49 protein-coding genes, 1 tRNA gene and 1 other annotated feature (2 of these 51 only partly in view) are annotated in these 57671 nt (G+C 49.3%); of the genes, 19 read left to right on the top strand and 31 right to left on the bottom strand.

The window, feature by feature from the left end:
• Together EL628_RS20730 and EL628_RS20725 are read left to right on the top strand one after the other, a co-directional pair.
• Positions 1-66, top strand: the 3' end of a protein-coding gene (locus EL628_RS20730) for a UbiA family prenyltransferase (RefSeq protein WP_126581762.1). The gene continues 804 nt to the left of window position 1, outside the view; only the last 66 of its 870 coding nucleotides appear in the window; its start codon lies off the left edge, out of view; it ends in the stop codon at positions 64-66.
• An 88-nt stretch (positions 67-154) separates the two neighbouring features.
• Positions 155-1264, top strand: coding sequence for a class I SAM-dependent methyltransferase (locus EL628_RS20725; RefSeq protein ID WP_126581761.1), 1110 nt, complete (start codon positions 155-157; stop codon positions 1262-1264).
• 203 nt (positions 1265-1467) lie between these two features.
• Here the strand turns inward: EL628_RS20725 and EL628_RS20720 are convergent, their stop codons facing one another.
• On the bottom strand, positions 1468-4107 hold the full coding sequence (locus tag EL628_RS20720; RefSeq protein WP_126581760.1) for a tetratricopeptide repeat protein: 2640 nt from the start codon (positions 4105-4107) through the stop codon (positions 1468-1470).
• A gap of 429 nt (positions 4108-4536) precedes the next feature.
• Here EL628_RS20720 and EL628_RS20715 point away from each other — a divergent pair, with 429 nt between their 5' ends.
• Positions 4537-5601 carry a hypothetical protein gene (locus tag EL628_RS20715; RefSeq protein ID WP_126581759.1) on the top strand — a complete coding sequence of 355 codons (1065 nt, stop codon included), beginning with the start codon at positions 4537-4539 and terminating at the stop codon, positions 5599-5601.
• Positions 5602-5930: 329 nt separating this feature from the next.
• On the opposite strand, the gene EL628_RS20710 is transcribed toward EL628_RS20715, so the two are convergent.
• The 5 genes from EL628_RS20710 to EL628_RS20690 form a co-directional block, all read right to left on the bottom strand.
• Complete coding sequence (locus tag EL628_RS20710; RefSeq protein WP_126581758.1) at positions 5931-6512, bottom strand: dihydrofolate reductase family protein; 582 nt, start codon at positions 6510-6512, stop codon at positions 5931-5933.
• A 313-nt stretch (positions 6513-6825) separates the two neighbouring features.
• Positions 6826-6899: transfer RNA gene (locus EL628_RS20705), tRNA-Pro, on the bottom strand.
• Positions 6900-6952: 53 nt separating this feature from the next.
• On the bottom strand, positions 6953-7585 hold the full coding sequence (locus EL628_RS20700) for an HNH endonuclease family protein (protein WP_126581757.1): 633 nt from the start codon (positions 7583-7585) through the stop codon (positions 6953-6955).
• Positions 7582-9540: an AAA family ATPase gene (locus EL628_RS20695; RefSeq protein ID WP_126581756.1), complete on the bottom strand. Its 1959-nt coding sequence runs from the start codon at positions 9538-9540 to the stop codon at positions 7582-7584. Before EL628_RS20695 ends, EL628_RS20700 begins: the two co-directional genes overlap by 4 nt.
• A gap of 221 nt (positions 9541-9761) precedes the next feature.
• Complete coding sequence (locus EL628_RS20690; protein WP_161975633.1) at positions 9762-10211, bottom strand: DUF4383 domain-containing protein; 450 nt, start codon at positions 10209-10211, stop codon at positions 9762-9764.
• A 377-nt stretch (positions 10212-10588) separates the two neighbouring features.
• Positions 10589-10915 (top strand) — a binding site (T-box leader).
• Positions 10916-10953: 38 nt separating this feature from the next.
• Here EL628_RS20690 and pheS point away from each other — a divergent pair.
• The 5 genes from pheS (at position 10954) to EL628_RS20665 (ending at position 19828) form a co-directional block, all read left to right on the top strand.
• Positions 10954-12000, top strand: coding sequence for a phenylalanine--tRNA ligase subunit alpha (gene pheS / locus EL628_RS20685; protein WP_126581754.1), 1047 nt, complete (start codon positions 10954-10956; stop codon positions 11998-12000).
• A 39-nt stretch (positions 12001-12039) separates the two neighbouring features.
• The gene (gene pheT, locus EL628_RS20680) at positions 12040-14544 is read left to right on the top strand and encodes a phenylalanine--tRNA ligase subunit beta (protein ID WP_126581753.1); all 2505 of its coding nucleotides are present in this window, start codon (positions 12040-12042) and stop codon (positions 14542-14544) included.
• 366 nt (positions 14545-14910) lie between these two features.
• The gene (locus tag EL628_RS20675) at positions 14911-18219 is read left to right on the top strand and encodes a BACON domain-containing protein (protein ID WP_161975632.1); all 3309 of its coding nucleotides are present in this window, start codon (positions 14911-14913) and stop codon (positions 18217-18219) included.
• A gap of 192 nt (positions 18220-18411) precedes the next feature.
• Positions 18412-19338: a hypothetical protein gene (locus EL628_RS20670; RefSeq protein WP_126581751.1), complete on the top strand. Its 927-nt coding sequence runs from the start codon at positions 18412-18414 to the stop codon at positions 19336-19338.
• A gap of 187 nt (positions 19339-19525) precedes the next feature.
• On the top strand, positions 19526-19828 hold the full coding sequence (locus EL628_RS20665) for a 2Fe-2S iron-sulfur cluster-binding protein (protein ID WP_126581750.1): 303 nt from the start codon (positions 19526-19528) through the stop codon (positions 19826-19828).
• Positions 19829-19951: 123 nt separating this feature from the next.
• Here the strand turns inward: EL628_RS20665 and EL628_RS20660 are convergent, their stop codons facing one another.
• On the bottom strand, positions 19952-21175 hold the full coding sequence (locus EL628_RS20660; protein ID WP_126581749.1) for a zinc ribbon domain-containing protein: 1224 nt from the start codon (positions 21173-21175) through the stop codon (positions 19952-19954).
• 322 nt (positions 21176-21497) lie between these two features.
• Here EL628_RS20660 and EL628_RS20655 point away from each other — a divergent pair, with 322 nt between their 5' ends.
• From EL628_RS20655 to EL628_RS20645, 3 genes are all read left to right on the top strand, one after another.
• Positions 21498-21716 (top strand): gamma-glutamyl-gamma-aminobutyrate hydrolase family protein, encoded by a 219-nt coding sequence (locus EL628_RS20655; protein ID WP_126581748.1) that lies wholly within the window; start codon positions 21498-21500, stop codon positions 21714-21716.
• Positions 21717-22047: 331 nt separating this feature from the next.
• Positions 22048-22959 carry a proline dehydrogenase family protein gene (locus EL628_RS20650; protein WP_126581747.1) on the top strand — a complete coding sequence of 304 codons (912 nt, stop codon included), beginning with the start codon at positions 22048-22050 and terminating at the stop codon, positions 22957-22959.
• 36 nt (positions 22960-22995) lie between these two features.
• On the top strand, positions 22996-23517 hold the full coding sequence (locus tag EL628_RS20645; RefSeq protein WP_126581746.1) for a gamma carbonic anhydrase family protein: 522 nt from the start codon (positions 22996-22998) through the stop codon (positions 23515-23517).
• Positions 23518-23533: 16 nt separating this feature from the next.
• Here EL628_RS20645 and EL628_RS20640 read toward each other — a convergent pair whose 3' ends face one another.
• On the bottom strand, positions 23534-25630 hold the full coding sequence (locus EL628_RS20640; RefSeq protein ID WP_161975631.1) for a copper resistance CopC/CopD family protein: 2097 nt from the start codon (positions 25628-25630) through the stop codon (positions 23534-23536).
• A 377-nt stretch (positions 25631-26007) separates the two neighbouring features.
• Between EL628_RS20640 and EL628_RS20635 the strand changes: the two genes are divergently transcribed.
• The gene (locus tag EL628_RS20635) at positions 26008-27279 is read left to right on the top strand and encodes a glycosyltransferase (protein ID WP_126581744.1); all 1272 of its coding nucleotides are present in this window, start codon (positions 26008-26010) and stop codon (positions 27277-27279) included.
• Positions 27280-27568: 289 nt separating this feature from the next.
• Here EL628_RS20635 and EL628_RS20630 read toward each other — a convergent pair whose 3' ends face one another.
• The 5 genes from EL628_RS20630 to EL628_RS20610 form a co-directional block, all read right to left on the bottom strand.
• The gene (locus EL628_RS20630) at positions 27569-28063 is read right to left on the bottom strand and encodes a DUF427 domain-containing protein (protein ID WP_126581743.1); all 495 of its coding nucleotides are present in this window, start codon (positions 28061-28063) and stop codon (positions 27569-27571) included.
• Positions 28064-28158: 95 nt separating this feature from the next.
• Positions 28159-29259 (bottom strand): class I SAM-dependent methyltransferase, encoded by a 1101-nt coding sequence (locus tag EL628_RS20625; RefSeq protein WP_126581742.1) that lies wholly within the window; start codon positions 29257-29259, stop codon positions 28159-28161.
• Positions 29260-29331: 72 nt separating this feature from the next.
• Positions 29332-30384: a DNA polymerase III subunit delta gene (gene holA, locus EL628_RS20620; protein WP_126581741.1), complete on the bottom strand. Its 1053-nt coding sequence runs from the start codon at positions 30382-30384 to the stop codon at positions 29332-29334.
• A gap of 12 nt (positions 30385-30396) precedes the next feature.
• The gene (locus tag EL628_RS20615; RefSeq protein WP_126581740.1) at positions 30397-30768 is read right to left on the bottom strand and encodes a PTS sucrose transporter subunit IIBC; all 372 of its coding nucleotides are present in this window, start codon (positions 30766-30768) and stop codon (positions 30397-30399) included.
• Positions 30769-30938: 170 nt separating this feature from the next.
• The gene (locus tag EL628_RS20610) at positions 30939-32081 is read right to left on the bottom strand and encodes a GntR family transcriptional regulator (RefSeq protein WP_126581739.1); all 1143 of its coding nucleotides are present in this window, start codon (positions 32079-32081) and stop codon (positions 30939-30941) included.
• 214 nt (positions 32082-32295) lie between these two features.
• Between EL628_RS20610 and EL628_RS20605 the strand changes: the two genes are divergently transcribed.
• Positions 32296-32664 carry a DUF4870 domain-containing protein gene (locus EL628_RS20605; RefSeq protein WP_126581738.1) on the top strand — a complete coding sequence of 123 codons (369 nt, stop codon included), beginning with the start codon at positions 32296-32298 and terminating at the stop codon, positions 32662-32664.
• A 158-nt stretch (positions 32665-32822) separates the two neighbouring features.
• Here EL628_RS20605 and EL628_RS20600 read toward each other — a convergent pair whose 3' ends face one another.
• The 3 genes from EL628_RS20600 to EL628_RS20590 all read right to left on the bottom strand — a co-directional run bounded on the left by EL628_RS20600 (position 32823) and on the right by EL628_RS20590 (position 34895).
• Complete coding sequence (locus EL628_RS20600) at positions 32823-33299, bottom strand: DUF6789 family protein (protein ID WP_126581737.1); 477 nt, start codon at positions 33297-33299, stop codon at positions 32823-32825.
• Between the two features lie 66 nt (positions 33300-33365).
• The gene (locus EL628_RS20595) at positions 33366-34277 is read right to left on the bottom strand and encodes a DUF92 domain-containing protein (protein ID WP_126581736.1); all 912 of its coding nucleotides are present in this window, start codon (positions 34275-34277) and stop codon (positions 33366-33368) included.
• Between the two features lie 156 nt (positions 34278-34433).
• On the bottom strand, positions 34434-34895 hold the full coding sequence (locus EL628_RS20590; protein WP_126581735.1) for a RusA family crossover junction endodeoxyribonuclease: 462 nt from the start codon (positions 34893-34895) through the stop codon (positions 34434-34436).
• Positions 34896-35272: 377 nt separating this feature from the next.
• On the opposite strand from EL628_RS20590, the gene EL628_RS20585 reads away from it, so the two are divergent.
• The 3 genes from EL628_RS20585 to EL628_RS20575 are packed head-to-tail and all read left to right on the top strand — an operon-like array spanning position 35273 to position 39661.
• On the top strand, positions 35273-36844 hold the full coding sequence (locus EL628_RS20585) for a hypothetical protein (protein ID WP_126581734.1): 1572 nt from the start codon (positions 35273-35275) through the stop codon (positions 36842-36844).
• Between the two features lie 25 nt (positions 36845-36869).
• The gene (locus tag EL628_RS20580; protein ID WP_126581733.1) at positions 36870-38699 is read left to right on the top strand and encodes a glutamate mutase L; all 1830 of its coding nucleotides are present in this window, start codon (positions 36870-36872) and stop codon (positions 38697-38699) included.
• Positions 38700-38749: 50 nt separating this feature from the next.
• Positions 38750-39661, top strand: coding sequence for a hypothetical protein (locus EL628_RS20575; RefSeq protein WP_126581732.1), 912 nt, complete (start codon positions 38750-38752; stop codon positions 39659-39661).
• Positions 39662-39747: 86 nt separating this feature from the next.
• On the opposite strand, the gene gpmI is transcribed toward EL628_RS20575, so the two are convergent.
• On the bottom strand, positions 39748-41331 hold the full coding sequence (gene gpmI, locus EL628_RS20570) for a 2,3-bisphosphoglycerate-independent phosphoglycerate mutase (protein ID WP_126581731.1): 1584 nt from the start codon (positions 41329-41331) through the stop codon (positions 39748-39750).
• A 629-nt stretch (positions 41332-41960) separates the two neighbouring features.
• Here gpmI and EL628_RS30155 point away from each other — a divergent pair.
• Positions 41961-42959 (top strand): hypothetical protein, encoded by a 999-nt coding sequence (locus EL628_RS30155; RefSeq protein ID WP_126581730.1) that lies wholly within the window; start codon positions 41961-41963, stop codon positions 42957-42959.
• 69 nt (positions 42960-43028) lie between these two features.
• On the opposite strand, the gene EL628_RS20560 is transcribed toward EL628_RS30155, so the two are convergent.
• From EL628_RS20560 to EL628_RS20515, 10 genes are all read right to left on the bottom strand, one after another.
• The gene (locus EL628_RS20560; protein WP_126581729.1) at positions 43029-43499 is read right to left on the bottom strand and encodes a F0F1 ATP synthase subunit epsilon; all 471 of its coding nucleotides are present in this window, start codon (positions 43497-43499) and stop codon (positions 43029-43031) included.
• Positions 43500-43502: 3 nt separating this feature from the next.
• Positions 43503-44924: a F0F1 ATP synthase subunit beta gene (gene atpD / locus EL628_RS20555; RefSeq protein ID WP_126581728.1), complete on the bottom strand. Its 1422-nt coding sequence runs from the start codon at positions 44922-44924 to the stop codon at positions 43503-43505.
• A gap of 24 nt (positions 44925-44948) precedes the next feature.
• On the bottom strand, positions 44949-45839 hold the full coding sequence (gene atpG / locus EL628_RS20550; RefSeq protein ID WP_126581727.1) for an ATP synthase F1 subunit gamma: 891 nt from the start codon (positions 45837-45839) through the stop codon (positions 44949-44951).
• A gap of 11 nt (positions 45840-45850) precedes the next feature.
• On the bottom strand, positions 45851-47398 hold the full coding sequence (atpA, locus tag EL628_RS20545; RefSeq protein WP_126581726.1) for a F0F1 ATP synthase subunit alpha: 1548 nt from the start codon (positions 47396-47398) through the stop codon (positions 45851-45853).
• A 149-nt stretch (positions 47399-47547) separates the two neighbouring features.
• Positions 47548-48192, bottom strand: a complete 645-nt coding sequence (atpH, locus tag EL628_RS20540; protein WP_126581725.1) for an ATP synthase F1 subunit delta — start codon at positions 48190-48192, stop codon at positions 47548-47550.
• Positions 48192-48737 (bottom strand): F0F1 ATP synthase subunit B, encoded by a 546-nt coding sequence (atpF, locus tag EL628_RS20535; protein ID WP_126581724.1) that lies wholly within the window; start codon positions 48735-48737, stop codon positions 48192-48194. Before atpF ends, atpH begins: the two co-directional genes overlap by 1 nt.
• Before the next feature lie 122 nt (positions 48738-48859).
• Positions 48860-49087, bottom strand: coding sequence for an ATP synthase F0 subunit C (atpE, locus tag EL628_RS20530; RefSeq protein WP_126581723.1), 228 nt, complete (start codon positions 49085-49087; stop codon positions 48860-48862).
• 106 nt (positions 49088-49193) lie between these two features.
• Entirely contained in the window at positions 49194-50090 is an 897-nt protein-coding gene (gene atpB, locus EL628_RS20525; RefSeq protein ID WP_126581722.1) for a F0F1 ATP synthase subunit A, read from the bottom strand.
• Positions 50091-50163: 73 nt separating this feature from the next.
• Positions 50164-50355: an AtpZ/AtpI family protein gene (locus EL628_RS31045; protein WP_371859676.1), complete on the bottom strand. Its 192-nt coding sequence runs from the start codon at positions 50353-50355 to the stop codon at positions 50164-50166.
• 286 nt (positions 50356-50641) lie between these two features.
• Positions 50642-51601: a hypothetical protein gene (locus EL628_RS20515; protein WP_126581720.1), complete on the bottom strand. Its 960-nt coding sequence runs from the start codon at positions 51599-51601 to the stop codon at positions 50642-50644.
• 587 nt (positions 51602-52188) lie between these two features.
• On the opposite strand from EL628_RS20515, the gene EL628_RS20510 reads away from it, so the two are divergent.
• Positions 52189-53169 (top strand): D-2-hydroxyacid dehydrogenase, encoded by a 981-nt coding sequence (locus EL628_RS20510; RefSeq protein WP_126581719.1) that lies wholly within the window; start codon positions 52189-52191, stop codon positions 53167-53169.
• A gap of 10 nt (positions 53170-53179) precedes the next feature.
• Complete coding sequence (locus EL628_RS20505; protein WP_126581718.1) at positions 53180-53758, top strand: DUF3090 family protein; 579 nt, start codon at positions 53180-53182, stop codon at positions 53756-53758.
• Between the two features lie 221 nt (positions 53759-53979).
• Here the strand turns inward: EL628_RS20505 and EL628_RS20500 are convergent, their stop codons facing one another.
• The 4 genes from EL628_RS20500 to EL628_RS20485 form a co-directional block, all read right to left on the bottom strand.
• Positions 53980-54225, bottom strand: coding sequence for a hypothetical protein (locus tag EL628_RS20500; protein ID WP_126581717.1), 246 nt, complete (start codon positions 54223-54225; stop codon positions 53980-53982).
• 373 nt (positions 54226-54598) lie between these two features.
• A complete protein-coding gene (locus EL628_RS20495) occupies positions 54599-55372 on the bottom strand; it encodes a zinc ribbon domain-containing protein (RefSeq protein ID WP_126581716.1) in 774 nt (257 codons plus the stop codon).
• Positions 55373-55735: 363 nt separating this feature from the next.
• Positions 55736-56584: a DegV family protein gene (locus EL628_RS20490; RefSeq protein WP_126581715.1), complete on the bottom strand. Its 849-nt coding sequence runs from the start codon at positions 56582-56584 to the stop codon at positions 55736-55738.
• A 119-nt stretch (positions 56585-56703) separates the two neighbouring features.
• Positions 56704-57671, bottom strand: the 3' portion of a protein-coding gene (locus EL628_RS20485) for a DAK2 domain-containing protein (RefSeq protein ID WP_126581714.1). 709 nt of this gene lie beyond the right edge of the window; 968 of the gene's 1677 nt are visible here — the last part of the coding sequence; its start codon lies beyond the right edge, outside the window; the stop codon is at positions 56704-56706.

Below are 57671 nucleotides of genomic sequence, written 5' to 3'. Positions count from 1 at the left end.
TTTTATCTGATCGTAAGTGGTTGTTTCTTATTGGTTGGTGGTTGGCTCATTGGCATTTTATCCTGATAGAGGGCCTATCGCTTTGGAGAGATAATGTGGGTTGTAGTGGATAAGAGATGGATATGTTGTAGTTTCGGAAAGATGAGGGAAGAGAGTGCCAATCCGTCTAACAGTTGTTGAGTCTCTATTGGGCCATCTCTTGCCGTTGCCTTTGCTAGATACTCCTCTTGCCCCTGGTCTGGCGAAGGTGATAGTCACAGCCTGTGAGCTTGGCCTGTTTGATGCTTTGGGTGAGAAAGAAGAGTATCTCCACATCTTAGCTGAACGCCTTGAATGTGCGCCTCATGGGCTGCAATTGTTGATGCAGATCCTGGTTACCACGGGCTATCTACGCTATCAACGGGGACGCTATGCGAATACTCGTCTGACCAGACGCTGGCTGGTCAGCAGTTCTCCATTTAATCTTACCCCTTATCTGCTGCATAGCCCTGATGTTGTTACTATCTGGGAGCAGTTGCCTGCGGTTGTGCGCTCTGGCAAGCAAGTAATGAGTATGCCCTATGAAGAGGATGCAAGTCAGCCAGAGATGAAACTGTTATTGGCCAGACATTATGCTGGTCTGGCTTCCTTAGCCATGGCTCTGGGGGGAGAGATTATTCAGCGCATTCGGGTCTCTGCACAGGCTGACGCTCTATTGGATGTTGGAGGGTCACACGCTGCCTTTAGTGCTCTGCTCTGTCAACGTCATCCTCATGTGCGAGCTACGATTCTTGATCTTGAGCCTGGATTGGAAGCGGGCCGAAGAACGGCAAAGCAGCAGCATCTTGAAGAACGTATGAGTTTTGTGGAGAGTGATATTGTGCGTGAAGATTTCACGCAAGTTCTGGATAGCCGTTTTGATCTGGCCTTTTATTTTCATATAGCACATTTATTGCAGCCTGGACTGAATCAAGCTGTTCTGCGCAAAGTTATCGCATGTCTTAAACCTGGTGGTCAACTTATCTTTGTGGATCAGATTGTAGATCAAAAACCCTGGACGCGCTCGGGTGCATTGATGGTGCAGTTTATGGAGCTCACCATGCTGACTGTGGGGGGGACCTGTTATTCCTTTGCAACTATCAAAGACTGGTTGGAGGGATTGGGGATGGAGCAGATACAGAAGCATTGGCTGCTGACGCCGGGGGTAAGTATGATCAGTGCAGTGAAAAGATACAGCAACTCGTGGTCGCGGCTTGAACCTGGGAATACAGGATCAAAAGAGTGACTGCTTATGGTTATATGTTTTTGTGGGATTTGCAGTCAAGCAGAAGTAGGGCTTCTTAATTGGCCAGTATTGTCATGAGCCTGGGCTTAATGAAGCATCAGCATTCTTGCTTGTGTATTTGATTGAAGAATACACAAGCAAGAATGCTTTGGCGGTTTTTCCTAAAGGATAGATCTCTGCCATTTTTTAATATTGTGAGCTTTCTAATGCCCCATAGCCTCAAGCCGCTCTATACTCTTCTGACTTAATGATAAAGTTTCTGTATGATTGCTTTGTAGCAGTGCGATACGCGCTAGACCGTAGAGCGCCTTAGCTATCACCTCACTATTCTGGTCTGTAGTATTGTGCTGTTTGATTACCTCGTGAAAAACGGCAGCAGCAGCATCTAATTGACGGTGTCTCAGGTGTATTTCTCCCCAGTCATTAAGAATGCCACTGATATGCCAGGAGGAACCTAGCTGTTGAGCCAGCTCAAGGCTTTCCTGGAAGCAGATATTGGCCGACGCGTACTGTTCTTGTCGTCCGAGCAGGCTACCAAGATTAGTAAGTGCAAAAAGTAAATTTTCGCAATGGTCGAGTTGGCGGGCGATATCGACGCTTTCGCGTAAGTATTGTTCGGCCTGGACATGTTTGCCCTGTTCCCATGAAGTTGCTCCCAGGTTTGAAAGGACGCGGGTTGTATGCTCCTGGTGTCCTATCTGTCGGGCTAGAGCAAGTCCCTCGTGATAATAAGCAGCAGCCTGACTGAATTCCCCTTGATTCCAGTCTGTGCTGCCGCGAGAATTGAGTAACCTGATTTGAACATCTTGATTGTTTAGCCGGCGGGCTAGGACCAGATCTGTGAGACAGTACTGATCAGATTGATCGTAATTCCCGAGCTCCCCTGTAGCTGTTCCCAGGCTGGTTAGCAGATGGATTGTTGCCTGTTGATGACCCTTTTGCTGAGTCAGGCTGAAGCCTTCTTGAAAATAGAACATAGTCTGCCTAGAATTACCTTGTAGCTGCAACGTTCTACCTCGCAGGCTAAGCAAGGTACAGATGCGTTCACTATCGTCGAGCTGGCGGGCAAGGCGTAATGCATGTTCTATATGAGTCGTTGCTTCTAGACAGTCTCCTCGTTTATAAGCTGCTTGCCCTAGAGAGGAGAGGCGATCACACTCTATCCTGGTTTCTTTAGGCGTGAGAGCCAGAGCCAAGCCTTGTAAACCGTCGTTTTGTGCCTCCTCATAGATTCCGCACATCATTGCAAAATGTGCCAGGCGTTGTAGGACTAGTAGTCGGTCGGCTGGATGTATCTCGCCCTGAGGAACATGTAAGGCTTTTTTGAGGTAATAGTAGGCCTGTTTATAGAGCCCTCGTAGATGCATGAAATCGGCAAACGCAATGATCCCCTGAATCAAAAAAGTATGCATTTCGAACGTAACAGCACAGTCTAGCGCCGCTAAAATGTTGGTTACTTCAGATCCGAGGGCTTCGTAGTCGTGTTGCCTGGTCTGAATGTATTCCACCATAGTAGAGACCAATCTTTGCCTCGCTTCCGTAAGCCCTCCAAGGGTAGCAGCATAATCCGCAATGGTCTGGTGTAATGTATAGCGGCCAGCCCCGTAACTCTCAAGTAATCCAGCATCCCAGAGTATATCTAGTATCTCCACTGTTTGCTGGCTGACCAAGAGCGCGGCCTCTTCTGAAAAACTGTTGGGTTTTGGTGGGAAGGTCGCAAGTGCACATAAGGCAGCATGTGCTTGCAGCGGAAGGTGTTGATCACTGACCTGGATAGTAGTGTACAACGAGAAAGGGATACCATCAGGTAAATCAGTGCTGGATTTGTCCGGCATTATTGGCATGCTGATATGAATACGTTTCTCTGTAGAATGCAATTGGTTGAGCGCAGTTTGTAAGCGTCTGGGTTGTTGGGTAAAGGCCTGTGCAGCAAGGTATTTTCCCATTAACGTTAATGCCAATGGCAATCCACCGACCAGGCGTTCGAGGGTCTGTGCTTGTTCTGGCTCACTTTGAACGAGTTGCGGGACGAAACGGGCCAGTAACGCAACCCCATCAGCTTCTTGAAGTTCTGAAATAGCTTGAGCGCTATCAGGTGTAAAGGCAAAACCAATGTGGGGTTGACGCGTTGTGAGCAGGTGTGCACAACGGGATCCACCAACCTGTAGAGCCATAGCATCTTCTATACTCCAGGCATCATCAATGATGAGCAGCATACGACGTTGTCCAATGATTGCATGCAGTGTTCTGCTCCAGGCTTTACTACTTGTGACGTTTTCTACATCCTTCGGTGAAATACCCAGCAGTGCTCCCCAGTGAGTCAGTAGCCCCAGCCTATTGGGGTTTGGGCCCAGTCCCGCCCACAGAATGCCGTCCCGAAAATGATTTTGCACCTCGCGATCTGTGGTTAGCGCAACAGCTATGGCCGTTTTGCCAATACCGGGTAAGCCATAAAGTGCCGTTTGAGCATATTTTTCTGTATGAAGCAGCACCTGTTTGATTGACTGTAAGGTGTTTTCTCTGCCAATGAGTCCATTGACGTGAGAATATGTCGGAATGGTTGGGTCCGTCAGGGTGGCCTCTGTTTCTGGCTGCGCTACCTGAGATTGATACGTGTGGGGCCCTTCCTCCTCGAATGTATCTTTGATGCTTACTACTAAACCCAACTCCTGCACACTTTTCCCAAAGAGCAGACAGATTTGCTCGCGATAGTAGGGGAAGGGAATCGCCTGTCCCTGTTCCCAGCGAATAACAGTTCTAGTGGTTACTCCCAGGGCTTCTGCGATCTTTGCCTGAGACCATCCTCGCTGTTCTCGTGCAACTTTTAAGGGATGTGCTTTCATTTTCCTCTTCTAATATAGTATTTTCCCCATAGCATATGCACTATTTGCATAATTATTTATACGAGACGGCTAAAAGCTGAAGATAGTGAATGCAGGGGGAGAGACGAAAGTTGTCATGTATTCGTCACCTCGCTGTCATTGTACCATATCAGTACCTTGTATAAAATATAGGATAAGAAGGGTTTCTACAATCCATTTTGAAGCTGAGAGACGGGCTCTCTTTTCACAGCTATACGTATAGCTATGAAATAAGTGTTCAAGATAAAGACAGTAATTTTGAATATATCGTGCAAAATTTTTCGATAGAGAGATGACAATCAATGTATGGAAGCCCTGGACAAGAAATATTTTGCATTTTATAGAGATGTGCGTTTTTCAAAGTATTTTTAGCAAACACGTGCTGCCGTATCTGCCATGGAAGGATTTGAATTGAAAAAGATTTTCGTCGCTATTTTTATGGTGCTTATTGCGCTGCTGGCTATCAGTCCTGGAGTCCAGGCTGCCCCCGCTAGAACTACAACTGCACTAAAAGTGCAAACTGTAGGCACATCTGGCATTCGCTCTTCGTCTGTCTCAGGGTATTACTCCTATTCTTCGTATGATTACACACAGCAGGGTGATAGCTATTGGTATGCAGATGAACAAGCTATTAGTGGAAGTCTAGTGGTGAGCTCCTCTGGATCTATCCAAAGTTCCCACGCGGAGTCTCAATCAGAAACCTGGTCGGCTGATTTAACGCTTGGTGGTCAACAGGATATTACTGCCAGTGTTGGTTTTCAATGGAACCACTCTGCTACTGATACAACAATCTATACGATCTTTGGGACGCCTGGAAGAACTGCTCAGATGATGTTTCGTCCTAAGATGCATCAAACATGGGGCAGTATGCATCAGACTGATTGGTACTATGATCCTGGGGCTGCCGATAATGGTCAGAATGGCTGGACTGGGGTAGATAGTTATTATAACGCTTCTGGAGCCACCCCTGTGACTTTCAGCAATGGACAGTTAGATGGAGAGAGATATCTCGCATATGCGGGCAATCTGGTCTCCAATGCTAGTTTTGAAGGTGATCTCTATAGTTGGGGTGATTACCATCCTGGTGGCCAGGCCTCGGCACAAAAAGTGGATAGTGATTGGCCCTTCGATGGTGGCAAAAAATTGACTCACTGGCTGGGTTCTAAGTATATCCAGGATACCTATCAGATCATCAACGATGTTCCTCCGGGCACTTATTTTGCTAAGGTGTGGGTGCGCTCCAGCGGTGGACAGAATCATTTGCAACTCTATGTTGATCAGTTTGATAACTCGAACCAGGGGCGGCGGATTACCACTGATCTGGGCGGTCAGGCAGTGAGCGGTTGGAACTATATTACGATCGATAATATTAAGGTGACCAATACTACGGTCTCGCTCAATCTTTACTCCGATGCCGGGGCTGGACAGTGGGCCGCCTTTGATCAGGTGACCTTCCAGCGCTATGGTCAGATTTAATGGATAGCCTTTTCACTGAGAAGTTCTGGATCTGATAGGAGCCCGCAATTTCTTACGAGTATGTACAGGGTAGAGATGGTTAAGCCATTTCTACCCTGTGATGAGTATTGTCAGCAATGTAGAGGTTAGGAATGAAGCATATACAGAAGCATCGGTTGCTGACGCCAGGGGTAAGTATGATCAGTGCAGTAAAACCATGATTGCTACAGTAGATAGCAAGAGCTACCCGCCTCTGACTTCATATAGAGAAATTAGAGGGAGGTAGTTCACATAGAAAAGTCGATGAAGTATCTGGTTTATTTATATCTTTAAGCTGTTTTTTTGCTGAATTATGCGCGCTCATAGTGCATAAACACAACGCCTGATGGAAGTGGCCTGGCTTCGACCAGGCGCAGATTAACGCGCAGCCCTTCAGGAAAAAGCTTCTTGCCACTACCAAGTACAAGTGGGTAAACATGCAAGTGGTATTCGTCGATCAGATCATGCTCGGCCAGCGTATGGATCAGCACGCTACTGCCATCAATAGCAATATTTTTACCTGGCTGTGCTTTTAACGCGCGTACTTCTTCAACGACGTTGCTGCTAATCAAAGTAGAGTTGCGCCAGCTCGAAGTTGTTGTCAATGTTGTAGAAACGACGTACTTGGGCATGGTGTTCATGAGGTCGCCGAATGGGTCACCGGCAGCCATTGGGTCAAAGGCTCCGCCGTGGATCTCCCACGTTTTGCGTCCCAGAAGCAGTGCGTCAGTCCTGGTCATCTCCTGAAAGAAGTTCGCCCCAATCTCATCGTGCCAGAACGGCCATGTCCATCCACCATGGGTAAAGCCACCCTCTGTATCTTCTTCTGTGCCCCCTGGTGCTTGTATCACATTATCCAACGACACAAACTCTGATACAACAATTTTACGCATGCCTACCTCCATTGCGATCAATAACAAGCTTTTAATGCTAGAGCTATCGTAGTAATAAATAAACCCATCAAGCTACAGGTCATCCCTTCTGTCACCGAGGGGCAGTGCAAGAGTGCCTGAACGGACTGGCGGGTACTCTTACACTATTCTCTTTGTGCTCTCGCAAAGCGGTTATGGAAGGTAGTTTTTACCATGCCATTTTGCTAGATTGTTGCTACATTGTAGGAAGCTAAAGGGGAATCTGAAAAGCGTATAAAACAAGAAAACAAGGCTGGAAGTTCTTTTGTAAGAAGCTTCCAGCCTTATTGTTTAGTCGGGGTGAGAGGATTTGAACCTCCGACCACTACAACCCCATTGTAGTGCGCTACCGGGCTGCGCTACACCCCGTTGCTCCGGTCTCTCGGGAACACAACGGAGTATACCAGAAAAGAAATACCTCGTCAAGCCCCCGGAGAAGAAATTTTATGAAACGTTTGCCAGATTGGATGACCGAGATCAAGCAGTTTTTGTCGCTTCAATTCCTCAGCTAAAAAGGGAGCCTTTTCTTCCATAAAAGAAAGAGGTGCTCCTTTTAAATAAGGAATCAACCAGCTTTTCCTTCCATTGATGCAAGTCATATCATTAAGTTTGAGTATTCGAATCGTTCGTTCAACTTTATAGGCTTCTTCTTGAGTAAGCACTTCACCGGGTTTTAATTGTAACGAAGGAAAATGAAGTGTGAACCACCCATCCTGAATAGTAAAGGGATCAAGGATCTCTTCATTCACACCTTTGCGTGAATTGAGAAGACTACAGACCAGGCGATAATTTGACCATCTATAAGCATCTTGTGGATAGAGTTCTTTTGGTTTAAAGTGATCGACAGTAGCGGCTCCGGTATCAGGACAGATCCAATGGCAAGTATAAGCACAAATATGCGAATACGCTTCTCGTAGTTCTGGTATACAAGCTCTCCAGTATGGTTTTAACTTTGAACCTTTTAGATTGGGATGTTGGACCAGGAACTCTTCACCTTTTTTTTGAACCTGTTCATAAAAAGATGCAGGTTCAGGCTGTGGTTTAATCGGCCTCATAGCTCTACCTCCTTTTGCTGGGCAAAATAGAGCCAGAGAGGCCAGAAATCATCATCAGGAGCGAGAACCTGTTGCAACCTCTGCGAAATCTCTGCGACCTGTTCTGTAGAGGCATGGGCATCCAGTTGGACTGCCAGTGCTTTCTCAATTGTCTGTTCGGCAGCAAGTGAACGTGGTTGGGAGAGGCCAAAGATATCAGACATCAGCCATTGATCAACACGACCACGTTTGACGAATATTTCTTCATTGAGTTGAACTGAGCCATCATCTAGATCCAGGCGTAAATGAAAAAGTTTGTCTTGTTCTTCGTCAAATAATGGCTCGACCGAAGCCAGGACGAGAGGTGAATGGGTAGCAATGATCACTTGAATATCAACCTGAGAGGATAGAGATTGAATGACATTTGTGATGGCAGGAACAATGACGCGCTGCCAGAATGGATGAAGATGAGCCTCCATTTCATCAATGAGTAGAACGATACTGCGTTGGGGGCTCTCACGAATAAGATCGGAACTGACAACATGTTCATGCCAGGCCCAGATAAGGAGATAAGCCAGCGCAACAATCCGCTTAATGCCAGCAGAACAGAGGGTAATGGGAACTGCCCCATAAGGAAAAATGAGTGTTGGGATATCCCGCACGTCTCTTTCTTCGTCTGGTATCCGCATAGGCTCTCCTGGCACAAGAGGTGATTGGGGATGAGGCGAAAGTGCTTTAAGAGCTTCCTGAAAAGCCTGGAAGCGTGTCTGATCAATAGCCGCTTGCCAGGTGAGCCAATCATCTATAAGCCCTCTACATCTCACAATCTCTTTGTTGTTGATATTTTCTCGTAGACCATGCCAGACGGCTTTCGTATTGATACGGATAAAAGCCTCTTCAGCATTATTTTTATAATTAGTGTCATCCAGTTTTGCCGGGTCCCAGACAGCGAAGGAACCATCGGCCTGTGAAAACATGGTGAGCCCTGGAAGCACGTTACGTTTTTTAGGCTCATTCCATAATTGAGCTCTCCAATTATAGGTAGCTACCTGCATGTGATCATCTTGGGCATGTCTGGCTATCTGGAATGCAATGTGAGGGTAATCAGCACGTGGGTGGGGAAGAGCGGGATAAGGTGAGGCCCAGGTTCCAGTTAAAGACCACCACGCACATTCCAAAATAAAAGTTTTCCCCAGTGCGTTATCTCCAGTTATAAGATTCAGTCTATCTGCAAGATCGATCTCTAATTCATGAGCAGGTCCAACCTCTACCAACTTTAATTTTTGAAGTTTCGCTCCGCTCTCCTCAACAATGTGCAGAGGATGAAATAATGAAGAAGTATATGCTTCTCTGGTTCTGGATGTGGCTTTCTTTTCGGGAGGGAGCCCTATAATGTCTAAAAGTTGAGCCAGATCAACTGGTTGTTTCTGAAAAGACTTCGTATGAAAGGGAGCAGAGGTAGTATCAAATACCCTTTTTGCATTTTCGGTGATATGGAATTCCATCAGAAGTGTATTGATAATCTCTTGTGGCTGAACATTTTCTTTCCATTCTCTGGTTCGAAAAAGCCAGACTGCTAGATCAAATGCAGGAATGCGGCTGATTTTAAGATGCTCATCCAGAAGGATATTGACATAGTCTTTTTTCCATCCCCATTCGCGGGTCCCTTTAGGATGGATAATAGTATCAGAGAATGTATCTACAGTAACTCGGTGTAGTGAGTTTGCATATTGATAGGTATTCCATCGTTTCCTGGTATTTGATGTTTTGAAGGGTGTATAGAATCCGCCATAACTGGGATCGGGCTTATAATATTTCTGCAAAAAGACATCGACTATCGAGATAAAATTGAGGATAGTAACTTGATTTTCAGGGAGATCAAATTCGCTGAGAGCTAGAAAGACAGTGCCAAAAAAGGGATTCAACTCTGATAGCTTTTTGAGGGATTGATTGATCTGTTGGGTACTAAAAAACACGTAGTTTTCTCCTTCATAAAATCTTTTCCTGTCTTATTGCTATTGTAACATGCGGATTATCCTGTAAAAGCTTTTTAGTAACAAGAACCAGCTTATAGGAAATATGTATCGGGGAGCTTTGTTAAAGATAAGGTGAGGGGGCGTAATGAAGACAAAAAGAAGGGCTTCACCATTGATTCGTGAAGCCCTTCTTTTTGTTAAAATCCAGTCAGTTTCTCGTTTTAGCGAGCAACACGAGCGCGATGGGGATGAGCAGCCTCACCAGCCAGGGCGAAACCGATGACCAATGAGATGACGCCTGCTACCAGGTTCAGGATGATATCGCCAGCATTCATATGGGTCAGGTTCAAGAAGAGTCCATTATCGGTCCCATAGGAGCCAGATGGATAGTAGAGGCTTGGAATCAGGGCCAGCAGACCGATCAGCGTGTAGACGATGCCGACCACCTGATTGTAGCGACGGAAGTACTCACCCCAGAAGGCCACACCCAGTCCAATCAGACCTGTGATCAAAAAGAAAATGTTATGAAATGTATCGCCATCAAAGAGCCCCAGAATGGCCTGTACACCAGTGCTGTTCTCTGGGGGTGTAAGAAAGCCCACAACACCAAGAATAGTGAAGACAATGCCTAAAACAAGAGCCCAGATGCGATTAATTGACCAGCTTTTCATTTGGTATCCCTCCGTAACCTGTATGAGCGGTAAATGCATACTACAACGTGATGATGGTTAAATTTGGCTTTACCGCTACTACCATTACCACTAAAAGATTTACTTGTAATTCCAGATTAATTGTATCTCTGAGATAGACACGGCCTATCATGCAAAGTAGTGACACTATAAACTCATCCATATGGCTTTTTTAATCTTTCTCAGGCTTTATTTCACTTGCTGAGAAATGGTTAAGAAAAAAGTATCTTATTAACATAGGGCCGTAACAGGCCCGGAATGCACGCTTTTTATGAGCCTTAGAAGCTTCAGACCGTAAAAAATTTCTGGACTTTTCGACTGGAATCTGTTACACTGCTTCAAGATAAGTTATGATGTGTGGAAAAGCGTTGATGAGGAGAGTACACGTATCGAGAACGTGCAGAGAGAGAGGGCCATCGACTGGAAGCCCTTTTACGTCATGGTACGTCGAAGTTCACCTCAGAGCTGGCTGTTGAAGATGTGACGCATAGTTATGATGGTATTCAATGGTTCAGTGGGATACTGCATAATTAAGCTTTTGATAAAGTAGACAGCCCCGGTGGTCCCCGTTAAAAGACAGACCGAGTGGAATATTGCTTTCTCGCTCAACACGTGGCCGAGCAAAAGTTGATATTCAATACGGGTGGTACCACGGAGCTTGCTATGCCGACAACTTCGTCCCTGTTGACGAGTGTCGGTTTTTTGTTGTTTTCGGAGGGATGAAATGATCGGACAATTAGAGCAATTGTTGGGCCAGCTCGACGAACTGCGCGAGCGGGCTATCGCTGAATTGGGGCCCATTACGCTCCTGAGCGATCTGGATGAATGGGATATTCGCTATCTGGGCCGCAATAAAGGTGAGCTGAAAAATCTTTCGGCTATCATGCCTAAACTCTCTAAAGAAGAGCGGCCTGTCGTTGGACAAAGAATCAATGCTGTGAAATCTGAATTGGAGCGTCAACTTTCAGCCAAACGGGAGAATCTCAAGCAGCAGGAGATGATTGCAGCTTTAGAGCAAGAGCGCATCGATGTCACGTTGCCTGGGCGAGCCTTGCCTGTGGGGCATATGCACCCTATCTCGCGTACCATTCGCGAGGTGACGCAGATCTTTGAGCGCATGGGGTTCAGCGTTGTGCAGGGGCGAGAGGTTGAGACAGACTACTATAACTTCCAGGCACTTAACGTTCCAGCCGATCATCCAGCCCGCGATATGCAGGATACCTTCTGGGTGAATCCGGGCCAGATCCTGTTGCGTACCCATACCTCGCCGATGCAGGTACGGACCATGAAAGAGACTGAGCCGCCTGTTCGCGTGGTTGTCCCCGGTAAGGTTTATCGCAATGAGGCTGTTGACGCGACCCATGAAGCGATGTTTCATCAGATTGAGGGCCTGCTCGTTGATGAATACTGTACGATGGCCGACCTGAAAGGCTGCCTGGAGCGTTTTGCACAGGAGCTCTTCGGAATTGATACAAAGATCCGTTTCCGTGGGAGCTACTTTCCTTTCACTGAGCCAAGCGCTGAGGTCGATGTAACCTGTTCTTCCTGCCACGGCGAGGGGTGTCGTGTCTGCAAATACAGTGGCTGGCTGGAAGTTCTGGGAGCTGGCATGGTTCATCCGAAGCTATTGCGCGAAGTGGGCTATGACCCCACAAAATATCGCGGCTTTGCTTTTGGTATGGGCGTTGAGCGCATTGCCATGTTGAAGTATGGCCTGGGAGAGATTCGGCTCTTCTCTGGCAATGATCTGCGCTTCTTGCGCCAATTCTAGGCTCGGCGGTAGAGCGAACAGTAGAAGGAGAATGCATTAATGCGAGTTCCATTAAGTTGGCTAAAGGATTATGTTGACATTACAATGTCGCCAGAAGAGCTGGCGCAGACGTTAACGATGGCCGGTCTAGAGGTTGAAGCGGTCGAATATATTGGTAAAGAGTGGGGCGATAAGATCATCAGTGCTCAGATTATCCATCTGGAGAAGGTGGAGAGCTCTGATCATCTAAATTATACAAAGGTAAATACAGGGAGCGAGGTTCTCAACGTCATCTGTGGTGCTCCCAATATTCAGTTGGGTGATAAAGTGCCCCTGGCCTTACCGGGTGCGCAGTTTGGCGATTTCCAGATTACCGAGACCAAAAAAATGGGCTATGTCTCGCAAGGGATGCTCTGTTCCCCTCGTGAGCTTGGTATGGGCAATGATCATTCAGGGATCTATATTCTCGATCCTGACACAGAACTGGGCCTGAAAGTGGTTGATCTGCTAGGTGAGGTTGTGCTTGATTTCGCAATTAAAGCTCATCGTGGCGATCTCTCATCGATTATTGGCATTGCGCGTGAAGTCTCGGCTCTGACTGGTCAACCTCTGCGCCTGCCAAAGCCCGTGTTCCAGGAGCAGGGAGCTCCTACCAACCAGCTGGTGCAGGTAAGCGTAGAAGATACTGAGCTTTGTCCTCGCTATACGGCCCGCGTGATTAGCAATGTAAAATTGGGGTCTTCGCCAGGCTGGATGGGGCGTCGCTTGTTGGCTGCTGGTATGCGTCCAATTAATATCATTGTGGATATCACCAATTATGTCATGCTTGAGCAGGGGCAGCCTCTGCATGGCTTTGATTATAATCTGGTCCCAGAGCATCATATTATCGTTCGCCGCGCTCATGAAGGTGAGATCCTGACAACACTGGATGATGTGAAGCGGAAATTGACTCCTGACATGCTTTTGATTGCAGATCCCACAGGACCAACCGCCATTGCGGGTGTTATGGGTGGAGCGAAAAGTGAGGTCAGTGAGAAGACCACCACGGTTTTGCTGGAGGCAGCAAACTTCAAAGGTGGGAATGTGCGACGAACCTCCACGATACTGGGATTACGTACGGATGCCTCAAGCCGCTACGAAAAAGGGCTTGATCCAGAACTGGTCGTGAGCGGGGCTGATCGTGCTGCACAGTTGATGGTCGAGCTGGCCGGGGGAACGGTGCATCCAGGTCGAGTTGATCACTATCCACAGCCTGTCCAGACTCAGATCATCCCTTTCTCGGCTGCTGAAGTTGAATGGCTCACATCAATGAAAGTTTCTGAGCAAGAGATTGTGACAGCGTTAAGCTCATTAGGCTTTGAAGTAACAACCGCTGGACCGTCTTTGCAGGTGAGCGTGCCAACCTATCGCGCAGATATTCAAGAGGGGGCTGATCTGGTTGAAGAGGTGATCCGTATCCTTGGCTATGATCGCATTCCGAGCTCGATCCCCAGTGGTCCACTCCCAAAGCTGAAGCTAGATCCCTGGTTCGAACGTGAACAATTCGTGCGTACCACACTCATGGGGGCGGGTCTGAATGAGATCATAACGTATGCCCTGACGAGCAGAGCACGTATGGCTGCTATCCTGGCGTACCCTGGTGCCGAAACAGCACAGGCGCTCTTGCGCTCTTACGCTGAGACCGAGAGCATTGTACCTGTTCAACGTACCGAACCCTTTGATGCTCGCTCTCTTCCAGCCGTCGTGCTGGCCAATTCTTTGAGCAGTGAGATGGAGGTTTTACGCCTGACCCTGCTTAGCAATCTATTAGAAACCTTACAGCAGAACAGCAAGCGTAACAAAGCAGGATTGCGTTTCTTTGAGATTGGCCGTCGTTATCTGCCAGCAGCAGATCCTGCTCAGCTACCTGATGAGCGGCGTTCGATTGGAATGGCGCTCAGTGGGCCAGCTGAGATCTCCTGGTCCGGAGAACTGTCACGGTCTGCTGATTTCTATGACCTGAAAGGGGCCGTTGAGTCGTTGCTGGCCAGCTTGCATATTGGGAGCTATCGTTTCAGGGCCAGTGAGCATCCAACCTTCCATCCAGGTCGTTGCGCTGAAGTTGAAGTGGCGTTTATAGGCGCGTCGGGCAAGAGTGAGTATCACTCTATTGGTGTTTTAGGTGAGGTCCATCCTCTTGTACAGCAGCGCTACGATCTCGTAGAGCGGACCTATCTGGCAGAGCTGGACCTGGAGCGGCTGTATGCAGCAGTGCCTGAGCATATACTATACACCCCCATTTCTCGTCAGCAGGGATTAACAAGAGATCTGGCACTCGTCGTTGAGCAGTCTGTTCCAGCAGAAGCTATTCAAGCAGCCATTCGTCAGAACGGAGGCGAGCTTCTTCAAACAGTTATGCTCTTCGATGTCTACACAGGAGAGCCAATTCCAGCGGGGAAAAAGAATCTTACCTACTCATTAACCTATCAAGCCGCTGATCGAACTTTAAAAGATACTGAAGCAAACACAGTACAGGAGCAGATCATCCGAGCATTGAACGAAGAATTTGGAGCAGTACTAAGGTAAGTAGTAGGAGCGAGATCGAAGAGAGGGTGTGAACTGAGACGCCCTCTCTTTTTAGTCCAGAAGAAATTGGTCACGGAACTGTGACCAATTTCTGTATCCAACGTTTTATCAGTGAGGCTCTTCTTTCTTCAATTCTTGTAACCTGGAGCATCGTATAAGTTCTATTTATCTATTTGTGTGGCCTGGAAGAGAGACAGAAAAACCGGGGTTGGTCAGGGAATACTATATTTGAGCGCTTGAATACTATTTTCAGAAGAGATGGACAAGATGAATATATGTATGCGTTGTGGGAAGTCATGTACCAATGCTTCTCGTCTATGTGATGCGTGTAATACCGCTCTCGGGCAGCTCAAAGAATCGGCTGCTGTGAAATCACAATCCTCCCTATCTGGAGCGTCAACAGAGCAAGAGGCGTTCCCACAAGACGGTGTATTATTTTCATCTGCTCTTCAAGCATCAGCGACTCAACCCATGGAACAGGCATCTGTCTCTACAGAAAACGGTCAGGAAGACGGAAGTAGAGAAAAAGGGATCTGGACTCATTCTACCGAACAGACAGTGTTACGTTTAAACAACGCAGCACGTCGTATCTCTGAAGAAGAGCCAAAATTAACCCCATCCCTTAGAGCTTCGCGGCTCTCGCGCCTTCTTGATATTTCGGCTGAGATCCAGCGTGATAGCACCCCTTTGCCGCCCGGGGTCTATGTTCCAGAGCCAGAGCGGGCTCCTTCTTTTGATAGTAAAGTGAGAGAGCTGTGGCCCTGGTTACAAGAACCAGAGATTGAGGAGGGAGATGATTGGGATGAGCAGAATGATCCTCTCCAGGCCCGTATGTTCCCCTCTAATCCTGAGTTTAAGCAGATTGATACTGACATGCGGCGTGTGGCAGAGGCAACCACACTGTATACGCGCTCAGCAGGGTATCGCTATTCCCGGTTACGAAAAATTTTTATTGGCCTGGCAGTGCTTGCGTTGGTAGCGCTTCTTATTGACACCTTGCTTTTATCGGTTGCATTTACACAGAAGCATGGCCAGACAACGCGCACGAGCTTCTCGCCATCATTAAACCTTTCCCAGAGCAGTGCTAAATTTGGTTCTCTGGTAACAGTTCATCTCCGCAATTTTTCATCTTCAACGCAAGTATTTTTGACGAGAGATATTGAAGAGCAGATAGCAGCTAAGCCTGGAAATCCCATCCAGGTCAATGCAGATGGATCTGCCGACGCCAATCTTGTCATTGATGGTAGTTGGGACCCTGGTTCCCATACGTTGCAGGCAGAAGATATTCGCTCGCGCTACACAGCCAATGCAACCTTGCGTGTAGATTCTGGCCCGACGCGTCCAGCACATTTTGATCTTGATACTACTTCCCTGGATTTCGGGACAGACACACAGGATGCGAATACCACAAAGTACCTCAACTTGAAAAATGATGGTGAGGGCTCGATTACATGGTCGGCCAGTTGCGATCAGCCATGGCTACAATTGACCCCAAGTCAGGGGAAATTTAGTAGTACACAGAAAATCACAGTGGCGGCTCAGCGTAGCAATCTTTCCCCAGCGGATTATACGGGGACAATCACAATAACAACAAATGTTGGGATGATACAGCATATTCCAGTGAAGATGACTGTGGCACCCTTACCAACTGATGCTGGCCCTGTCCTGGCGATTACTCCAGCCGTTTTGACGTTTACAGCAGTAGATGGGTATACAGACCCTGATGATCAATTTGTACAGATTAGTAATCCAGGTAGCCAGCCTCTCTATTGGACGATTGGAGGGACAGTTGCCACCTCTTCGGGGAATGGAGGTTTCGTCGCCACGCCTGATCCAGATAAAAATTGGTTGAGTGCGCAGCAGACTTCAGGGATCATCACGCCCAGTTCAACCAGTATAGTGAGGATAAAAGCTCATAGTCAGCATCTATTGCCAGGTACATACCTGAGCAATCTGATCTTTTCGACGAGCGAAGGTCATTCTGCTCTCAATAGTCCACAGATAGTCAGCGTCTCGCTTACCGTTCAGCGTCTCTGTGGTCTAAGCCTCAATACAGGAAGTTTGACCTTCAATGCCGTCTCTGGCTTGCAAAATCCTGTTGGTCAATCTTTAACCTTTACCGCAAATTCAAGTTGTCTGAACTATCCAACAATCTCATGGTCTGCAACTTCTTCGTCCAGCTGGCTCTCATTGACTGCAAAAAGCGGGCAGTTACGTGGCGTTACGAGTGCAGTCACGACAGTGAATGTCAATCAGGCTGGTTTAGCCCCAGGAACCTATACCGCGAATATTGTGATTGCATTACCACAAAGTACCCAATCGGTCACCGTCACCTTAACGGTACAGGCACCACCACCACCGAGCGCTCCGATACTGGGGGCTTCGCCATTGAGTCTGAATTTTAGTGCGACGCCAGCGCAGCCAACTCCGCCTGGTCAGACCGTGATCATCACCAATCCAGGGAATAGTCAGCTGCTGTGGTCGGTCTCTATTCCAGCATCAATGAGCTCATGGTTAAGTGCTACCCCGGCCAGTGGCTCGCTTGCACCTGCGCAGACAGGTCAGGTGACAATTACAGTCAGTGCCAGCGCTCTGACAACAGGTACGTATGCGGGTCAGGTGCAACTCATAGGCGTTGATAAAAATGGGGTAGCAGCAAGTGGAAGTCCCCAGACCGTTGGAGTCAATTTCTCTGTGCAGCCTCCGTGTACCCTGTCACCCCCACCTTCGAGCTCTGTGATCTTTACAGCGACTCAAGGCATGGCTGATCCTTCTCCACAAACGCAGGTGATTACTGCATCTGGGAGCTGTAACTGGCCGGTTGGCTTGAATGTGTCTATTACCCCAGCCGCCAGCTGGTTAAAGACCAGCGCCCCTGCCTTAACGCTGGGTTCAAGTATTCAGACGGTGAGCTTAACTGTCACCCCAAGCATTGCTGGCCTTGTGCCAGGAATCTATACTGCGCAGATCGCGTTGACTGCAACTGATTCAGCCAGTCTTGCCTTGCAAGGGAGCCCACAATCTTTTCAAGTGACGTTGAATGTACAACAACCCTGTACACTACAAGCGCTACCCAGTTCATTAGCTTTTACCGCTCTGGCTGGTCAATCTGCAAGCGCTCAGACCATAAATCTCAATGAAGTTGGCAATTGTTCTCGTCCCGTTAGCTGGTCGGTTGCAGGAGATGCAGGAAGCAGTAAATGGTTAAATCTATCGCCTCTAACTGGCACAGATGCAGGAACGGGAGGGACCGTCTCTGTGAGCGCGAATGCTTCTCAATTGACGCCAGGCTCCTATACTGGTACCTTGACGGTGATGCTTGCTGGTAGTGGTGGAGCAAGCGTGGTGGGAAGTCCAACCACCATTACGGTCACCTTTACAGTAACAGGCACCCTTGTCAGTGGGACGGTGCTGGCCTGCCCTGTTTCGGTTTGTGACACGCGTACCCTTGCCGGAGCCAAAGTGACCCTCCTTGATACCCTGGGAAATACGGTTGCTTCTGCTACGACTGATGCAAGTGGAAAATTCAGCCTGCCCATTTATCTTCCGAGCGTCACGGGTTACACGCTTAAGGCCACTGGCACCGATAGTAATAATGTGACCTATAGCGGTTCTGTACTGGTAACGACAGACGGAAAAACACCCTTATCGCTAACGGTGAATGCCAGTTCTTAGTGTGCAACGTTCTCTGGTGCATATCTGCTTTTGAGAACCTCCTCTCCTGTGCGTTTAATCTAATACAAAGCACACAGTTCTTGAGCGATCGTATCAATCATGCGTGCTCTATAAGATAAGCCACAGTCATGAGAGGAGGAGAGGGGAAAATGACCTGGAACCGGGTCAGCCTTCCCTCAAGAGCGTTATACAATGGAGACAAAGCGTTGCGCTATCTGTCAGAAGGAGTTGAGAGCGGGCTCACAACGTTGTTCGAGGTGTGGTCAACCTGTAAGGCCGCTACGTCGAGTTAACCAAAAGGCTCAGTCATCTTCAGTTCATCTTGCCTCACCTCATCGAGCTGGTCATTATGTTGGCCTGCACCCTGAAGATCAGCCTTATCATTCGAGCAAAATTCATGTTCAACGTACAACACGCGACGAACTTGACCATCAGTCATGGCCTTTGCCAGAACCAGATGCGATTCTCTTTCCCGCAACGGATGAAGCCTTAGCATTGAAGGCACACAGACTCCAGCGCCACACCAAAGAAATTACACCTGCTCAAGAGATTGTGGCACCAGAGCCAATCCGGGCCTATCGACTGCCACGTCCGCTCCTATCACTCAAGACTATCTCCCTCTTATTGTCGCTCTCTTGCATCTTCTTTCTTCTTGCCAGTAGCTTGATTGCATTTGCGTTGATTGGGCATCATCCATTTAATGCCATTGCTTCAAAGCCGCAGGTGACCGTGACCTCAGTTGCCACCCATGTTGGTCAGCCAGCTTCGACGACTGAAGGACCGGCTGTAATCTTGCTTTTTCCCAGCGAGCTACAGCTCATGGCCAGAAAGGGAGAGAACCCCCATCCAACGCAGATCTTTATAACGAATACTGGTGGGCATACATTGAACTGGACGCTTGGACAGAATTCAGATGTAAACGCCCCTCTCTTAAGCGTTAATACAGCCAGTGGAAGCTTGCAGCCGGGAGAAAAGGCCACACTTCTTGTGAGTTGCGTTAGCGACAAGCTTGCTCCTGGGAGTTATCATACAGAGCTCGTCGTAAGTGATAACTCGAACGAGGCAGCGCCTGCTCCACAAATGCTCCCGGTCACACTCTGGGTTGAAGAAAGCCAGTAATCGCCAATCTTTGACCTTTTTTTGAAGGGATGTGAGTATCAGAACCATTGGATAGAGCAATGGGTTCTCCCAAAAGAGCACGCTTTGGAGTTTGATTGATGCCTTAGCCCTTCTATGCTATACTCTGACTGGGCATAAACAAAGATATGCTAGCAATCTGGTAGAATTGATCTCGGAGGATAGAGTCATGCCAACTATCACATATGTGCGTGAAAAAGTACGGGTTGAGGTGCCCGAGGGTGATACCGTCCGTTATCCAGCGCTGGAGAATGACGTTCCAGTCTACTGTGGTCTCTGGAAATACGCAAATTGCCACGGCAACGGTCTCTGTGGAACCGACCGGGTGGCGGTCTCTCCATCAACAAACACCAATTCCCTCTCATTTATGGAAAAATTTTGGCTGCGTAGCGACCTGAAGAAGAATCCTAATATGCGTCTGGCCTGCCAGGTTCAAGTATTTGGTGATGTATCGGTAGAAACACAGGGTTAATTGGTTTATTGATTCGCAGGCAAAAAAATCCTCAGCACAACGCCCTTATCTCTGTTCTAAGAGAAGAAGCGAGGCTGAGGATCTTTTTTTATGCGCTACAGCCGCTCTAAACTATGTGAGCATTTAGCGCACCACAAAGTAGAGCCTTTTGGCTAATTGGTCGTTCCAGTAGATCTCTACCATACCTTCAGCTGGCTGTTTATAGAGCATCGTATTGCTAAGCTCGTTATTAGCATTTGCTTTGACAGCCTGCTGTTGTGTGATAAAGAACTGGTTGTTGGTATACCATTTGCTATAGACGATGCCATCTTTATCGGGTGCCTGTACGCTGTACGATAGATAGAACGGCGTATTGGTTGTAAAGATAACCTGGCGCTCCAGGGGCATCAGCGTTTTATTATCGATACGCGAAGCTGTCGTTGCCGATGGGATGATATCGGCAGCCGGCCCCGTATCAATTTTGTTCGGAGGATCGGGAAGATTTGGGATGGGTGTAGGAGCGAGATTATTTGGAGTTGAGCCAGTTATTTGTCGATAAATCGTGCCTGCTCCGTGTGTTTTGGCGAAATAGCCCACCCCTGTACAGAGGAGAAGCGTTACAATAATGATGCTCAACAGACCACTAATGGCTCGATAGCGAGGGATAATGGGGCGAGGCTGGGTAAACATCGGAGGAACATAGGTTTTTTCTGCTCCTTCGGCTGGCTGAACCAGATGTGCGATATGGTGTTCAGGCACTAACTGAAGTGAGAGAGTTGGACGGCGTCCATCTTGTTCGAGCCCAGGTTGATTATATAAAGCTGGCAACAGAGCATTAGACGTGGCAGGAGGACCATCCTGGAAAGCTTGTTGCTGTGTTCCATATGAGCCATGATCGGCTGAGCTATCGCTCTGCTGCCAGGAAGGAAGTGGTCCTAATTGCTGCCACGAGGGCACTGAATTCGTCAGAGAGCCAGTCTGGGGGTTTCCACTTGCAGGCGCAGCAGAGAAATTGCTCTGTTGCCAGTTGCTGGAACTGCCCCATTGGTTTCCTGTTGACCCTACAACACCACTTGTCTGATTGTTGATTGGCCAATTGCCAGCTGAGCCCCATTGATTGGGTGGAGACTGCCAATTTGTCTGTGATCCGGTTGGCGGCCAGGATGGAGCAGATTGGTCGAAAGAGAGCTGCGGAGCCTGAGCACTCCACTGCGTATTAGAGCCTGTGCCAGTCGGGTTCCAGGGATTAGCCTGTACGTTGCCCGCAGGCCCGCTGGGGGCTCTTCCTACAAAAGGCGAAGGAGCTCCGCAGTTAGGGCATGGGGCATCATTTTCTATGCGGGCTGCATGACAATAGGTACAGAACATCTTTAATGCCTACCTTAATACTACATTCATTATACTATGTTTACCCTAGTACAGTATCATCATTCTCGCTATTTAATCAAGTTTGGATGCTTACTTTAGGGAAAAAGGGCTATCAAGATTATGGCGCTCTGTCGTTCATTATTTTTCCAGGGCATAGAGTAAGTTGTTTCTTTTTGTAGAATAGTGTATCTTGTGACGGCTTTCTCGCTTGAATGGTGAAGACTGAGATGATAGTATGAGAAGAGTATGCCTGGATAGAGGGCTTCTAGCCATATTGCAGGTTACATCAATGAGTGTCTGTAGAGGTGAGAGAAAGGTGGTTATGACCGAGTCACAACAGCAATGGTACAACCGGCAAGCTATTGAGCGTCTGGCGCAGCATATTCCGTTTGAGCAGGATAAATCTGTCAAGGCTGAACTGATTGAGATGTTGCGTGGACTGGTTATTCATAATGGACGTGATATCGATCCCGAACATTTTGGTTTTGAGGCAAGAACTGAGCTGATCCGCCTCGGGCTCTGGCATCGTATAGGAAAGTAGGCTCGCGTAAGGGCGAGAACGATGATCAGCCAGGGGCAGCATTTACGACGTTTCGCCGTTTTTCTATCTAATCATGGGTGAAATTACCTGATGCACCGATAGATAAAATGATAGCGCCTGTAAAAAAATGGAAGAAAAAAGTGAGCCTTCTTCTCTGTAGTTATGCTATTATTAGAGTATGAATTGGATCGTGGATATCGTGGACGTCGAGGCCCCTTGAACTGACAGAGGAGAGCCTGAGCTATCGATATCTGTCTTGTTTCACCCAGTGCGATATGCTGTCTGTACAGATACCAGCGCCACTTTTCAGCCAGAGGAAAGGCTATTCAGGATGTCTTTAAAAGATACATTACTCTCTCTTGCCGACAACCCCAAAATGCGAGAATTTGTTGTTCAAAATAAACTGACCCGCGGCGTATCACGTCGTTTTGTGGCAGGTGAGGTTCTAGACGACGCCATTCAGGCAACGCGGATGATGAATAAAAAGAGTATTCAGACTGCACTGGATCTGCTAGGCGAGAACGTAAGCAGCGAGGCGGAAGCTCGTGCCTCGACTCAGGATTATATTAATGCTATCCAGCTCATTCATAAGACTGGTATTGATGCCAATATCTCCATCAAATTGACGGCTCTGGGGTTAGATATCTCGCGCGAGCTTTGTTTGGAGCAGCTCTTCCAGATTTTGGAGCAGGCTAAGCAAGCCAATATTTTTGTCTGTATCGACATGGAAGGTTCAGCCTATACAGCGCAGACGATTGAGATTGCACTTGCGGCAAAGGAGCGTTTCGAACAGGTTGGGACCGTGGTGCAATCGTATCTTTACCGTACCCAGAGCGATCTGGAGAAGCTTATTGAGCAGAAGGTGCGCGTGCGTCTGGTAAAAGGAGCTTATAAAGAGCCCGAGAATGTAGCTTTCCAGCAGAAGAGCTCAGTAGATCAGAACTATCTTACATTGATGAAAATGCTGCTAGCGCGAGGAAATTTTCCTGCGATTGCCACGCATGATGAAGTGATCATTGATGCGGCCTGTGCCTATGTGCGAGATCATGGCATTAGCAAGACCTCATTTGAGTTTCAGATGTTGTATGGTATTCGCCGCGACTTGCAGGAGAAATTAGTTCAGCAAGGCTATAATGTGCGCGTCTACGTCCCCTATGGGTCGCAATGGTACCCCTATTTGATGCGGCGTATGGCTGAGCGTCCAGCAAATCTGATCTTTGTCGTCAGTAATATGTGGCGCTAGGCGCTCGTTTTAGGAGATAGAAAAAGGAGATGCGTTATGCCGATTTTTCCCTATAAGGGCATCTGGCCAAAGATTGCTGAGAATGTCTTTATCGCTCCTGGTGCGATGGTTATAGGCAATGTGACGTTGCATGAAGGTGTGAGCGTCTGGTATAACGCAGTTCTACGGGCGGACAGTGCTCCGATTGTGGTGGGACAGAAAAGCAATATCCAGGATAACTGTACACTGCATGTGGATGATGATGCTCCACTTACCATTGGCGAATGGTGTACTATTGGCCATAATGCTGTTGTACACGGAGCCACGCTCGGAGACTATGTCCTGATTGGGATGAACGCAACAGTGCTCTCTCATGCTCAGATTGGCTCCTACGCTGTGATTGGAGCAGGAGCACTTGTCGCTGAGCATAAACAGGTTCCTGAATGCATGCTTGCATTGGGTTCTCCTGCCAGACCCTTGCGTCACCTGTCTGAAGATGATCGCAATAATCTAGCAAAAAGCGCAATGCATTATTTTGAACTGGCGAGCGAATATCGCTTCCAGACCGAGCAAGAGTAGCCCTGATCATGCTGGATCAGGAGTCCAACATGATTTCAAAAGAGGTCTGCTGTGGGGCTTGATCAGGGCGTTGAATATCTACTTGTAAGTTCCACAGACCAGACATAGAAAATGCTGCCTGTTTATCAAAGGTCGCAAGATAAATTGGATTTCCCCCCATCATTGTTGCTTCTCCCACCCCCATATCCATTGTGGTCATATTTGCGGCCAGATGAATGGTTGCGTCCGTGAGAGCTTTTCCGCTACTGTCAGTCAGGAGAAGCAAAACAGTATTGGAGCTTCCAACTTTTCCTGGCAGAAGCTGAAGGGTCAAGGAGAGATCTCCCAACTGTTTTGTTTGTGCCTGTTTGCTAGTGTTCTGTGCCGGAGTATCTGTATGATACGAGACACTTGGAAAGACAATAGGCGGAGCGAAAAATGAGAGGAGCGCACAACACAACAATACACCAGCGCCAGTGATAGCAATGCTGTTGGCACAGACGCGCAGGTTTTTGCGGCGTGTCTGGAGCGCAGCTTCGCGAGAGCGCCGTGTAGGGAGCTGGCTGTCAACAAATGGAAGCAGGCGTGCTTGACGGCTCAAACGAGGAGCATGCACAAACAGGGCATAAAAGCTCAGAGCGAGCATGATCACGACAAGTCCGATCTGAACAAGGACGGTACGCCCATAAGGGTCAGAGAGCAATTGTTGTGATTGGGTAATACTGGCGTTACAGAGATAGAGGCCGCTGATGGTGAGCATGCCAATCCCAACCAGGAAGAAAGGGCGAAGGCGACGCAATAAGGTAATCTGTGTTTCTGCCTGATTATCCATCATGGTATTGACGAAGAGAGGGAGCAGGATAATACCAAGATAGGCCATACCCCCAATCCAGATCGCCTGTCCAATCAGGTACAGCCAATCAAAGACAATCGCACTTATTTGCGGTTGCAGCACCTGAGCCGCTGGTCGAGAGAGACTGTAACTCAACGTCGTGAGAAGAGCAATCACACAGGCTACCCACGTATAGCGGAGAGAAGGGGGCGTGCCAATCGTATCCTTTAACTCAATGGTCTGGCGTCCCACTCCCTTTGGATTACTGTTCGAGATACGCTGAGGTGGATTGCTTGGAAATTCTTTTAAGTCAATCGTTTTCCGCGACAGATTTTTAGAATTGACCGCATGTGTGGAGTGAGTTGTTGGTCCATCTTGAGTAAGTGCAAGATGCAAAGAGCCAGTGCGTTTGAGCTGGAGCGAGGGCTCGGTGCCAGCAGGAAGACTTTTGGGGCGACCGGTCCAATAGAGTAATCCCATAGCCAGAATCAGCAGGACTGTACGAGCCAGTAATAGCTGCCCATAACTGGTCTCAAACACTATCGTGAGAAGCTGTGAAAAAGAGAAATCGCTCTTCAACGCTTGTGAGAGCTGAACCTCCCGCAGAAAGAGCGAGATAAGATCACTGCTCAGTAGCAGCCCCAGGCAGAGCCACTGGAGACTGTACGTGCGTTTTTTGGCATAGATTAACAAAGCCTGGCTCCGGCCCTTGTCTGAAAGCAAAAGGAGCTCAATAAGAAGCAGACCTAGCCATGCTGTCAAAGAGGCCAGCCCAAGCCAATCCCAGAACACCGCCATTATATTGATAGGATTGAATGCGCGGATATCGGTTAAATTATTGCTACTTGTGGGACCAAGAAGGACCGTTCCACTTGCTCCAGTATTCGCGAAACCAACGTTAAAGCCAATAATGCCATAGGTTGTGCGGCCATCGCCGCTGGCTACCGCAGTCCAGAGGATCTCATAGCTACCCTGTGGCTGTGACGCGAGCGTCTTGACAGGAGTGATCAGTTCATTCGGATTGTTAGAGGCTACAAGGCTCGTAGCTGATCCAATATCAGTAAGTTTTCCTGCTTGAATCGACAGTACTTGCGCACTACTAAGCGAACTGATTGGTGCGTTAAAATAAATATGTATCTCTGCTGGCAGTGCCTGAATCGTTGAGCCATCAACGGGATCTGAGCCAATGACAAATGCATGCGCCTGTGCAACTGGTGGCTGTCCCAGGAGAAGCGAGCAGATATATACGCCCACACTAAGCAGAAGGGCTATGATCGTGACAGGCAATCGTCGTTGTTGCATGAGCATCTCTTATTAGATATCTGGCATCTTACTATCTCCTACCTCTGATCGTGCAAAGAGGCATGTCGGTCGTATTGGCTGCGATTGCAGTTTTAGAGTAGGAGATATGAATATGATTGAAGGATCAAAAGGGTATCTATGTCAGAGATTGTACACCAGTAGCGAAGCACTCGCAATATGAAGCAGCAACAAACAAGCATATTGAACTCCCATTAGTCCTGTTGATGTGTTCTCCCGAGGCACCTGGATCGAACTGGTAGGCCAAAAGATAGTAACTTATAGTAACCTGGATAGCCATTTGAGCATTGGTTTTCTTTGTAAATATTGGTATAATAGCGGGTAAAGAAGCAATTAAGAATAAAAAGAGAGTGTAAAGAATGAAAAAAAAGAATAGGTGGTCTTCCTGGTCTCGCCTTTTCTTCTGGGCACATGTTGTAGGGGTGGTTGGATTTTACCTTACTATCTGGCTACGGACGCGACCAGATGCAAGCGATAGACTCACAAGACTCGATCGAAAGGCTCCAGAGCCTGTGGGATCAGAAGAGCTGCCTTTCATCTCAATTATTGTGCCAGCTCGCAATGAGGAGCGTAATATTGAGCGCTGCGTCACCTCTTTGTTAGAGCAGGACTATCCAGGGTATGAAGTTATCGTGGTAGATGATGGCTCTACAGATCGAACCAGTGAATTATTGGATCAGATCCAGCAGAACCATCCTCAAGGGGGACAACTATGGATTTTGCGTCTGCGTGACGAGCTACCAGTAGGATGGGCCGGTAAGCCACATGCTCTTCATAGCGGCGTCCTGGAGGCCAGTGGAAGCTGGCTGCTATTTACGGATGCTGATACCTATCATACCCCCTCAGCACTGCGCTCGGCGCTTACGCAAGCGGTTACAGAACGAATGGATCTCTTTACACTTGCCACGACTCAGGAGCTCCCCACATTTTGGGAGCGTGTCCTGATGCCAATGGCGTTTATGGGAATTAGTATGTTGTATCCGCCGCGTCAAGTAAATGATCCAGCCAGTCCCACTGCGATTGCAAATGGACAATTTTTCCTGGTGCGTCGTGCCGTGTATGATGCTGTGGGGGGCTATGCACGTCCAGAACTTCGCCAGACATTGTTAGACGATCGCGATCTTGCCAGAGTCATTAAGGATCATGGCTATCGTCTCCATTTTGTTGATGGGCAGGATGCGGTCTCAGTCCGTATGTATACCAGTCTGGAAGAGACCTGGCGTGGGTGGCGCAAGAATAGTTATTTAGGAAATCGTGGCGGTCTGCTTTTTGTCTGTGCTCAACTGATAGGATTGCCGATGATAACCTTCTCTCCATTTCTCTTGCCCTTTCTGGGGAAGGGATTGGAAAAGGTATTGGGTGGTCATCTGACTGCGAAAGAGCGCTGGTTTGCGACAGGGATTGAGCTGACCCCGTTGCTGGCTTATCGGATCTGGATTAATCGGCAGCTGGCGGTGCCCTGGTATTATGCTTTGACGCATCCAATTGCTGGTCTGGTCTTTACAGGTATCATGGGGCAGTCCACCTGGAATATCCTTACAGGCAAAGGTGTGGATTGGCGTGGTCGGCGTTATCATCAGATTGAAGCATCCAATGAGCCATTACATGAGAAGAGTCAACCAGCCGTATAGCGCGAGCATTATATGCTTGCATGATTGAAAGTGGTGATACCTCTTGCTGCCACAACGGTAGCACTGTGTGGGGCCTTGTGGCAAAGAGGCCTTACAAGAGGTATCACCATAATCTTTATCTGATTTTTCGTACAGCCTCAACTTCTGCTTTATAACAGGACCAAAGTCCAAGCTGCGGTTGAAATTGTGCAGAATTGTGCAGGTCGTCAAGCAGCGCTACATAATTTTAAGAGTGCTCACACCTCTCCTGCACCTGACCCTCAGATGAGTGCTCATAAGAAGCTTCTATCTACCAGCCGTACGTGCCAGGACCGCCTTTGAAAGGACCAATGATCTCGTGCGTGATCCAACCTCCATAAAAGTCACCCTCTTGTGCCTGGACTTTTTCGCCATCAATATAGCACCCATCCATATGTGAAGAATAGATGGCAATATAATTGGCCAGGGCTTCATAGCCACGTGTGGGGCGAGGATAATACCAGGCACCATTGACGATTTTGCGTTCGCCGACCTGGATTGTATAGTAAGAGGCCTGTCCTTTCCATTCGCAGTAGCTATGGTGTGTCGTAGGGAGAAAGTGCTCCATCTTACAGTCTTGTGGAGGAAGATAATAGACAGGTGGGCTACTGGTCTCTAAGACGCGAAGGGCCGAACGAGTCTCTACAAGTGTGAGGCCATTGCAGATCACTTGAATCTGTTTTGTGCAGGGCTCCAGGCGAGGCGGTCGAGGATAATCCCAGACGGATTCTTGACCGGGACCGGGCTCGATGCGCTGTGGTCTCATGGCTGGCTATCCTTTCTCTAAGTAGAAGAAACTTCTTACAGAAGAAGATGCTTCTGCTGGCCTGTCTCGGGTACTATTAGATGAGCCCTTGTCATCTAGCGTTTGAGGATCAGCACCTTGAAGTTCCCCATTCCAGATGGCTCAGTGAGCGCAGCGACGCGTTGGCGAAGATTATACCATTGAAAGAGAGCAATCTGGCCTTGATCGCTGGCGCGATCTGTATCAATAATCGCAAAATCGCGTTGCTTAATCTGCTCCAGCTCATCGTAGATTCCCATCTTTGTTAGCCATTCGCGTTGAGTGAGAAATGTATCCAGACGTAAGCCTGCCTTGCGACCGGCCTGTAAAAGAGCGGTAAAGTTGACATGGGCTGTAATATCCTGTTCACCAGGCCGTACCAGTGGCCGATCGGTGAGTTGGTGTTGAAAATAACAGGCGAGAGTGCCATGGTAGCGATAAGGGGAGTAGAGTTGTTTGGCGAGATCTCCATAATCAATTGTTAGAATAAAGCCTCGCCGTTTGCGTTTAGGCGAGGGGCCAAAGATCAGTTGAGCGGCATGAGCCATCCACTTTTCGGCATCCAGATTGATCTCCCCACGCCAGCCATCATCAAAGCTTCGCCAGGGAATCTTATAGTCATCAAGGTAAGTCGCAATCTGAGGACTGCTGGGTGAAGCCAGGGTTTCAGATAGCCGACCGTTCTCAGCTGTCACAAAGACCTCAAGAAGCTGATCGCCACGTTTTTCCACGACATGGACAGGAAAGGCATCCACCAGTTCGTTAGAGAGGATGACAGAAGGTGTTATCTGAGAAGTTAGTGCATCGAGACCTTGCTTGATATCTTCAGTCTGATAATCTAAGGCAGCTGCCAGCAATGGGTCTTCCTGAGATGCCCAGAGGCGCACACCCAGAGCCAGATTTCCGCGCCCGGCACCTTGCTCCAGAACCACAAAAGGAGTTGGCCGCCCCAACTGATCCCACATCTGACGTAGCTGGCGTCCCAGGCAATTGGCAAAGAAGGCCGCGACATCGCTACTTGTATAGTAGTCACCCTCCCAGCCCATCCGCGCTGGTCCAGTCACATAGTAGCCATATCCGGGCTCATACAGAGCCATGCGCATATAGTCTGCAAAAGACAGAGGGCCGCGCTGCTGAATAGCGTCAAGAATCAGATCATGCAGGAGTGCTGCTGGCATTTGTGTGTTTATCCTCTAGTAAAATGCTAACGATCACTAGTAAAATGCTAACGATCAAAAGAAAGGGGCTATTTAGGAGCCAAACTGAATGACCAGGAGGTCCAGAGCCATCTCGGGTGTCAGGCGGCTCCGTTTGAGCGCTGCGTCAGTTGCCAGTAACTGGCGATAGGTATTTTCGAGCTGAGCTGGCTGAAAATTCCCTACTTGCCGAAGCGATTTCTCTGCGATAAATGGAGCCAGGCCTAAAGTTGATGCAATCTGGGGCCCACGCATCCCCTTTTGTGCAAGCTCCTTGACCAGCATCAGCGAGCGTACCTGCGTTGTAATCGTACTGATGAGTTTAAGTGGTGGTTCACCATCCGCCAGCAGATCATGCAGAATATTGAGAGCCTGTTTGCGATTGCGCTGAGCCAGAGCATCAGTCAGATCAAAGATGCGAGCCTCCTGCACCTGTGCGGAGAGCTGGCGCACATCTTCAATGGAGATTGTTCCACCTTTACCAACATAGGTTGCCAACTTATCCAATTCATTGGCGAGCAAACGGAGATTGTTCCCGATGAAATTGGCGAGCAGAGAATTGGCATCAGATGCAATCTTCACCTCAAGGCTTTTTGCTCGTTTTGTAATCCAACTTTCGAGCGCATTTCCTTTAGGTAGAGCAGATTGATACATTTTTCCATATTTCTCTGCGGCTTTGACCAGGGGATTACTGGCTTCAAGTGGCTCTTCTACAAGCACAATAAGCACCGTCTCAGTGGGCATAGTTGCGACCATCTCAGCCAGATCTTTTTCAAAGCCAGCACGAGTAAGTGCTGTTGTTTTGCTTGTTTTTTTCCCTTTTTTGCCTTTGACTGGCCTGGCCATGTCCTCTTTTGCGGGATTCTCGGTTACAGGATCGGCCTGTTTAGCCGTCTCACCACGTTTTTTCTTGGGGAGACCAGACACCACAACGAGCCGCTGTTCACTGAGGAACGGCAGCGTTGTACAAGTAATCAGGATCGTTTTGAGATCAGTATCTGTACCACTAAAGGTATCTTGATTGAAGCCAAAGTCACCAAGTTGCTTTAACTGCTTCAGTTGTTCGCGACTGGTGAACTCGTCTTCTCCATGCAAAAGATAGAACATGACCGTAGAGCGCTATTCGTGTATTGCTACACGACGATAATCGCGAGCATTTTTACGAGCCAGCAGCAGATCAGTAGTCATGCCACCGACCACGCCAGCGATAGTGCAAAAGAAAACCGAACCAAAGAAGACTGCAACGCCATCAACATTGGCGAGGGGCGTATCGAAAATAAGAGTGCCAGCCCAGCCAAGAATGATAATAAAGCCAAGGAATGAGCCGATTACTCCACCGATGGCCACGGCCAGTTTGCTTTTAACAGCACTAATCCAGAATGAGAGAAAAGGGGCAATAGCTAAGGAAAGAACGAAACCCCAGAAGTCGCCAATAAAAACAGGATCTCCCAGGCTCACTTTGAGAGCGGGAAGAAATGAGATGTCCAGCATAAGAAGCCTCCTGACGAATAAAATTTGTCGTCTACTGCTCCTATTATAGGGCAGTTGTGATAGATGTGACAACCTTTGTGTTTTAGAGAGGCAGTTACGATAGACGTGATACCTTTTATTCTTTTAAGTCCCCTCTCTTCCAGATGTGGGAGCGCGTGATCCAATGCGAGCTAGCGTTCCAGTGGTAGTCGAATTTTGGGTTGGATAGGAAGAAAGTTACTTTTAGGGATAGAATCTAGTAGCAGATCATCGAGAGAAGAAAACATGACTTGAACAATTTCGTGAGGATCAAACTCTACTACTGCCATATTTTTTGTACGACTGAAGAGAATGGGCGATCCTGCATTGGCATGCGTGACAACCTTTAAATCGTTGCCCACATGCAGCCCTAACTCTTCAAAGGCGGCCAGTGCGCCATCGGTCACCATATCATCGCCGATGAAAAGTCCATCTGGCTTTGCCTGTTCCGGATTGCCAAAGACCTCTAGAGCAAGTTGGTAGCCTTGTTTCTGATTGATGCGAGAGAAAGGAGATGAGACCTCTAGTGGTGATAAGATTTGAGCATTCACAAGCTCTGGATAATAGGGCAGGCCAGCTTCAGCGAGTGCTTGTTGAAATTCATACACACCTTCGAAACGTAAAAACTCTTCTCTGCTTGTAGCGCTCCAATTGGGAAACCAGAAGCCAAGTCTCTGGCAGCCCTGCTCTTTGAGCGTAGCGACGGCCAGACGTTGCATCATATATGCATCAAGATGAAGACATGTCACATGTGAGCCAATGCCAGCGAAGACAACACAGGGGATACCATGATCAGTAATCCAGCTACAGACAGGATTCTGCAGGCCTATAGCCAGAACAGCATGAATACGATGAGTTTCAATTCCCTGTTTCACCTCATCAGGTAGCTCAGACGAGCCATCGGAACCAGGGATCATAAGATGAAAGGTATAGCTCTCATTTTTTGTTCCACTACGTAACTGAGCTTCTTGAGCAATCTGGACCCAGAGCATATTCCAGATGGGAGAGATCCCGGTCGTGCCAAAGAGAGAGCCATCAAAGAGAATCGAGATCGTCTTGTGATGGATCTTGGGTGAGACAAAGATTCCCATTCGCTGCCTGCGGTACAGGATATTTTTCGCCTCAAGGATATTCAAAGCCTCATCGAGGGTCACACGGGTTGTCGAGAGCTCTTCACAAAGGGTACGTACAGTTGGCATCTGTGCATTAGCGCCTTTTTCCAGGGCTATCTCATGCAAGCGTCTACAGAGTACTTCAACTTTTGTCTCAGCTTTGGGCTGTTTTATCTGTTTCAATGCAGGTGCTCCTCGCTTGTGTAGGTGTTTAGCTCTATTTCACTCTATTTAAGCAGTACAGGTCAAGTGGTATCTGTAAGTTACTTGTAAGGTTGGGGAAATTGCAACTCACTTTCCGTTGTGGCGTATATAGAGCAGTTGAGCTCCCTGGAAAACTATTGAAAGAAAGCCAGGTCAGAGAGTGCTCACAAATTGTTAGAAACGAGGCCTGGAGATGATGCAGAGAATAACGACATTAGGATTAGATGAGCGCCTGGAGCGGGTCCTGGCCTATGCCTTTTTGTGGGTATCGGGCCTGATCTTCTTTATTTTTGAAAAAAATAGCAATGTGCGCTGGCATGCAGCACAATCATTGATTACATTTGGATCGCTGGGCCTGCTGACCTTTATCGTTTCCCTCTTAAAGAGATTGCTGGAGCCTATCTGGCTCATTGGCTGGCTCAGTTCATTTGGCCTGGGCTTGTTGATTGATATTCTTGGTTGGGTCACTTTATTGCTCTGGATCTGGCTCCTTATTCAGGCCTGGATTCGCCCAGATTATCGCCTGCCCTATGTGAGTAACTGGGTGCGCTATCTCTTATAACCATGCCCCATTGGGGCACTAGCAACCATGAAAAGAAGATAGTGTTCAGAAGTATCAGAGAGCTCAGGCAGAGATAGAGAGCTCAGGCAGAGAGAGTCAAAAGCTTGTATCGTGTACTGAGATCGTACAGAAGGCTCTAACTCTCTCCGAGAAGCTAGCTAGGAGCTCTTTTCGCGATAGAGCCAGCCCAGCACGAGCCCAAAGACAAGGTGCCGAAGCAGGTTTTGTAGAAAAGATGTCCAGGTCGCGAGCCGGGGTAGCTCGCCATTCTTGATAAAGGGATGATACTTATCTGCCAGTGGTGTAAGCCCCCAGGCTCCAATGATAAAAACCTCACCAAAGATGACTCCCTTTAACCAATCTGGCCCTGGGAGAAAGCGCTTCACCAGTGCGGCATAGAGCTCGCCGAGCAGAACCCCATTCAGTAAATGCAAGACCCATGAGAGGGTTAACGTGCGTCTCCCACCGCGTGCCCCTATAAGACCTTGAATAAAACGAACATCGCTAAAACGATTGCCAATCAAAAACTTGTCGCCCTCCATCGCAATACTGTAGGCGATCGTTGCAAGCAAACCAGCAGACGCAGCTGAAGCAGGCCTCCAGGTTGGCGAAAGAAATTTGCGTAGTAAATTCATCCTGCTATAGTCCTTAAAAGTGAATAGAGAGACAAAAATAATGGTAAAATCTTCTCATCAGCCCAATCAAGATCTCAGACCCCAACGGAGCAAGAGGGCGAGAACGGCACCGCTCAAAGTGGACAGAAAGTTGACGATATCATTGTTGAGCCAGCCGATACCTCGTAGAGCTCTGGTGGGAGTTCCACAATTGTGGACTCTCCGTTCGGTCTCTTTGGCACAGGTTGGGCAATAATAGATTGCCTGAACAGTTGCACCCAGGAGGCTGTCAAAGAGGCTTCCAAAGAGTCCACTCAACAAAGCTATTGCTGGCAGTGTTAAAGAGGAACCGCGCTTTAGTAGCCAGAAGACCAGACCCAGAGCGAAGGCCCCGGCTGCGGAAGCGATAGTGCCAGGGAGGGTAATTCCGCCCGACGTGCCAGTCGCTGTAGGGCGACCAGTTGTAATGAGACGAGGAGCTTGAGCGCTGAGGACTCCCACCTCTGTGCCCCAGGTATCCGCAGTTGCAGTTGCTAGCGCTCCTATATAGCCAGCCTCTAAGAGGGATTGCTGTCGAGTAGAGCGGCTAAGGCCGTAGCCAAGTGCCAGCAACGTGGCTATGCCGCCATTAGCAATGACCTGACCTAGATCACGTTGAGAGCCTTTACTAAATTTATCGGCGGCTGTCGCTGCTTTGGCAGAAGCACGAAAGTGCGAGAGTGCACTGGAAGAGACAAAAAAGAAGATCAGCGAGAGCCCCCAGCTTAGTCCTCCCAACCCAAAGGTTGTGGTTCCAGTGGCAACAGCACCGGCGATGCCGCTACGGCTAAGCGAACGGCGACGATATGCGAGCAGACCAATGGCGCTGCTGAGCAAGAGTCCGCCTATGAGCCTGCCTGGCGTCTGGTTGAACGCAGTAGATAGCCGAAAGCCTGATGCGTAGCTGGCACGTGGCCGTGTGAAACATCTCCTCTTAAAGGGGATGGGTAGTACAGACATAGAGTAGTACCTCAAGAAAGAGAGTTGATAATCTGTTACAGAACGTCGTCTTTAGTAGTTCTATCTTAAGAAAGGTTTGGCGGAAAGACAAGGTTCTACGTTTATTTTAGCAGAATGTACTTTTGATTAAGCTGCTATTCAGGTAAAGCTTCTCATTCAAGAAAGCAGAACGTATTCTTGATCAAACTGCCATTCGGGTAAAGCTTCTAATTCAAGATAGAGGTGTGGATGCAATGGGTCGATATGTTTGGTTAAATGGATATCAACGACCCGGTTGTCATTGAGCCCCAGGCCATCGCAGAGCGCATCTTGTGTGATTTTGAGGCCCCCATCCAGGTCGCGTTTTAAAGGGGTAGTGAAGTAGAAATCTAGTAGGAGGGCGAGGTATCCCTGGCGAAAGGAACGCAGTATCGTCTCATCTAATAGACCTTGACGTTCAAGTTGATGTAAGGCATCCTGTACCTGTTTTTTAAATCGACGTGCAACAGCAGTACTCACTCTGCGGCCATCAACAGTAGCGTATTGTTCATTGATGCTTGGTGGGAGTGGAAGGGTAAGGCGGATACAGGGAGGTAATTTTGGTAATTCTTCACGCTTACCAGTGGGTTGCTCTTGCATAATATTCTCCTACTACTTAGTACTTTTAGAATGTTGATACTGTGTGTATTGTATTATATCAGCATGTCTTTTCTTACGACGTATCGTCGTTGTCAAGCCTGGTCAAAGGATGATACACTGCCATTGAAGAGAAAAGAATGCGCGGATCTGAGTTATTATTATGAGTAGAAGGCTCCTCAACAAGAGCGCGGCCAACGGTGGACGTAAAACAGAATTCTATTACAAATAATGTTGTCATCAGCATCGTTCTGATGGTTATGTAGTAAATTACCACTGAGCTGAAGACCTCGCGGTTTTCTTGCCTCGATTATATAAAAAAGAAAGCGGCATTGTTTTGCGCCCAGGGTGTGAAGCCGCTATCTTTGTAAGGAGCGAACGTGATAAAGTGTAACCGTTGTGGAAAGATGACCGCTGCTGGTGCTGGATACTGTCAGTCGTGTGGTGTACCACTCTCTACCGCAGAGGCAGGGCTTCCGCCTCAGATGGCATCGCAGGAGCAGCCGGAGCTTCCGGCCTGGCTGGAATCATTGCGTGCGGGAGAGCGATCAGCGCCACCGCCCAGCGCAGCGCCAACCAGCTTCTCAGCTGCTGATTTTATTGATCAAAGTTCATTGCCAAATTGGATGCGTCCCGAGCGTAATGAGGCTCGTGATAATACGGCATCGAATCCTCAGCTGCCGCCGCGCCCATCAGGTGCTTCAGGTTTTGCAGCGGACGAGCCTGCTTCTCCAGGGAATGGCTTTCATGCCAGTTCACTCATTGATGAACAAGCGCTTCCTTCCTGGATGCAGGGACTACAGAGTAGCCAGGGTCCTCAAGCTGCCCCACCGCCTCTACCAGCGGCCCCTCCACCATCTGAGGGATTTTCGGCTGCGAGTCTGGTGCAGCCAGAGAGCCTTCCTTCGTGGATGAAGAACCTTCAGCCTCCTCAGGCTGCCCCTGGTCCAGTGCAGAGTCCAATGGAGCGATCAGAGCCAGCGAAGAGTCCTTCGCCAGCAGCGCCACCAGCGCATGGCTTCTCGGCTCATGACCTGATTGACGAGAAAGCGCTGCCCTCATGGATGGCTACCGGGCAGTCTGATAGTAGAGCCGCTCAGACACCGACGTATCCAAATCAACCAGCAAATCATCCAGCGCCTGTTTCGAACGTCCCTGCCCAATCCGGTTTTTCGGCATCATCATTGCTTGATGTCGATTCTCTGCCACAATGGCTGCGAGAAGGTGGCCAATCTCCCAATGCAGCGCCTACTTCGGGATGGGGAGCGCCACCACCGGCCAATCAGCAGGGAGCAAATATGTCTGCTTCCTCGTTTATTGATATGAATGCCCTGCCTTCCTGGTTACGTACCGCCGATCAGGGTGGGCAGCCTGGAATGGGAGGACCAGCAGAGCCTGCTGGACGGCCAGGAGGCTATTCGGTTCCTCCCCGACCTGACAACATGCGTGTTCCTAGCCGACCGCGCAACGAGCTAAATCCTAATGAGAGCAGTGAAGTTGCAGCGAATGTCTTTGCATCAATGTTAGGAGTTGCATCGTCGACCCCTAATTATCCCAATCAGCCTGTGAACTCGCCTTATGGTCAACCCAATCAAGGACCAATGGGGATGCCTGGCAATGGTCAGATCCCGGCGACGCCTCCGGCTGCACCGCCACCTTCGCCTGCTCAAGCCCCACAAAATTCTGGTTATGCTGGTGGCAACATGTATGGCGGCTATGGCAGTGCTCCAGGTGCGAACTATACCAGTAATCCGAATGGCTATGGTAGTGGGAATACAGGGGGCTACTCCCTGCAACAGGGGCCAGGAATGAATGCTGGCTATCCAGGCAACCAGATGGGTGGAAATAGCCCACGTCCGCCATCGACTCCGACGGCTGATAATAAAATGCCAGGTAAGACAGGTAAGCGTAACTTTTTAGATACGCTTCTTGGATGGTTCGAACGTAAGTAAATCTTAGGGGAATAAGGTAATCTTTATGAATGCACAACCCAATCCAGCTAGTGAGCAGGAAGTGAGCAGGGCTATCCCTGCGGCTGTCAGTTCACTGCTGGTGGCCGATTGTGGGGCCGTCTTTACAAAGGTCTCTCTGTTGGGTCTTGTCGAAGGACAGTATCGTTTAATGGCGCGTGGCGAAGTTCCTACGACCATCTATGCTCCTCAATCCGATATCACTGAGGGCGTTCTGCAAGCAATCAGTACGATTGAGTTTATTACGGGACGGCGTTTGGTAGAGGGAAAGCAGATTCTGACTCCAGAGCAGCCCAATGGTGATGGAGTCGATCTTTTTATTTCTACCATCAGTGCTGGTGAGCCGCTGCGTTTAATTGTGATGGGGGCCGTTAATCCCTCGCTAGAGAATCTTTCAACGCAGGCGATCTCAGGTCTGTATGCTCAGTCCGAGTCAGTACCGTCTCCGTCTTTTACGGCCACTACGACACTAGTAGGGGTAGGGGCTGGTACTATGCAATGGAGCCAGGAGCGAGTTGCTCAGGAATGGGAGCAGCAGATTGGGCGTATTCGCGATCTACAGCCGCATGCAGCGATGATTGTTGGAATGGCAGATGGCCCAGCCGGTCCTACCTCTTTGCAAGAGGCCTGCCAACTCCTCATCAATGCTCTTGCCAAAACGCCTGAGCTACAGCGCCAACCACCGGCAGTTCTCTATGCCGGAGCCCCTCAATATGTTGAGGCGGTTCGCCGTATGCTCCAGGGGACAGCAGAAGTACAACGTATTGACCCTTTGAGCTCGGTTGTTCAATTGGGGCCTGTGAGTATGGCTATTGGCACATTGCATGAGAAGAAGATTATTAATAGCATCCCAGGTTTCTCACAGTTGCAGGCCTGGTCTCAGTCCGAGCCGATCGCTTCTGCAACTTCACTCAGTAGTCTGGTCCGTTTTCTGGCTCAGCATTATGCGATGAATGTTACTGCTGTGGATGTGGGTGGCTCGACGACCTCGGTGATGCTGGCAGGTGAGCAAGGCGAATTTATTCCTATGGTCAATGCAGGCATTGGAGTGAGTGGGAGCCTGGGCAACGTATTAAAGTTGGCAGGCTTTCAGCGCATTGCCCGGTGGCTTCCTTTTACGATTACCGAAGACGAAGTACGCCAGTTTGTGGCCCAACACAAACTTCATCCTCACCTGATGCCAACAGAGACGCGCGATCTTTTTTTAACGCAGGCTTTTGCACGTGAAGCCCTCTCTCTGACGTTGGAGGCGGCCCAAAAGACAGCGACAAAATGGCCCGATTCAGATCTGATTCTGGCAACAGGTGGTATATTAGCCCACGCTCCTAAATATGGTCATGTTGCTATGATGTTGCTGGATGCACTCCAACCTCGTGGAGTAACCTCGCTGGTGCTTGATAAAACGATGCTCATCTCGCAATTGGGCGCAGTTGCGACGGTAGCGCCAATTACTGCTGTACAGGTTAATGAGAATGACGCTGTCTCGCATCGTTTAGGAACCTGTGTTATTCCCTTTGGCAATGTCCAGCCAGGTCAACTTGCTGTACGTGTGGGTATTGAGTATAGCAATGGGCGCCAGGTGAATGTTGATGTTATGGGTGGCTCGATTGAAGTCATTCCGCTGCGCTCTAATGAACAGGCTTTACTGACTCTGTTCCCTGCCCCTGGCGTTGATGTGGGTCTAGGACCGGGCGAGCGGGCGAGGGCAGCAGAAGAGATTGATGGTGGACTGATTGGTCTGATTATTGATGCTCGTGGTCGGCCACTCATCTTACCTGTAGACGAGACTGAGCGGCAGGCTCGTTTGATGCAATGGCTCCAGGTGCTAGGGGTTTAATTCTGATGAAATTGGGAGAGCATTGAGCTATGTTGAGAGGGGGTTCTGCTATGTCAGCATCTTCCAGAGGGGAGTTACGCTCACCTGTACGTGTTTGTAAAGAGCGCTGGCCTGGTGGTGACCCCTCTCAGATCGTTCCGCTGGTTGCGGTTGGCGAGATGGTTCGTGCTGACCAACCCATTTTTAAGCTTCAGAAAGATCAGCAGACGATCCCCTCGGGTCTGTCTGGCCTTGTTCGCTCGATCACACCACGCCATGGAGTGCTGCTGGAAAGCTCTGTCGTCGCTCTACAGTGCGTACTGGGCGTGGGCCGACAGGTCCCTGGAGTATTGACACTCTGGCCGTCTGAGTCAGTGGCTGAAGCGCCGCCTCTCATTCCAGGTGCGATTCTGATTGTTCAGTCTACGCTCTCCCTATCCTTGCTGTATCGAGCCTTGCAATCTGGCGTGGCAGGTATTATAGCGGGAAGTATTGCTTTACGCGATCTGGAAGGCTTTCTTCGTACAGATATCATTGAATTATTAGATCGATCGGAGTCTGAGATAGAGCAGCTTCCTCTGCCTTCTGTAACACTTCTTTTCACCGAAGGCCTGGGCACCAGCTCTATGTCTGCACAGGCATTTGACCTGTTACATGCTTATACTGGTTCTGTTGCATTATTGACGGGCTATACTTCTCGCTTTCAGCGATGTTACCCGGAAATAGTCATCTCCTTTCCCAACGAGAGTACACGCGCCATCCATTCTGCTGGAGAGAGAGAACAGGATGAGATTGCCCTGGATGTAGGCAGCTTTGTGCGCGTGCGTGGTGGAAAAGCGAACGGCGAGCAAGGAATTATTGAATATCTTTTCCTTTATGAGCAGGTTTTTGCCTCTGGTATTCGCACACGGGCAGCTTCAGTCCGTTTAGCAGATGGAGCGCAACGCACTGTGCCTGTAGGATTGCTAGAAAGAATTGTTTAAGAGACTTATCCACAGATACGCAAGAGTTACCCACATAATTGACTAGAGAATGTGGATAACTCTTATTCTGCATACGCTTCGTTATTTTAGGGGAGCAAGAGAGAGCGCCCCTGCATATCCTTTGGTTGTGGGATACCCATAGCCTGTAACACGGTAGGTGCAACGTCGGCTAGAATGCCATCGTTGCGCAACTTCGCATTGGCAAATTGAGGAGCAACAAAATACAGTGGTACAGGGAAGGTTGTGTGAGCAGTAAAAGGTTTGCCATTGGTATAATCGATCAATTGTTCGGCATTGCCATGATCCGCAGTAATCGCCAGACCGCCTCCCATGGCGAGCGTCGCCTCGACCACGCGTCCCACACAGCTATCTACCGTCTCGACAGCCTTAATGGTAGCATCAATGACTCCCGTATGACCAACCATATCGGCATTCGCAAAATTCATAATGACAAACTGGTATGCGTTGCTACGAATATGCTCAATAGCTGTATCGGCAATGCCTGCCGCGCTCATCTCAGGTTGCAGATCGTATGTCGGAACTTTGGGTGAGGGGACCAGAACGCGATCTTCTCCTTTAAAAGGAGTTTCGCGTCGGCCATTGATAAAGTAGGTCACATGGGCATATTTTTCAGTCTCAGCGGTATGGAATTGGGCCATCCCTTGTTCAGAGATCACGCGGGCGAGGGGCATTTCAACTTCATCGGCGCGATACGCGGTCTCTGCATCCAGTCCTGACTCGTACTCGGTCATCATCACATAGACAAGATCGGGAATACGTGGGCCACGATTGAACTTACCTTCAGCCTGAGGCGGTAGCTCTGGTAGAACAAAGGCTTTTGTGAGCTGGCGGGCGCGGTCGGGGCGGAAGTTATAGTGAATGACCGCATCGCCCTCTTGAATCGTACAGACTGGATGGCCGTCCTCCATAATGACCGTAGGGAGGATGAATTCGTCCGTAACCCCTTTATCATAGGATTGCTGGATCGCAGCCAGAGCTGAACTGGCTTGAAGACCCTCACCACGTGTCATTGCTAAATAAGTTGATCCAGTGCGATCCCAGCGATTATCGCGATCCATTGCATAATAACGTCCACTGACTGTCGCGACTCTGGCGGGATGTTCCCCACCCAACTCTTGTGCTCTTGACTGGAGCCGCTGCATAAACTCAATTCCACCCGTTGGAGAAGCATCGCGGCCATCGGTGAACGCATGAATATAGACGCGCTCAATATCATGTATCTGAGCAAGTTTGAGAAGCGCTTCTAAATGAGTCTCGTGGGCATGGACCCCACCATTGCCGAGTAGTCCACAGATATGGAGTTGGGATTGATTTTTTTTGACATGTTCAATTGCCTTGAGAAAAGCCGGGTTATGGAAGAAGCTTCCATCCTGGATGGACTCACTGACCCGCGTATAGTCCTGCAAAACGCGCTTACCAGCGCCGATATTCTGGTGTCCAACCTCTGAGTTGCCCATCTGCCCATCGGGGAGACCAACCGCGGCTCCCGAGGTTTTGACGGCTGTATGGGGCCAATCGCGTGTGAGCTTATCAATATTTGGAGTTCGTGCGAGAGCAATCGCGTTGCCTTCTGTACGTGGATTGATCCCCCAACCATCCATAATGATGAGAACGAATGGGCGTGTCTGCCCTTTAGCTGATGTACTCATGTGTTTTCTGCTCCATTTATGTCTGTAATGGATTGTGTATTGCCGGGTTTATCATCACATTGGTGCCCATGTGAAGAGGAAAGGGCATTCTTTAGCGATTTTGAAGAGACAAAGGCACTATGATTTCCCCTCTCATTGTAGCATGCGAGCTACACATCGCAAAGCGCTCTCAGGGAGCTTGATTGTATCCAAACAGGCTGTTTCCCGCGTGTTCCTGAGTATAGTACAAGACACCTACAGTTTTTCTTTCCTTGTGTAATGGTTGGACATAGTAGGAGTAAGGATATGTTCTCTGGTAATTTGCTACTCATCTATCTCGGTGTATTAATTGTTCTGTTTATACTCGCCATGGTACTCATCTTTGTAAGCGCAAGCCGTTCACATCGCAACCCGAGAGGGGGGATAGATGGTCCAACTAACGAGGCTCCTATTCCTGAAGAACCCGAGCATCGTAATACTGTTACGCGCCAGGATGTTGGAGGAACTTACGGAGAAAAGCAATAGGCATTGGATAACACCCTGCGAACAACGTTTACGTACCAGGGAGAAGATATTGCTTCCAGAATAAGAGTGGAGTGAGCATGCCCATACTGTGATACTCGCTCCTATGTTGATGATTGGGGATGATCATGAGTACAATCTCTACCTGGCAAGGGCATCATGCAGTCAAACGAGGTTTACTTGCGAGCGCAATCGCCTGTGCACTTCTGCTGTTGATGACCATACCTGCGCTTGCTAGCTCTGTCAATATATATGACAATGCCAGCGTGCTCAACAGCTCACAGATTCGTAGTGCAGCCTCATCGTTGTCGTATCCGCTGAGCGTCTACACAACCAATTCAAATCTAGGCTCGAGCCAGTTTGATCAAGCTGCACGCAATAAGATTAATGGCTCCGATTCTATTGTACTGGCAGTCAACGTCAGTGGAAGGCATGTCTATGTTACTGGTGGCTCAAAGGTTCCTCTTACCAGCAGCCAGTATACACAGGTAGCAAATGACTGGGCTAATGATTATCGCAGCAATAGCGACTATACTCGTGCTACCATGACGGCAGTTAATTCATTGAAAGGGATGCTCAATTCCTCTAACAATGGAAACGGTGGAGTGTTTGACAACCCTGTGACCAAAGGTGGTCTTAACTCTTCGGCCTGTTGCTGCATCGGGCTACTGGTCCTGCTTGGTCTCATTGCCTTTGCCATCATTCGACAGCGTAAAGGTGGAACGGGTGGAGGATTTGGAGGCTTTGGAAACTTTGGCGGGTTCCGTAGACAGGCCCCTCCTCCTCCGTATGATCCTAATTACAACCAGTATAATCAGCCTTATGGCAACAATTACCCACCCAACTATGGTCCTGGAAACCGTGGTGGAATGAATCCCTGGGCGGCTGGTGGCTTAGGTGCTGCGGCAGGTGGTCTGGCCGGTTATGAGCTGGGTAAGCAGCAGGGTGAGAACGAAAATCGTGGTGATCGAGGCGACTTTGGTGGTGGGAACGACTTTGGCGGAGGCGGAGGAGCAGACTTTGGTGGTGGGAACGACTTTGGCGGAGGTGGCGGAGCAGACTTTGGTGGTGGGAATGATTTTGGCGGAGGCGGCGGTAGCGACAATGGTGGTGGAAGTAACTTCTAAGCGCCGTCTTACACCATATACACAGGACCTGATTACTAGAAGTAACCAGGTCCTGTGTGTATAGTAAGCTTAATTATTGGTATAGTCTTCAGATCGTGGCATTTTGACGCGGGTACGACCGCCGCTCTCGCGAACCATCTCTGCTACCCGAATGCGATTGACCGCTCGTTCAAGTGCGGCCTGGAGTTGAGCGCGCTCAGTATTCGAGCGAACATCAGCCAGGCGCTCCTGTGCGCGACGGCGAGCCGCCTCAGCACGAGCCTCATTGATATCCTCAGCCCGTTCAGCAGTATCTGCAAGAACAGTGACAGAGTTATTCGAGACTTCCAGGAAGCCACCAGAGACAAAAATTGCCTCTTCAGCACCATTCAGCTTAATAACCAGAGGACCAGGCTTCAAGAGAGCCAGGAGTGCCGCGTGGTGCGGCAAGATTCCTAGCTGTCCATCAGCGCCTGGAACATCAACGATATTCGCCTCGCCATTATATAATTCGCGGTCAGCGGTCACGACCTCGACATGCAGTGTATCGCCTGTCGCCATCGTTTATCCCTTCTGCTGCTCAGCTTCGTAAGCGGCAACGACTTCCTCGATGGTCCCCTTCATAAAGAAGAAGTTCTCAGGAATGTTGTCGTGCTTGCCATCGGCAACCTCTTTAAAGCTGCGGATAGTGTCCTTCAGCGATACATACTTACCGGGGATACCGGTGAAGACCTCACCCACCGTAAACGGCTGTGAGAAGAAGCGTTCCAGCTTACGAGCGCGAGAAACGATCAACTTATCATCATCTGAAAGCTCATCGATACCCAGGATCGCAATGATATCCTGAAGCTCTTTATAGCGCTGTAAGATCGTCTGAACTTTACGAGCAACATCGTAGTGCTCCTGACCAACCACCTGAGGGTCCAGGATGCGGCTGGTAGAGGTCAGAGGATCGACAGCGGGGTAGATACCCTTAGAAGCGATCGAGCGTTCCAGCACCAGAGTTGAGTCCAGGTGAGCAAACGTAGTTGCAGGAGCGGGATCGGTATAGTCGTCAGCGGGCACATAGACGGCCTGCATCGACGTAATCGAGCCCTCTTTTGTCGACGTAATGCGTTCCTGAAGAGCGCCCATCTCTTCAGCCAGAGTTGGCTGATAGCCTACAGCGGAAGGCATACGACCCAGGAGAGCCGAGACCTCAGCGCCGGCCTGAGTAAAGCGGAAGATATTATCGATGAAGAGCAGAACGTCTTTATGTTCGACATCGCGGAAATACTCCGCAATAGCCAGACCACTCAGAGCCACGCGCAAGCGCGAGCCGGGAGGCTCATTCATCTGACCAAAGACCATGGCCAGTTTATCGATAACGTTAGCTTCCTGCATCTCATGATAGAGGTCATTGCCCTCGCGGGTGCGCTCGCCAACGCCAGCAAACACGCTATAGCCACCATGACCTTTAGCAATGTTATTGATCAGTTCCTGAATGATAACCGTCTTACCCACGCCAGCGCCGCCGAAGGCACCGACCTTACCACCTTTCATGAAGGGGCAGATCAGGTCAACGACTTTAATACCGGTTTCGAAGACCTCAATATTGGAAGACTGATCTTCCAGCGTTGGAGCCTCGCGGTGGATAGGATAGCGAGGAGCATCTGTAACCTCTTCTTTATTGTCCACGGCTTTTCCGAGAACATTGAAGATGCGGCCCAGGGTTTTGGGGCCGACGGGAACGCTGATGGGAGCGCCAGTATCGTAGGCGTCCGCGCCGCGCTGGAGGCCATCGGTTGGGCCCATTGCGATACAGCGTACCCAGTTATTACCCAGCTGCTGCTCAACCTCGAGGGAGAGCTCCTGATCGGAACCGCTGGGTTGTGTGCGTACCTCATTATAAATCTGGGGTAATTTATCCTGTGGGAACTCAATGTCAACCACAGCGCCCAGAACCTGCACGACCTTACCCTTCGTGCCTGTTATTGTTACTGCCATGTACTTCTCCAATGGGGGACGTTACTACCCCAGAGCCTCGGCACCGGCGACCACCTCAAGAATCTGCGTGGTGATAGCGGCCTGACGTGCCTTGTTATATGTCAAGGTCAGATCCTGAATTAATTCGTTAGCATTATCTGTTGCGTTCTTCATCGCAACCATCTGGGCGGACATCTGGCTAGAGATCGCTTCCAGCAGACCCTGGTAGACCTGAATATCAACGTAGCGTGGAAGCAGAGCTTTAAAGATCTCCTTCGCATCTGGCTCGTAGATATACTCAGTTGCTGGGCCGGTCTTCTGTGCTTCTTCAGTTACAGTGGGAGGCTGAACGGGAAGAAGTTGGACCGTAATAGGCTTCTGTGTCACCGTATTCACAAACTGGGCGTAGATCAGGTAGACAGCATCAACCTCCCCTTTCAGGAAAGCATCGACCGCTACTTGAGCAATGGCAGAGGCATCAGAGAGCGTCGGCCAGTCCCCATAATTCGTGAATTCAGCCACCATCTGCTGCTGGGTACGGATCAAGAAATCCCGGCCTTTCCGGCCAACACCCACGAATTCAACTCCGGGGTGATTCTCTTTCGATTGGATCTCTCGAACCGTCAGACTCGCCTGACGATTCACATTGGATGGGAGAGCGCCGCATGAGCCACGATCGGGCGAGATAAGGATGATCCCTACCTTACGCACCGGGCGTTGCTTTAACAGTACCAACTCATCACCCAGTTCATCGCCGGTCACATTAGCCAGACGGGAGACCAGTTCTCGGAGCTGCTCGGCATAAGGGCGAGCCTGTTCGACTCGCTGCTGTGCGCGACGCATCTTGCTACTGGCCACCATCTGCATAGCCTTTGTGATTTTCGCCGTATTTTTAATGGATGCGATGCGCTGCCGAATTTCTCGGATTGATGGCATTGTTCTGCCTCCTAGCGCTTCTGTTCGTTGCTGGGTGCAGCCGTCTTCTGATATTCTTCAATAGCAGCGCCAAGCTTCTTCAGCAGGTCTTTGCTCATCTTCTCGCGGCCGTTGACGGACTTCTCTACAATCTCAGAGCCAATCTCTGGATGTGCAGTCTCCATATAGCGGTAGAAGCCAGTCTCCCAGGCAGCAACCTGATCCAGAGGAACCTGATCAAGGTATCCATTGGTAGCAGCGTAGATGATCATAACCTGATTTTCAACCGAGATCGGCTGATATTGAGGCTGTTTGAGCACCTCGAGCGTGCGGCGACCGCGATCGATACGAGCTTTCGTCGCTTTATCCAGATCGGAAGCGAACTGCGAGAAGGCCTCCAACTCACGGAACTGCGAGAGGTCCAGACGCATCGAGCCTGCGACCTGTCTCATCGCAGCCGTCTGAGCGCTACCACCAACGCGAGAGACCGAGATACCGGTATTCAGAGCGGGGCGCTGACCAGCATTGAAGAGATCGCTTTCCAGGAAGATCTGGCCGTCTGTGATAGAGATCAGATTGGTTGGAATGTATGCTGAAACGTCGTTTGCCTTTGTCTCAATGACAGGTAGAGCCGTCAGCGAGCCACCGCCGTAATCCTTATTCAAGCGAGCGGCACGTTCTAGCAAGCGAGAGTGCAGATAGAACACATCACCGGGATAAGCTTCGCGTCCAGGAGGGCGTCGAATGATCAGAGAGATATTGCGGTAGGCTTCAGCGTGTTTAGTCAGGTCATCATAGATGATCAGAGCATCGCGGCCAGACTCCATAAACTCCTCACCGATTGCGCAACCGGCATAGGGAGCGAGGTATTTCAAAGGAGCGGGCTCGGAGGCGCTGGCGACCACCACCACCGTATACTCCATAGCGCCATGCTCCTCGAGCACAGCCAGAGTGCGGGCGACGGTTGAATTTTTCTGACCGATAGCGACATAGACGCAGAGAAGATTCTTGCCCTTCTGGTTAATGATCGTATCGATAGCGACAGCGGTCTTACCAGTCTGGCGGTCGCCGATGATCAACTCACGCTGACCGCGGCCAATGGGAATAATAGCGTCGATTGCTTTAATACCAGTCTGAACAGGAGTATTTACCGACTGGCGGGTAATCACGCCAGGGGCGATACGTTCGACCGGGCGTCGGAGAGTGGTCTGGATTGGACCGCGCTCATCGAGAGGCTGACCGATGGGATTTACGACGCGCCCAATCAGAGCATCGCCAACGGGAACCTCAATGATGCGGCCAGTAGTGCGTACTTCATCATCCTCGCGAATCTGGGTATAGTCACCAAGAATCGGGCAGCTTACCGTCTCCTCTTCCAGGTTAAAAGCCATACCATACAGACCGGTGCGTGGGAATTCTACCAATTCAAGATATTTTACATCTTGCAGGCCATACACGCGAGCCACACCGTCTTGAATAGCAATAACGGTGCCAACACTCGCGGTAGCAGTGGTTTCACTGCCAAAACCTGCGATGTTTTTCTCGATGATGGCACTGATTTCATCAGCCCAAGATGCCATCGTTGTTCCTCCTAGTGTTTCCTCGTGGCGTATCGTTGTCAACGTACTGTTGTTATCTTTGAGTAGTTATTCTATTGTGCCATAGAAATAGCGGGGCTGTGTGAAAGGAGGGGGGACGGCGTTAAGAGAGAACTGCTGCCGTCCCGGCCTTACACCTGAGCCTGGGTTGGAGAAGGAAGCTGAGTGGGGGTAGAGGAGTGACCATCATACTCTGCCAGTGCAGAGCCCTCTGGTGAGAAATCAACATTGGCGGTGGATACACCAGCCAATAATTGCTGCTCTAAGACCTTCAGGCGATAGCGGATACTGCCATCGATTACCTGATCTCCTACACGGGCTACCAGCCCACCAAGAATACTCGGGTCAACCCGTTTTTCCAATAGAATCGTTTTGCCGGTCGCACGCTCAAGCGCCTGTTTGACAAGCGCGTTTTGCGCCTCGTCCATCTGCGCTGCTGTCGTCACTTCTGCCACCGCCTGATTGCGGTACTCCAGCACAAGTTTTTCAAGTTCACTTGCTATGTTAGGCGTAACATCGACCAGCTCACGCTGGACGATCAGCAGTGCAAGGTTGAGCGACGTCGGCAGCACTTTGGACGCCAGAGCCTGGCGTATAGCTGTCTCTTTACGCTGAGCAGGAACATGAGGTTCGCGCAACAGGTAGGATATTTTGCGGTTAGCAAACACCTGGGCGATGCCCTGAACATCATCGAGAGTGCGATCAACAGCATTCTGTTTGAGCGCGATCTCAAAGATGGCTCCTGCGTAGCGTCGTGCTATCGCTCCCTTTAACATTAGTTATTCCTCACAGTATCACTGGTCGCGACAAAATCTTGCACCAGGCGACGATTATCATCGCTGTTGACCGAGCGGCCAATAACTTTTGAGGCGGCATCGATAGAGAGATTGATAACCTCGCGGCTGATCTCTAAGCGAGCGCGATTGGCTTCCTGTTGAACGCGAGCGATCTGTTGCTGGCTGATCTTCTCAGCGCGTGTGCGAGCATCGGCCTCGATCTGGTGGCCGATCTGCTCGGCCTGAGTTGTGGCACGCTCGATAGTAGCCTGGGCCTGACGGCGGGCATCGAGCAGAATCTGCTCGGAGCGGCTATTGGCCTCAGCAAGCTCCTGTTTGGCGCGATCGGCGTTCTCGATTCCTTCAGCGATGGTTGCCTTACGCGTATCCATTGTCTTGAGCATAAGGGGAAGAACGAATCGCCAGAGAATCAAGAAGACGATCAGAAAGCTCACCAGCTGCGAAATAAAGCCCCAGAGGTTAATACCTAACGCGCTGAGTCCTCCGCCACTGCCGGCTTCTGCCAGGATAAATCCTAGTGTCATAATGAACGCTCCTTTTTACCATCTTACGTAACGCGGAGACGTAACATGCACCTTGTCTCCCGAAAGATACCTGAAGATAAGAGTCATGCGCTACGTCTCCACACTACAATTGAGAAATGGTATTACTTTGCGACTGGAACGAACATGATCAGCATGGCTACGACCAGGGCATAAATAGCGATAGCTTCAGCAAATACGATGGCAAGGATCATGTTGGTTCGGAGTACGGGCTCGGCTTCTGGGTTGCGGCCGATGGCAGCCATGGCCTGGGCGGAGAGAAGACCGATCGCGATAGCGGGACCAAGAGCACCTAAACCAATAGCAACTGCTGCAGCGAATTGTACGTTCATTGAAAAATCCTCCTAAGGACGAATCCATTGTAAATGAATGAATAATGTAATTTGTATGCGCTCGCAGAGACATCTGCGCGTAGCATCGATAGAATGTTCGATCGGGCTAATGAGCAACGACTGCATCCGCAGCCCGATTTTCGGCATAGGCCTCGTGCGCATCATGCTCGCTATCATCATGGCTATGGCTGGTGGTACCAACCGTCATGAACAGCAAGGTAAGAAACGAGAAGACATACGCCTGAATGACGCCAACGAAAATTTCGAACGGAATAAAAATGATCGTGGCAAGGCCAGGTAGCAGGAAGGCGAAGACCGCCAGCAGGACGCTACCTGCAAAGATATTACCAAAGAGACGGAAAGAGAACGAGATGATACGTCCTAGTTCACTGATGATCTCCAGCAGACCGACCACTAAATCGATGAGACCCATCGCTCCATTTTTGGCGACCGACTTGAAGTTGAAATACTTGCTAAGTTGTTCGCCTGCTCCTAGAGCCTGGAAGCCAAAGATCTGGGTGGTCACGACCGAGACAACCGCCATGGCAATGGTAAGATTGAGATCGGTAGTTGCGGGGCGTAACCAGGGAATCAGTTGATTGGAGTCATCGCCCAGAAGGAAGATCCCAAAGACCGGATGGACTGCATGGTCAACAGCATGAATCGTTCCGATTGTATCGACGCCCGGAATAACATCAAGCATGTTGCACGCTAAAATGAAGATAAAGAATGTAGCCACCAATGGAAAGAACTTGCGGCCTTTCTCTTTGCCAGCGACACCTTCAACCTGCCCAAGCAGAAAATCCAGGAGATATTCAAGGAAATTCTGGAGACCAGAAGGGATCATATCGCGTCTTCGCGTCCCGAAGAAGAATAGCACTACCAGGAAAATGATAGAGATCCAGGTAGCTAATAGTGTATTGCTCACCGGCAGATCAGGATTTCCGAACAGGTCGAAAAGTCTCTCCGGAGCAATCACTATGTTAGGAAGTTTCCAAAGCACTCGGCATCCTCCCTATGTGCCTGCCGCGCGCTGCCAGATCTGAGCTGGAACTTTCATGGTCCTTCCGTCTATCCTATTTAAAGACGCTTTTAAATAAACGGTACGCTCCATAAATCCCTGTGGTCAGGCCAAGCAGCAGCCCGAGAAGTATAAACAATGGTCCGGTATGTAGATTGTTGTCGAGGTAGTACCCCCCGACAGCACAAAAGGCGATGGGGACGGCTATAGTAAAGCCCATTCCGCTCAATGCCCCTAATGTACCCATGACAGAAGGGGGTGACGGCTTTTCTTTCATCCTTTGTATCCCATCTGTTTTCTCTCAATTATACCTGTCGGATTATAGCACACGTCCCGTTTTTTTTGCAATGGTTGGAGCCAGATGGGAAAAATAGGCACGATCTCAGGGAATAGCTCCTGAAGTCAGCTCAGGAGAGCTAGCTATGAAGGTTTCCTCCTCTCGTAGCAACCATCTAAGAGGGTTTTTGTGGATAGAATACCGCTCACAAAGGGCACACGAAGCCTTTTTGTGTTTCTTTTGACTGAGGGGAAGTCTAATCGGGTAGAATCAACAACCGTTGCAGGCGTGTGCCATCAATAATTTGTCCATTGGATTCGTGGAGCTGAATGTATTGCTGATTGAGCAGGTTGCGTAAGGCCTGGGAGAGATCACGGGTTGGCAATTGGATCAGGTCTGCGATCTCTCCCACATTTTTGCGTCCATCCACCATGATATAGAGGCGGCGAGCATGGGCATCGAGCTGAGTCATGATGGTGCGAAATGGGCTATGAGCCTGTTGCGTATCTCCATCTTGCAGGCGTTCTGGAATAAGTTCAAAAATGCTATGGAGGGACTTTTGAGCGGGTGCCTCTGCTAGGAGGGGCCTCTCGGTCTGGAAGAGGAGGCCATGTGCTTTTGCAATGGGGATAGCTTGCTGGAGAATGTGTACGAGCGTTGGCATCAGTCGCTGATTGGGAGGTTGGCGAAAGAAGACCGAGACCACGAGCCTGAGCGGAGTCATCACTTTTCCCATCTCTTCCTCTTTATGTGGTGGAAGGAGCAGGGTGGGGTGGCCCATAAAGTATCCTGACCAGTACCGCAGATTGTGGCTTGCTAAGAGGTTGCCTTGTGGTTGGGCAAAGATAGCGTTTACTGGTTGCAGGATGATGCTTTGCTGCTGACTGATAAGGTGTTCTGCGATCTCCGCAGCCTGTGCATTGGTGACAACATATTGAGGAAGGAGCAGATTCTGCTGGGCCATCGAGCGCAGTTCGACAAATACCTGTCCTGTGCGGTACATCTGTGATGTCCAGAATTGGACGACATCGATTCCTAATCGCTGAACAAACATTTGAGCCAACCAGAAAAAGAGCTCGTCGATGGAGCGAAAATTTGGTGCCACTTGCAGGAGCTGTGTGATAATGACGAGCTGATGATTTCCCATACTTGCCTGACCTGCATAGGTTGTTTTCTGGACGGTAGGCGCAATCCGCTTATCTTCATTTCTTTCCACGTATATACCACCCCTTCTATTGATGCGTTTGAAGCTTATGGTTCTAAATCCTTCTACCTGTTTGCTAACCTATGCTATTTCGCCTAAAAAAAGGCATAACTTGATACATTTATAGAAATATATTAGCATAAAAGGCTGTTTAAAATTGTTAGAATACTATTAAGAAATACAACGCATGCTTTGTATGATATGGTTGATGTTGGCATGTAATTAATCCTGGACTGGAAAATGACAATTTTATGGCACATGCGAGAAAATGGATCTGATCAGGACAGGGGACACGACTGTGATCGGGTCCCCTGCGTGTGCTTTTCTCTCTTCCAGGCTCATGGTCTCTGCTGCGAGAACTGTAACGCTCTGGATGGCCTCCTCCTGGTTGAAAACGCAAAGAGGTGTCAGTATTGAAAGAGAGAGCCCTCCCTCCTGGTTGAAAACGTAAGAGTTGTCAGTATTGAAAGAGAGAGCCCTCCCTCTTGGTTGAAAACGCAAGTGTTGTCTATAATAGTACTATGTACTATGGGTGAAGATGCTGTTGATGATTGCCTGGAGTGGAGCAGGTTTACCATAACGTAAGAGGAGTTATTTGTATGACGGATCAAAGGAAAGTTGTGAGTACGTTTCAGTTCTCATTGGCATCACTGCAAGTTTTGCGAGAGGCTGCTCAGCGTGAAGTTATCTGTGTAAACAGTCGCGAAGATTTTCTGGCGCGTTTGCCAGAGGCAGAGATTCTTTGTGCCTCTGAACTGCCAGCAAATTGGCGATCGTTAACGCCGCAGTTGCGCTGGTTACAGACATCTGGAGCGGGTGTGGATGGTCTCCTTTCGACCGATATTTTAGATCCTGAGAGTGGTGTCCTGGTGACAACTGCGGTTGGTATCCATGCGATCCCAGTGAGCGAGTACGTGTTTGGTAGCCTCCTGCTCTTCAATCGGCGCTGGGCAGAGATGGTACGTTTGCAAGATCGCCATCTCTGGCCTCAGAGCCCCAACTGGTATCATCTGGGAGGGAGAGAGTTAGCGAATCGGACGTTGGGGATTATCGGTCTGGGGGCGATTGGCAAGCGCGTTGCCCGTCTGGCCAAGGCCTACGAGATGCGTGTCCTCGCTACCAAACGAACGGTGACACCAGATCTGCAAGAAGAATACGTAGATCAGCTTTATCCAATGACACAATTACAGGCGCTGTTGCGTCAATGTGATTATGTTGTGATCGCAGTCCCTTTGACTCCTGAGACGACTCATCTCATCAGTGAGGCTGAGCTACGGGCGCTCCCATCGCATGCGTACCTTGTCAATGTTGCACGTGGACAGGTGATAGACGAGCGAGCTCTGATTCGTGCTTTGACGGAGAAATGGATTGCTGGAGCGGGTCTGGATGTAGTGGTGGAGGAGCCTCTACCGGCGGAGAGTCCGTTATTTGCATTACCAAATGTGATGATCACGCCACATATTTCGGGGAGTAGTCCACAATATGATCAGCGTTTAACGAGCCTGTTTGCAGAGAATCTTCGCCTGTATCGGGCTGGCCAACCTCTACATAATCTATATCGTGCAGAACGTGGCTATTAGAGAGGAACTTATGAGTCGAAATATCGGTCTGGTGCATACAATAGGAGCGGATGCCGTTGGGCGTCCGGGTCAGCGCCGTTTTCGTCTGTTTATGCAAGGTAGCTCATCGTCGGCCTTTCTCTGGATGGACAAAGAACAATTAAGAGCTCTATCGGAGGCATTGGATCGCTCTCTCGCCTTATTGACGGATGGACAGATCTTGCGGACAGAAGCCTCAGTGAATGAGCGTCGTGAAATACCAGGATTGCCAGTTGATTTTCCGGCTGCTCCCACGTATGACACACAAGTTGGACAGATGCGTTTGAGTTACGATGAAGGGACAGAATATTTTCTGTTGTACGCAGTGCCAATAGAGGCTGTCTTAGAGAACGAAGAGTCTCAACTGTTTGTGAACGAGGAAGATCTCTTTTCCTGTGCTTTTACCCGGCAACAGGCACAGGAATTATCTCGTGTCATTATTGATCTTATCGCAGCGGGACGTCCAGTCTGTCCGCTCTGTCATGCTCCATTAGATGGAGGGCCGCATGCCTGTGTCAAGCAGAATGGCCATCGTGATATCGTGCGTATAGAAGAAGTTGAAGACGAATAAGAAGGGCGCGATGCATCGCGCCCTTTTCTGTGATCTCTCTTTGGATATTGTCCAGACTACCAGTGTTCCATGATTGTGATTGAGACTGGTATAGAAAACTCTTGCACGATATTGGTCGTAGTATCGATATGATCGATGGCCTTTATGCCAGAACTTGGAAGCCACTCAATGGTAGTATCGACCCATCTGATAGTCCAACCGAATTGAAGGGTCACAATACATTAGCCGCCAACGACACGTGGGACCATCACAATCTGTTCCGCCGTAGCGTCAAACTGTTCGATGCGTTGGATGGGTTGTCCTGGTACCACCTTAAATGCCGTTGCGCCCTTCGCGCGCTCTTGTGCGAATATACGTTCCGCTTCATGGATTGCAGCCGTTGCTTCGGGATCGCCGGTCTGTGCCTTCTGTTCATCCCAGGTCAGGCGGTCATCGCCACGTCGTGACATCACCCGTAATATTCCCACAGTCGTTCCTCCTTCGTAGTCTACGCCATTTCAGATGGCAGTTTCCAACGAACACGCACAAAGGCTACCGTTTGTCAGTTCAGTAGCTCTGCTACAACTAAACGAACTACATGGAACAAAGAGCCAGAGATATCACTCATTAGCACGTTTCGTTGTGACGGTTTGTTCCAGATTTTGGACTGTGTTTTGACCGTGCCTGTTCTGACCTGTTGTCTCTCACGGATTTCGTCCATTTGTGGTATCCGTCAACCTTCTTCCGGGTGAAACACGCTGATATGTCTATTGTACGTGACAGTTTTGCTATAGTCAATCCTATCAGGCCATTTTAGCTGAGATAGCAGAAATTAGCGTGAATTGAGAGCGACTCTTCGTGTCAGGTGGCACTTTGCAGTTTTGCGCCGCATTCTGCGCAAAATCTGGCGGTAATTGCCACTGGTAGCGAACAGGATGGGCAGAAGAGATCAGGGAGAGGGATCTTTGTTCCACAATCCTCACAGAATTTGCCAGGAGTCCCTTCTTTTCGGCAGTGAGGGCAGTGTCCAGTGGTAGGATAATTCTGGACGCCATAGCCAGCAATGGCAGAAGAGGCAGCGGCGTTCTGAGGTGGGGGGAGCTGTGGCGATGAAGGGTGAGATTGAGATGCAGCGATCTCAGGCGTCACTGCTGAAGGGATTGCAGCTAGATTAAATTGTGGCGCTTGATAGTTATTCTGAAGTTGGGCTCGCTGAGCTTCGATATTGAGATTATGTTGAAAATGAGCGCCATCGGCTCGGAGGTCGGGGGCACAGGTGGTACAGAGATTGAGTTGAATGTTAAAACAACGCATACAGACAGTCTGGTGACATTGGGGGCAGGTATGAAAGTTGTGCTGGATCTCACCCCAGGCTTTTTGCAGTGCATTTGCTTGCTCGCTATGCCATTGAGAGCCATAAATTTTTTGTCCCGCTTCGGCGGCTTTTCCCCAGAAACCGTTAAGAAAGCCGCTGCCAATGTCGATAATGTTGCTTGCTGTACTCACTGTTGAACGTTGAGGTCGCGTATCGATCTGCCAGTAGCAGTGTTGACAGACAAAGCGAAAGGCAAAATATCCCTGACTCTGATCGCTCATGTCTTGATAGATGTTAGGAACGATGTAATGTTGCGACATAGAGAGCCTCCCATTAGCCAATTATTTTAAGGTGAACGCCATAGGAGTACAAAATTGTCCATGTTCTTACCCAACTGAGAGGGCTTCCAATTCCGGGTTGGTTCTCTGGAGGGTCTTGCATCAGGAAGAAAAACAGACTGCATTGGGCTGATTTCCTGCGTTGAGTGTGCTCGCCCGCCTCTCATCCTCTTCCAGGCTCATGGCCACTTCTGCGAGAATGAGAGTACCCTGTCCAATTGACAGGCGAGAGAGCACACAGTGCGAAAAAAAGGAATGTAGGAAAGTTCGCTCCCTGGCGTAAAGCTGGTCCCTATGATGGAACCTCTTTCCGCTATCTGGTTCGCATCTCCAGATTGATGCATGCTATTTTTTTGCCGAGACTGTCACGATCGCAACTGTACCGGGGCCGGTATGAGTGCCGATGACCGCACCCAGTTTGTAGCGTTTGATCTCCCCGGCATAGCTCTCTTTCAGGACATCATAGAGTTGTTTGCCAACCTCTTCGCCTGCCTCACCGATGGCGAGCGTCTCTAATGGCTCGCTCTCGCTCACGATCTGAGCAATGCGCGCAAAAGCCTTATTACGTGTACGTGGCTGTTCAACGGGAATGACTGTACCATCCTTCAAAGAGATGATTGGCTTAACGCTGAGCATATTGGCCAGGAGAGCTTTTGCGCCGCCGATGCGTCCGCCGCGTTTCACAAATTCTAGCGTATCTAACACCGCAAAGAGTTTGGTGCGCTCATAGTGATCGATCAGGTTCGCCTTAATCTCTTCAATACCCAGCCCCTGCTTCGCCTCTTCAACTGCTTTAAAGAGACCAATTGACATTGCAGCACTAATATTTTTGGAATCGATCACTTCAATTGGAATTGTGCGCTGCTCTTCGGAGAGAGAATCGCGGGCAGTGCAGGCTGATTGGTACGTTCCACTTAAGTTTGCAGAGAGATGGACGGAGATAATACCAGTGGCTCCTTCCTCAATTAAGCGGAGATACGCCTCCTGAAATTTGGCCGGTGCGGGCTGTGAACTGCGTGGGAGCGTTGCGCTGGCTTGTAACTTCTGGTAGAAGCCCTCATTATCGAGATCAACGTTGTCAAGAAAGGTCTCCTCATCAAAGAAGACGCTGAGAGGAACGACGGTAATGCCATAAGCCGCCGCCTGTTCGGGTGAGATATCGGATGTGCTATCGGTTACGATACGAATTGTCATCGCCTGCCTACCTTTCAAATATGGGGATTGTCAAATATGGGGATTGAAGATAGCTCTTGCCGATCCCTTCAGCTATGTACGCTTATATAGAACGTATAAAAGAAGGGATCGGCTTTGCACTACTCTACGGAGAGGGTGTAAGCGTAGTAGGGCTGTCCTCCATCAACCACCTCAATCTCCAGTTGTGAATGTCTGCTTTTGAGCTCCTTAGCCAACTGCTGGGCCTCGGTCAGAGAGATCTCTTTGCCATAGTAGAGCGTTACAATCTCGTACTGATCAATCTGCATTCGCTGTAATGTATCGTAGATCACCTGTGAAAGTTCTTGACCTGCGACGGCCAGATTCCCGTTGATCACGCCAATATAATCGCCTTCGCGAACATTGACGCCCCCCAGTTGTACTGTGCGAACAGCCGTCGTAATCTCGGCTGTCTGTACTTGTTTAATGGCCTCAGTCATCGACTGACAATTGCTGGCAAAATCTTCTTCAAATTTAAAGCTCATCAGAGCAGAGATGCCCTGTGGTAAGGTTTTGCAGGGAACGACATAGACCTCTTTTTTGGACAGGCCGGTTACCTGTTGAGCACTTAAGACAACGTTGCTATTATTGGGTAGGATAATCACCTGTGGTGAAGGAAGTTTTTCGACGGCGGCCAATAGCTCTTCAATACTGGGGTTCATCGTCTGACCACCAGAGACGATCGCGCTAACGCCCAGGCCCTGGAAGACCTTCTCAAAGCCATTGCCAGCGACGACCGCTACAACGGCAATTGGAGGTATCTCTGTGGGTGCGTCCTCATCGGCATGTTCGGCCTGACTTTCGGCTGCGTACGTGAGACTCTGTTCTTGCAGATTTTCAATATTGATATCGAGCAGGCTACCGAGACTGACACCATAGTCCAGAATCTTGCCGGGAGTTGGTGTGTGAGTATGGACCTTGAGCAGCTTCTCATCGCCTGCGACAACCGTGGAGACGCCCCCCATATCGATAATCGTCTGACGAATGGTCTCCACATCGAGATTGGAGCCATGGAGCAAGAAGACCACCTCATAGCCAAACTCTTCTTCAATCGTTACGCGCCCTTTTT

Source organism: Tengunoibacter tsumagoiensis (assembly GCF_003967535.1).
Taxonomy (GTDB): domain Bacteria; phylum Chloroflexota; class Ktedonobacteria; order Ktedonobacterales; family Ktedonobacteraceae; genus Tengunoibacter; species Tengunoibacter tsumagoiensis.
The sequence above is the reverse complement of the archived record's forward strand: the minus strand, read 5'-3'. Positions and strand labels throughout refer to the sequence as shown.

Coding starts and splice junctions, on each gene's coding strand:
- EL628_RS20495 (WP_126581716.1), bottom strand. CDS start 55,372: ATGTCGCAACATTACATCGTTCCTAACATCTATCAAGACATGAGCGAT.
- EL628_RS20640 (WP_161975631.1), bottom strand. CDS start 25,630: ATGCAACAACGACGATTGCCTGTCACGATCATAGCCCTTCTGCTTAGT.
- EL628_RS20625 (WP_126581742.1), bottom strand. CDS start 29,259: ATGCCAGCAGCACTCCTGCATGATCTGATTCTTGACGCTATTCAGCAG.
- gpmI (WP_126581731.1), bottom strand. CDS start 41,331: ATGAGTACATCAGCTAAAGGGCAGACACGCCCATTCGTTCTCATCATT.
- EL628_RS30155 (WP_126581730.1), top strand. CDS start 41,961: ATGAGTACAATCTCTACCTGGCAAGGGCATCATGCAGTCAAACGAGGT.
- EL628_RS20490 (WP_126581715.1), bottom strand. CDS start 56,584: ATGACAATTCGTATCGTAACCGATAGCACATCCGATATCTCACCCGAA.
- atpA (WP_126581726.1), bottom strand. CDS start 47,398: ATGGCATCTTGGGCTGATGAAATCAGTGCCATCATCGAGAAAAACATC.
- atpD (WP_126581728.1), bottom strand. CDS start 44,924: ATGGCAGTAACAATAACAGGCACGAAGGGTAAGGTCGTGCAGGTTCTG.
- pheS (WP_126581754.1), top strand. CDS start 10,954: ATGATCGGACAATTAGAGCAATTGTTGGGCCAGCTCGACGAACTGCGC.
- EL628_RS20580 (WP_126581733.1), top strand. CDS start 36,870: ATGAATGCACAACCCAATCCAGCTAGTGAGCAGGAAGTGAGCAGGGCT.
- EL628_RS20700 (WP_126581757.1), bottom strand. CDS start 7,585: ATGAGGCCGATTAAACCACAGCCTGAACCTGCATCTTTTTATGAACAG.
- EL628_RS20630 (WP_126581743.1), bottom strand. CDS start 28,063: ATGAGACCACAGCGCATCGAGCCCGGTCCCGGTCAAGAATCCGTCTGG.
- pheT (WP_126581753.1), top strand. CDS start 12,040: ATGCGAGTTCCATTAAGTTGGCTAAAGGATTATGTTGACATTACAATG.
- EL628_RS20505 (WP_126581718.1), top strand. CDS start 53,180: ATGAGTCGAAATATCGGTCTGGTGCATACAATAGGAGCGGATGCCGTT.
- EL628_RS20595 (WP_126581736.1), bottom strand. CDS start 34,277: ATGTCTGTACTACCCATCCCCTTTAAGAGGAGATGTTTCACACGGCCA.
- holA (WP_126581741.1), bottom strand. CDS start 30,384: ATGTTCTATCTTTTGCATGGAGAAGACGAGTTCACCAGTCGCGAACAA.
- EL628_RS31045 (WP_371859676.1), bottom strand. CDS start 50,355: ATGGGTACATTAGGGGCATTGAGCGGAATGGGCTTTACTATAGCCGTC.
- EL628_RS20665 (WP_126581750.1), top strand. CDS start 19,526: ATGCCAACTATCACATATGTGCGTGAAAAAGTACGGGTTGAGGTGCCC.
- EL628_RS20575 (WP_126581732.1), top strand. CDS start 38,750: ATGTCAGCATCTTCCAGAGGGGAGTTACGCTCACCTGTACGTGTTTGT.
- atpF (WP_126581724.1), bottom strand. CDS start 48,737: ATGACACTAGGATTTATCCTGGCAGAAGCCGGCAGTGGCGGAGGACTC.
- EL628_RS20600 (WP_126581737.1), bottom strand. CDS start 33,299: ATGAATTTACTACGCAAATTTCTTTCGCCAACCTGGAGGCCTGCTTCA.
- atpH (WP_126581725.1), bottom strand. CDS start 48,192: ATGTTAAAGGGAGCGATAGCACGACGCTACGCAGGAGCCATCTTTGAG.
- EL628_RS20710 (WP_126581758.1), bottom strand. CDS start 6,512: ATGCGTAAAATTGTTGTATCAGAGTTTGTGTCGTTGGATAATGTGATA.
- EL628_RS20605 (WP_126581738.1), top strand. CDS start 32,296: ATGATGCAGAGAATAACGACATTAGGATTAGATGAGCGCCTGGAGCGG.
- EL628_RS20560 (WP_126581729.1), bottom strand. CDS start 43,499: ATGGCGACAGGCGATACACTGCATGTCGAGGTCGTGACCGCTGACCGC.
- EL628_RS20690 (WP_161975633.1), bottom strand. CDS start 10,211: ATGAAAAGCTGGTCAATTAATCGCATCTGGGCTCTTGTTTTAGGCATT.
- EL628_RS20510 (WP_126581719.1), top strand. CDS start 52,189: ATGACGGATCAAAGGAAAGTTGTGAGTACGTTTCAGTTCTCATTGGCA.
- EL628_RS20615 (WP_126581740.1), bottom strand. CDS start 30,768: ATGCTGGACATCTCATTTCTTCCCGCTCTCAAAGTGAGCCTGGGAGAT.
- EL628_RS20645 (WP_126581746.1), top strand. CDS start 22,996: ATGCCGATTTTTCCCTATAAGGGCATCTGGCCAAAGATTGCTGAGAAT.
- EL628_RS20635 (WP_126581744.1), top strand. CDS start 26,008: ATGAAAAAAAAGAATAGGTGGTCTTCCTGGTCTCGCCTTTTCTTCTGG.
- atpE (WP_126581723.1), bottom strand. CDS start 49,087: ATGAACGTACAATTCGCTGCAGCAGTTGCTATTGGTTTAGGTGCTCTT.
- EL628_RS20590 (WP_126581735.1), bottom strand. CDS start 34,895: ATGCAAGAGCAACCCACTGGTAAGCGTGAAGAATTACCAAAATTACCT.
- EL628_RS20655 (WP_126581748.1), top strand. CDS start 21,498: ATGACCGAGTCACAACAGCAATGGTACAACCGGCAAGCTATTGAGCGT.
- atpG (WP_126581727.1), bottom strand. CDS start 45,839: ATGCCATCAATCCGAGAAATTCGGCAGCGCATCGCATCCATTAAAAAT.
- EL628_RS20660 (WP_126581749.1), bottom strand. CDS start 21,175: ATGTTCTGTACCTATTGTCATGCAGCCCGCATAGAAAATGATGCCCCA.
- EL628_RS20720 (WP_126581760.1), bottom strand. CDS start 4,107: ATGAAAGCACATCCCTTAAAAGTTGCACGAGAACAGCGAGGATGGTCT.
- EL628_RS20670 (WP_126581751.1), top strand. CDS start 18,412: ATGGAGACAAAGCGTTGCGCTATCTGTCAGAAGGAGTTGAGAGCGGGC.
- EL628_RS20650 (WP_126581747.1), top strand. CDS start 22,048: ATGTCTTTAAAAGATACATTACTCTCTCTTGCCGACAACCCCAAAATG.